The sequence below is a fragment of the Nocardia speluncae NBRC 108251 genome, from assembly GCF_001613245.1.
GTDB classification, from domain to species: domain Bacteria; phylum Actinomycetota; class Actinomycetes; order Mycobacteriales; family Mycobacteriaceae; genus Nocardia; species Nocardia speluncae.
Genome location: NZ_BDBZ01000021.1, coordinates 111,431 through 165,803 on the forward strand (window position 1 = coordinate 111,431; position 54,373 = coordinate 165,803).

Here is a 54,373-nt window from a genome sequence, read left to right on the forward strand (position 1 = left end):
GTTCGCGCACCGCCGGGTTCGGGTGTTCGCCGTGCTCGTGGTGCCGGTCCTGCTGGTGGCGTTGCAGGGGGTGGCGTTGTGGCGGGGGTACGAGGGGCCGCTGGAGAGTTTGTTCCGCGATTACGTCGGAACCCCCAAGTCGATGACCGTGCCCTGGGCGGGTCTGGTTCTTGCGCTGGTCGGGATCGGGAACAAGCACCGGGTGATCGCGCTTGCGGCGGCCGTGGGGATCGATCTTGTCTATGCGGGGGTGCGGTTGGCGCTGGGGGGCCCGTTCACCGTCGGTAACGGTCCCGTAGTGGTTCTCACCGGGCTGGCGGTAGTGGCCTGGTGGCGCTGGTCGGGTCGGCAGCGGCGGACCGCATTGCATGCGGCGGCGCTGGGCGCGCTGCTGATCCTGGCGACCAAGGTCGGCGATGTCTGGTTGCACATCACGGTGGATCTGCGGCCGCACGTGCTGGACCAGTATGTGATGCTCGCCGACCACGCCCTCGGCGATCCGGCCTGGGTGATGGGCCGGGTGCTGGAGGTAGCGGGCCCGATTCCCGAAGCCGTCCTGCACTGGGTGTACATCGAATTGCCCGCGGCGGCGATCCTGGTGGCGGTATGGCAGCTGCGCGCGGTAGCGGACGGTGGCCGGTGGCCGAACCACTATCTGGTGCGCACCTTCCTGGTGCTGGGGCTGGTGGGTCCCCTGGTGTACGTCCTGTTTCCGGTGGTCGGGCCGATGTTCGTCTACGGCGTGGACGGTAACGGTTTTCAGGTGGGCAACTTCTGGCCCGAGGTGGTGCCGCCGCTGGATCGGAGTCCGCAGGCCCTGCCCTTCTCCGATCTGGCCCCGCGCAACTGCATGCCTTCGATGCACACCGCGTGGGCGTTGGCACTGTTCCTGCACACGCGCCGGCGGGCCGACGGCACCCTGGCCCCCACCTGGTTGCGCTGGGGTGGCACGTTCTGGCTGCTGTGCACCCTGACCGCGACCCTGGGCTTCGGTTACCACTACGGCGTCGACCTGGTCGCCGGTGCGGTGCTCTGCCTGACGGTGGAGTCGGCGCTGCGCGAACCCGAACGCGGCTGGGGCTGGTTCCGGGTTCGCCTGGTAGGTGGCGGGGTGCTGGTTCTGCTGGCTCTGCTGCTCGGGTACCGATATCTCGCGGTGCACATGGCCGACCATCCGGTGGTGGCGGGATCGATCGTGCTGGCCCTGCTGGCAGCGGTGGCCGCTGGTTTCCACGTGACCTGGTTCGCCCGCCGCCGTACGGGTGTGCCCTTGGCCGCCGGCTCGGACGTGGCGGGTACGGATAAGTTCCTGACTGCTCCGGCCACCACCGAGATCTGCCGCCCGGCAGCGGTATCGCTGCGGAAGCAAGTCTCCACCGTTCGGGAGGGCACAGTCGACGTGCCGCCGGAGAGCGCCGCCGCGGGCCGGATGGCCGGGCTGCCGGGCGAACCCGTCGAATCACGCTGACCGGGTTCGGGTGCTTCGACGCGGCCGGGCAGGGGCTCTCACCTGTTACTCGTCCAGTTTGTCGCCGAGCTCGTCGACCACCAGCAGGTCGGCCCGGTACCGCCGTTCCCGGTAGGCGGTGCGGCCGATGAGGTGGGCTATCACCGGGGCGGTGAGCAGGGTGAACAGGCCCACGAGTACCAGCATCCAGACGTTCGGGTCGTCGTAGACCCGCAGACAGGTTCCCGCGAGTACCAGGTTGAGGCCGATCACCTGGGGTTTGGTGGCGGCGTGCATTCGCAGCAGGGTGTCGGGGAAGCGGACGATCCCGATCGCCGCCGTGAGTGCCAGCAGCGCACCGAGGATGATCAGCGTGCCCGACAGCCAGTTCAGTACCGTGCTCATCGGTCGTCCCGGACCCGGTAGCGGGTGACGGCCGCAGACCCCAGGAAACCGACCAGGGAAAGCGCGACGATGGCGGGCACCACGGAGGTGTCGCGACTGTAGGCGGCCCATACCGCCAGACCGCAGATCGCCATCGCGATGATCGAGTCGATGCCGACCACCCGGTCGAGTGTGCCGGGACCGGCGAGGATCCGGTATCCGGTGATCAATGCGGCCGCCGAGAGCAGGACGCCGGCCACTACGGCTACGACGATCACGGCTTCACCTCCTGAGTGGGCAGCGGGGTTGCGCGGTTCTCGAGGCCCGCGATCAGCAGTGCTTCGATCTGCCGGATGGTGCGGTAGAAGTCGGTTACGGCCTTATCGCTGCCGACGTCGATGACGTGGACGTAGGCCACGCAACGCTCCCGGTCGATCTCGAGCACCATGGTGCCGGGGATCAGGTTCAGTAGGTTGGCGCACAACACCATGACGAAATCCGAGCGGAACGCGAACGCCACCTCCAGCACGCCCGATACGGGCGCCGGTCCGGGCCGCAACGCGAACCAGGCGAGCTGGAGACTCGATTCGACCGCCGAATAGACACTCACCCCCAGCAGTTTCAGCAGCGGCCATATTCGTAGCCGCCCGCGCACCGGGATCCGGGGCAGCGGCAGCGCCACCATGATCACCGTGCCGACCGCCAGACCCGCCAGGACGTTGGCCGCGCTGATCTGGCCCCAGAGCGCCACCCACACCACCATCAGCCAGGCCAGCACGCCGAGGCGATGGATGTTGTCGCGGCTGAGCGCCAGCCGCAGCCGGGTCATTTCGTGCCCCCGCCGAGGACGGCGCCGATATAGATCCCGCGGTCCAATAGTTCGGTGGCGGAGCGGTCGGCGATACCCATTACCGGTCCGGCCCAGACCGTGAGCGCGACACCCACCGCGACCAGCGCGGCGGTCGGCAGCACCATCATGGCGGGCAGCCGGCCGGGGTCGGTGCGTTCGTCGTAGAGCATGTCGGTGTTGTCTTCGACCAGTGAGGGCAGTGTCGCGGATACCAGATGGCCGTCCGGTGCCTGTTCCCGTGGCCGCCAGAACGCCTTGCTCCACACCCGCGCCATCACGTACAGCGTGAGCAGGCTGGTCACCACCGAGCCGGCTACGAGAATCCAGGCCAGCACGCTGCCGTCCTGGGCGCCCGCCTGTAGCAGCGCGACCTTTCCGATGAATCCGGAGAACGGGGGTATGCCACCGAGGTTGAGTGCCGGTATCAGGAACAGCCCGGCCAGTATCGGGCTCGCCGCCGCCATTCCGCCGACCCGGCGCAGCGAGGTGGAACCGGCTTGGCGTTCGATCAGACCGGCCACCAGGAACAGCGCCGTCTGCACGAGAATATGGTGCGCGATGTAGTACACGGTGCCGGCCAAGCCGATCTTGCTCGCGATCCCTACACCGAACATCATGTAGCCGATATGGCTGATCAGCGTGAACGACAGCAGCCGGCGGATATCGTTCTGCGCGATGGCGCCGAATATGCCGATCAGCATTGTGAGCAGGCCGGTGATCAGCAGCAGGTTGTCGAAGCCGCCGTCGGGGAACAGCAGAGTCTGGGTGCGCACGATGGCATAGACACCCACCTTCGTGAGCAGGCCGGCGAAGACCGCGGTGACCGGTGCGGGCGCGGTGGGGTAGGAGTCGGGCAGCCAGTTGGACAGCGGGAACACCGCCGCCTTGATGCCGAACGCGACGAGCAGGACGGCGTAGACCGCCTGGCGGATACCGTCGGGAACGGTATCCATCCGCATGGCCAGTTGCGCGAGATTCAGCGTGCCGGTGGCTCCGTAGACGACGGCGATACCGATCAGGAAGATCAGTGACGACACCATCGACACCATCACATACGACACACCTGCCCGGATGCGTTCGGCGGTGGCGCCCAGGGTCAGCAAGACGAACGAGGCCACCAGCAGGATTTCGAAGCCGACGAACAGGTTGAACAGGTCGCCGGCCAGGAAGGCCATCGAGACACCGCCGTTGAGCACCAGATAGGTGGGCCAGAAGATCGACGTCGGCTGACGCACCGAGCTGTCACCGATATTCTGCCCGGCGCCGTAGGCGGCGACAGCGAGCAGCACGATCTGCGACACCAGCAGCATCGCGGCCGACAGCCGGTCCACCACGATGGTGATACCGATCGGCGTCTCCCAGCCGCCGACCTGGACCGCGACCGTACCGTCGCGGTCTGCCAGGAACAGCAGGAGGGCGCACACCACCACGGCGGCGGTGAGCGCGACCATGACCACGACCCGCTGGAAGCGGGGCCGGCGGCCGACGATCAGGGTTGCGGCGGCGGTGAGCAGCGGGATGAGCACCGGCAGCGGTGCCAGGACGGGAAGCAAGGTCTGCGGCAGGGTCATTCTTCGGGTTCCTCACGCTCGCGCTCCGCGATCCCGACATCCTCCGGGTCGTTCTCGACTTTTTCGCTGGTGGTCAGGATGTAGGAGCGGTACGCAAGGGCCAGGACGAACGCCGCGACACCCATCGTGATGACGATGGCGGTCAGGATCAGGGCCTGCGCGAGGGGGTCGGCCATGGTGTCGCGCACGGTATCGGTCGCGCCTTGGATCGGCGCCGCACCGTCCGGGCCGCCCATGGTGAGGATGAGCAGGTTTACGGCGTTGCCGACCAGGAGGATGCCGAGCAGCATCTTCGTGACCGTACGTTCGAGCAGCAGGTAGACGCCGCAGGCGACCAGGACTCCGACGACGGTCAGCAGGGTGAGGTTCGCGCTCATGCTTGCACCAGCTCGTCGTCCAGGCGCGCCCCGAGGCTGCGCAGTACGTCCAGGACCAGCCCGACCACGATCAGATAGACACCGAGGTCGAAGAACAGCGAGGTCACCAGCTTGACGTGGCCGAGTAGCGGAACCGTGGCCTCCAGGATTACCGAGTGCAACGGTGGCGCGCCGAACAGCAGCGGAACGGTGGCCGTTCCGGCGGCCAGGATCAGACCGGCGCCCAGCAGATGGCCGGCGTCGACGGGCAGCGCCTCACCGAGTTCGTACTGTCCGCCCGCCAGATAGCGCAGGACCAGCGCGAGGCCGGCGATGAGCCCGCCGGCGAAACCGCCACCGGGGGCGTTGTGACCGGAGAAGAAGAAGTAGACCGACAGCACCATCATCGTCGGGAACACCAGCCTGGTGGTGATCTGCAGGACCATCGACCGGTCCCGCCGGTCCACCAGTCGGCCGGCGGGCAGCCAGCCCACCTTCCCGGGGAGGTAGTTCGGTGCGTCGGCCGCCCGCGGCGGCAGGCCGAACCGGCGGCTGCGGAACACCAGCGATGCCACGCCGGTGGCGGCCACCAGCAGCACCGATATCTCGCCGAGGGTGTCCCAGGCGCGGATATCGACCAGCAGCACGTTGACGGCGTTTTTACCGCCGCCGAATTCGTAGGCGGCCGCGGGGATCCTTTCCCAGATCGGCTCGGTGCTGCGGGCGGCCGTGGCGAACGCCGCCAGCACCGGCACCGTGATACCGGCGGCGACGGCGATCGCGGCCCGGCCGACCTGGAAGCCGGTCTGCTGTTCCGGCCCGATCTCGGCCGGGAAGGCCCGCAGCACCAGAACGAAGGCCACCAGTGTCAGCGTTTCCACCAGGAACTGGGTCAGGGCGAGATCGGGTGCGCCGTGCAGGGCGAAGATCACGCCACAGCCGTAGCCGGTGAGCCCGACCACCAGCACACTGGCCAGGCGATTTCGCAGCACCGTGGCGCCCAGCGCCATGGCGATCATGATCGCGCCGATCACCAGTTGCAGTGGCCGGTCCCAAAGCCGCAGCTCGACCCCCGTACGGGTGCCGAGGGCCAGCACGGTCGCCGGGAGGATCACCAGGGTGCCCAGGATGATTGCCTGGTTCAGCGGCAGCGAACCGCGTTGCACTGAACCTGTCATCCGCAGTGAAACCCGGTCCATGGCGCGTAGCGCGGCGTCGTAACCGCGGTCGGCGTTCCCGAGCAGGGTCATCGTTTGACCGAACCAGTCCCGCCGGACGAAGAACAGCGCGCCCACGGCGATGATCACCACGGTGAGCAGCAGCGGCAAGGTCAGGCCGTGCCACAGTTGCAGATGTGCGGTCAGCGCGCCGGGCAGAGTTGCCGCGTACGGGGCGAGCAGGCCGTCCACCCAGGGCGCGGCGAGCCCGGCGCCGAGCGAGCCCAGCGCGAGCAGGGCCGGTACGGCGATCAGCGCGACCCCGGGCGCGTGCCAGTCCGGGACCCGGACGCCGCTCTTGTCGGCGAAAGCACCCCAGAGGAAGCGTGCACTGTAGGCGACGGTGAGCATCGAACCCAGCACCAGGCCCGCGCAGAGCAGGATCCGGCCGGTACTGCTCAGCGGCTCCGCGTCCAGGACAGCGCCGAGCGCGGATTCCTTCGCTACGAAGCCCCAGAGCGGCGGTATCCCCGCCATGCTCAGCGCGGCCAGGGTCGCGGTCGCGAACAGTATCGGCGCGCGGCGGCCGAGCCCGGACAGTTCGCCGATTTCCCGCGTGCCCGCACCGTGGTCGATGATGCCGACGACGAGGAACAAACAGGCCTTGAACAGGGCGTGCGCGACGATGAGTGCGATACCGGCGAGCGCGGCGTCGGGTGTGCCGAGGCCGACCATGATCACCAGGAAGCCCAGCTGGCTGACAGTGCCGAAGGCAAGGACCAGTTTCAGGTCGGTGACTTGCATGGCGCGCAGGCCCGCCAGCAACATCGAGGCAAGGCCGAGGGTGAGAATCAACGGCCGCCAGATCGGTTCGTCGGCGAATGCGGGCGCGAGCCGGGCGATCAGGTACACACCGGCCTTCACCATGGCCGCGGCGTGCAGGTAAGCACTGACCGGGGTCGGCGCGGCCATCGCGCCGGGCAGCCAGAAATGCAGCGGGACGATGGCCGATTTGCTGAGCGCGCCGATCAGTACCAGCACCAGCCCGACCTGCACAGCGATCCCGCCCGGCGATTCCCGTGCGAGCAGGTCGGAGAGCAGATAGCTGTCGTACGCCTCGCCGAGGACGACGATGCCGCCGAGCATGGCCAGCCCACCCGCGCCGGTGACCAGCAGCGCCTGGAGCGCGGCCCGGCGCCCGGCCGCACTGTCGGAGTTGTGCCCGACCAGCAGGAAGGAGAGCACCGTGGTGATCTCCCAGAAGACGAAGAGCAGCAGCATGTTATCGCTGGTGACCAGCCCGAACATGGCTCCGGCGAACGCGACCAGCCAGGCGGCGAAGGAACCAAGTTTCGGTTCGTCGTCGTCGAAGTATCGGGCGCAGTAGGCGAGTACGAGCGCGCCGATACCCAGGACCAGCGCGCTCATCACGGTGGCGAGGGAGTCGAACCGCAGCTGCAGCGAAAGGTTGATGGTGGGCGCCCAGGGGTAGTCCACCTGCTGGACGTCGTTCCATCCCGCGATCACCCACAGCAGGGATAACAGCGGCACCAGTGCGAGCGGATAGAACGCGTTACGCCCTACTGCTCGCACGGCTACGGGCGCGACAAGCGCGGCGAGGGCGTGCGCGAGCAGGATGGCGAGCAAGCGTTACCTCCGTCGGAATCAGGGGCGGCGGGGTATTGCGCGCTCATCATATGCGAGCACGAACTGGCACAAATCGTACAGGTATGCGGACCTCGGTCCGTATCCGGCTACCGTTCGGCAACGATTTGTGCAGGTCAGGCATAACGGAAGGGCTCCGCTGCGACCGGGGCCGCAGTGACGCCGGCCCCGGCTGTCACCGTCGTCCGGCGGCCTGCTCATCGGCTCGGGCGGCACCCGCCCACGCGCACCGCGCCGTCCGGCGTAACCATCGAGAATTCCTCGGCCCGGCTCGGCCCAGAGTGAGTCGGCTCGGGCCGAGCCGCGCATCGGTGCCGGTGGTGTTTCCGGTGCCGAGCCGAGGGCGTCGCGGGTTGGAACGGGGCACGTGTCCCTCGCACCCGTGCGAATCCATCGGGTCGGCTAGAGGTCGTGAACTCGGGGCAGCGAAACGTGCGGCGCCGAAGCAGTCGGGAACCGCAGGAAGTACTCACCCTTCGGAATAGCGGCGTAGCGCCTCGACCTGGTCCGGGTCGAGTGAAGGCCGGACGGCCCGGCGCGCGGCAGCGATATCGTCGGCGGTGACATCGGCGGCCAGGACGTCGCGGCGCATCGCGGCGAGCGCGGCTTCGCGCAGGAGCGCCGCGCAGTCGGCGGCGGAGAAACCGTCCAGGTCGGCGGCCAGCCGAGTCAGGTCCACCGAATCGGTGAGCGGAACCGAACGCCCCGCCGTTCGCAGAATCGCCTCCCGGGCCTGCGCGTCCGGCGGCGGAACGAAAACCAGCCGTTCGAGGCGACCAGGCCGCAAAAGTGCCGGGTCGATGAGTTCCGGGCGGTTCGTGGCGCCCAGCACTACCACGTCGCGGAGTGGTTCCACCCCGTCCAGTTCGGTCAGCAGGGCCGCGACCACCCGATCGCCTACTCCGGAATCGGAACTCTGCCCGCGCCGTGGCGCCAGCGCGTCCACTTCGTCCAGGAAGATCAGCGACGGCGCCGAATCGCGGGCGCGCTGGAACAGCTCCCGCACCGCCCGCTCCGACGAGCCGACCCATTTGTCCATCAACTCTGCACCCTTGACCGTGTGCACACTCAGCTGACCACTACCCGCCAGCGCGCGGACCAGGAAAGTTTTCCCACATCCCGGCGGGCCGTACAGCAGCACCCCGCGCGGCGGTTCGATCCCCAGCCGGGCGAACGAATCGGGGTGCCGCAGGGGCCACAACACCGCCTCGGTGAGCGCCTGTTTGGTCTCGGCCATATCGCCGACATCGTCGAGACCGAGACTGCCGATCGCCAGTTCTTCGGTTCCCGACCGGGACAGCGGCCGGATCACCTCCAGTGCGCCCAGCAGATCCTCGTGCTCCAGCCGGGGTTCGGGGCTGTCTTCCCGGCTGGCCCTCGCCGCCGCCCGCAACGCCGCCTCCCGGCACAGTGCCGCGAGATCGGCGACCACGAAACCGGGCGACCGCGCGGCGACCTCGTCCAGCCGGAGTTCGCCGGTGGGTACCTTCGCCAGCAACTGTTCGAGCAGGGCCTTACGAATGGCTGCCGTGGGCAGGGCCAACGCGAGTTCCCGATCGCACAGGTCCGGGGCGCGCAGCCGGGGATCGACCGCCGCGGGATGGGCAGTGGTTGCCAGCAACGCCACACACGGTTCGGCCACCGCCGCGCGCAACTGGTCCAGGATCAGGGTCGCCACCGGTTCGGCCGGTTCCGGTAGCAGGGCATCGATATCGGTGATGAGCAGTACTCCGCCTTTACCCGAGGTCGCGGCGACAGCCGCCGCCACCTCGCGTAACCGGGCCCCGCTCTCGGCGGCGCCCACCGAGGGCCCGTCCAACTCCACCACCCGGCGCGGTGCGGCCACCGCCCGCGCCAGCGTGGCCTTGCCCACCCCGGCCGGCCCGGTGATGAGGACGCCCAGGTGGGGTGCGGCGCCCAGGGCTTTCAGTAACTCGGGTTCGTCCAGCGCCAGACTCAGCCATTCCGCCAGTTTGGTGGCCTGCTGGCGAGCGCCGGCCAGTTCTTCTACCCGCACTCCGGTGGCCGGTGTGCTGGTGACGGGGACGGCTCCCGGCAGATCGGTCTCGCTGACGGTGTCGAGGTGGCTCGGCAACAGTGGTTGGTCCGGCCCGCCCTGCTCGTTGACCCGTACCGCCGCGGGCTGGTTCCCGGCGCCCGCGCCCGCGGTCCATTCGACCGCCGAATTCGGCTGCACACTCACCGGGCCGGGAGGATCGGTGGCGACCACCGTGAGCAGTTCGGAGGTCCAGGCGATGCCGAACGCCCGGGACAAGGCCTGGCTGGCCGCCGACGACGGAATATCCGGGCCGAGATCGCGGGGCAGTAGCGAGACCGTATCGCCGACGGTCACCACTTTGCCGAGAAGTGCCTGCCGCAGAGTGGCGGCCGGTATCGACTGTGTGGCCTGGCGGGACCCGCTCAGCGAAATATGCCGGGCGCCGAGTACCGCCGCGGGGGATACCACCACAGTGGCGTTCTCCCGCAACCCGGCGTTGGACAGGGTCACATCGTCGAGCAGGGCGGTGCCGGCCGGCGTATCGGCCGGGGCACGCCCGGCGACGGCGGCGGTCCGGCGCGCGCCGACCAGTGTGATCCCGTCCCATTCGCGTAGCCCCAGCGCGGTCAGCACTTCCGGGTGGAGGCGGATCACCCCCCGCCGGGCATCCGCGGCGGACGAATTCAATCGGACGGTCAAAGCCAGTTCAGCCACAGTGTCTATTCTGCGCGCGGCGACGAGCATCTCACTCGTCGACGACGATCCCGGAGACCACGGATACCTTCTGATCGGCGAGTTTGCTGGAGTTGCAGACCAGTTTCGCGGTACCGAGAGCGGCGTTGGGGTTACCGACGAAGGTGCTGCCGGGGTTCTCGGCGAGGATCGTCTGAACCAGTTGCTGCTGCTCCGGCTCGTCGAGCTGGGCGAACTGGGCGCAGGTGGTGTCGGAGGCGCGTCCGGAGGCAGGGGCCGGCTCCTCGGCGGTGGAGGTTTGCGCGGGAGCCTCGGGGGCTTCGGTGCTTTCGCTCGGTGCGGGGGTTTCGCTCGTGGTGCTGGTCTGCGGCGAGGTCTGCCCGGTGGTGGTGCTCTTCCGGAGGCCGGACGCTTCGGCGGGTTCTTCCGACGAACAACCCGTCAGCACCAGCGCCGTGCCGGCGGCCGCGGCCAGGACAACAGTTGAAATTCGCTTCATAACGCATTCCCCGAGATCAGCCACGCCGGAGCCTCCGGCGCGACCAGCAGCGTACTGTGCTTATTTGCGCCGCCTCCGGCGGCGCGGGGTTCGAGGCCCTATGGGTCTCGAACCATTCTGGTGAACCGTCGTGGAAGGTGATTCTGTGTTCACCGCGCTGCCTGCGGTGATGCGGGGGTTCGAGGCGTCGCTTGGTGCCGAACGATCGGAGTGGGCAGTAAGCGCAGGCGGGTTCGGCGGCTCGAGGTAGCGGGGAAATCAGACTCGGTGTCTGCGCACCATATCGAGTTCGGTGGGGGTGAGCAGACGTTCCAGCTGCTCGTCGACGCGGTCGTCGCCGAGGGCGTCATCCGGTTCGAGCGCGGGCAACTGCGGTAGCCCCTCGGAGTTCTGGCGGCGTAATAGCGAGCGAAGGTTCACGGCCCATCACCTTACCGTAGCTGGGTGTTTGCTGGCGTCGCGTCTTGCTTGCGGTGGCGTTAACGGAACCGGCGGGTCTTACACCTCGATTCTGCTTCCGCAACCACACTATCGATATGCCTGCCGGGAAAATGTGACCGAGACGAAGCCGATCGCTACCCTTTCTGATACTTGGAGTGTCAGCTACTTGGAGGCAATGGTGCCGAAGAATTTGGAAACCAGCATCGATATCGCCGCGGCGCCGGACCGGGTCTGGGCGGTACTCGCCGACCCGCGACGGATGCCGGAGTTCAGTCCGCAATGCGTGCGGATGATCCCGATCGGCAAGCCGAAGGCCGGCGTGATCACCGTCAACCTCAACCGCGACGGCTGGAAGTTCTGGCCGACCACCGCCCGCATCCTGCGCTACGAGAAGAACAGTGCACTGGCGTTCCGGGTCAGCCAGAACCGCACCGTGTGGACCTACACGCTGGAAGCGACCGAGGACGGAACCCGGCTCATCGAACGCCGTGACGTCCCCAACGGCACCACCTGGCTCTCGAGCACCCTGGTGAACGCGATGCTCGGCGGCGAGGAGGCCTTCGAGGAGAGCCTGGTCGGCGGGATGAACGAATCGCTGGCGAAGATCAAGAAAGCGGTTGAGGCGAGCTGAACTCCGGCAGCTTCACGACCTGCGCGGCGTAGGAGAGTCCGGCGCCGAAGGCGATCAGCAATGCGGTATCGCCCGGTTTCGACTCACCGGTTCGCAGCAGTGTCTCCATGGCCAGCGGAATCGAGGCTGCCGAAGTGTTGCCGGCCTCCTCGATATCATTGGCCAGCGCGCAGTTCTCCGGGAGTTTCAGAACCCGCGCCATGATCTCGATGATCCGGCCGTTGGCCTGATGCGGGATCATGGCGTTCAGGTCGTCCATGGCCAGACCGGCCCGGTCGACCGCGTCACGGCACACCTTCTCCAGTGAATGCGCCGCCCACCGGAACACTGCCGTGCCCTCCATTGCGAGGTACGGGCGCACCGCGTCGAGTCCCTTCTCCTCGATCTCGGTGAAGAACTCGATCCAGTTCTTGTCCTGCCGGATGGCCTGGTGCTGGGTGCCGTCGGACCCCCATACGGTCGGGCCGATACCCGGTTCGTCGGCCGGGCCGACCACCACCGCGCCCGCGCCGTCGGCGAACAGGAACGCGGTGCTGCGATCGGCCGGGTTGACCGTGTCGGTCAGTTTCTCGACGCCGATGACCAGCACCCGCGACGATGTACCGGCACGTACGAGGTCCGAGGCCATGGCCAGGCCGTGGCAGAAACCGGCGCATCCGGCGGAGATATCGAAGGCCGCGGCGCCGCCCGTCCCCAGCTCGGTGGCGATCCGGGGCGCGGCGGCGGGGGTGAGCAGCAGGTGGGTCGAGGTCGCGACGATCACGCAGTCGACCTGGTCGGCGGCGACCTTTGCGGATTCGAGGGCGCCGCGTGCGGCTGCGACGCTCATCGAGTGGATGGTTTCGGAGTCGTCGGCGAATCGGCGGGTGCGGATACCCGAGCGGGTGCGGATCCACTCATCGCTGGAATCGATCGGCCCTGCCACTTCGTCGTTGGTGACGACGCGCGCGGGGCGATAGACGCCCAGTCCCAGGATCGCGGTGAACTGCGCCCCGGTCGTCTGGGCGATCTGAGTAGCCATGGTGCTTCTCCTATGTACCTGCGGCGGCATCGCCGCGAGGGTGGATCCGATTCGATGTGGATTCTGCTCGGCCCGGCGTCGGCTGACGTCTGCCAGACAATCCGAAGACATGAGGCACCCTCATATTAGCTCGATGTTCGCGCGATGGCAGCTCATATCCGATTTTCTTCGAGGGGTTATCCGGACTGTGCCCGGGTATCGCCCGGACAGGCGTTCGCCACCGCGAGCGCGCAACCGGACAGATAGCGAGGAACACTCATGCTCGGTCTCGGCATCATCGGCTGGATCATCATCGGCGGTATCGCCGGCTGGATAGCCAGTAAGATCATGAAAACCGATGCACAACAGGGGATCCTTCTCAATATCGTGGTCGGTATCGTCGGTGGCCTGCTCGGCGGCTTCCTGCTGGCGGCCTTCGGGGTCGACGTCGCGGGAGGCGGCTGGTGGTTCAGCTTCTTCACCTGCCTGGCCGGCGCGGTCATTTTGCTGTTCCTGGTGAAGTTGGTGGTCAGGAGGTAAGCCTGCGGCGACACCCGGCACGAATGCACCTGCTCGGCGTAAGGTGTGAACGCTTGCGCCGACAGGTTCGGCCGGGATGCCACGGGTGTCCGACCGTACCGTCGGTCCGAGTGGATCGAATCGAGTATGAAAGAGGAATCTGTGGCACGCCGTCCCACTCCGCCCGGCACTCCGGAACGTACCGGGCCGGGCCATCTGGCCGATCTGGTGCGCAAAGCGGTCCCGCCGATGCATCCGGCCGGATTGCCTTTCGTGGCCGCGCCCCTGGCCGTGGCCCTGGTGGGGCGGCGTCGCCCCTGGTTACGGCGGGCCGGACTGGCTGCCGCCGCGGCGAGCGCCACATTCTTCCGGCACCCGCACCGGGTTCCGCCGAACCGGCCGGGTGTCGTGGTGGCGCCCGCCGACGGTGAGGTGGCGCTCGTCGATACCGCCGTTCCGCCCGCCGAACTCGGTCTCGGGGATCGGCCGCTGCCGCGGGTGAGTATCTTCCTGTCCGTCCTGGACGTGCATGTACAGCGCACGCCGGTCTCCGGTGTGGTCCGCGAGGTGCAGTACCAGCGCGGCAGCTTCAAATCCGCCGACCTCCCCGAAGCCAGCGCGGTCAACGAGCGCAACAGTATGGTGATCGACACCGAATCCGGGGAACAGGTAGTGGTTGTCCAGATCGCCGGGCTGCTGGCGCGGCGGATCGTCTGCGATGCGGCCCCCGGTGACCGGATCACCATCGGCGACACCTACGGCCTGATCCGGTTCGGCTCCCGGGTCGATACGTATTTCCCGGCCGGTACCGAACTGCTCGTGAACAGCGGGCAGCGGACGATCGGAGGGGAGACGGTGCTGGCGGTTCTGCCGTCGGCGGGGTCGTGATGGAGCAGGTCATCGAAGGCAGGCGGCGCCGGTCCATCAGGTTGCTGCCCAGTATCGTCACGATCCTGGCGCTGTGCTCGGGGCTTTCCGCGGTGAAATTCGGCCTCGCGGGCGAATTGAAGATCGCATTGGCCATGATCGGCGCCGCCGCGGTGCTCGACACCCTCGACGGCCGGCTGGCCCGGTTGCTATCGGCCACCACCAAGATCGGTGCGGAGCTGGATTCACTGTCCGACGCCATATCGTTCGGGGTGGCGCCGGCGCTGGTGATCTACGTCGTGCTGTTCGACGGTGAGAGCAGTAGCGCGGGCTGGATCATCGCCCTGCTGTACGCGGTGAGCATCGTGCTGCGGCTGGCGCGGTTCAATACGCTGATGGACGACGACACCCGGCCGGATTGGGCGCGGGAATATTTCGTCGGCGTGCCCGCGCCCGCGGGTGCGCTCATCGCGATGGCGCCGATCGCGTTGTTCGTCCAGTTCGGCGACGGCTGGTGGATCAGTTTCCCGATCGTGGCGGCCTGGACGGTGTTCACCGCGGCGTTGTGTGTGAGCACGATCCCGACGCTGGCCATGAAATCCGTCTCGGTGGCCCCGCAGGCGGCCGCGGGGTTGCTGGTGCTGGTTGCTCTGGCCGGTGCCGCGCTGATCACCTATCCGATCGTGCTGCTGCTGGTGCTGATCGTGCTGTATATCGGGCATATCCCGTTCGCCTGGTATTCGCAGCGGTGGGTGGCTGCCCGGCCCGAGACCTGGCAGTACAAACCGGCCGAACGGCGGGCTCAGCGCCGGGCCGACCGCCGGATGCCGGTGCTGCGCCGGCCGGAGATCCGGCGGCCGGTGCTGCGTGGGGATTCACGCCTGCGGTTGCGGCGACCGAGCGGCCGGAATTGAAATCGTCAACTTCTGGTTGACGACAGCGGTGCGTCAACCTATAGTTGACGCATGAATTCACCCGTGCGATTGGACGACCTCATCGAGGTCATCAAAAAGGCTCGTCCGGATAATGCCCTGGAACAGTTGTCCGACGCGGTGGTTGCCGCGGGCCACCTCGGCGATGTGGCCGACCATCTGATCGGCCATTTCGTCGACCAGGCCCGCCGCTCGGGCGCCTCCTGGACCGAAATCGGCGCGAATATGGGCGTCAGTAAACAGGCCGCGCAGAAACGTTTCGTCCCCAAGGCGCCGGGGGATCCCTCCGCCGAGATGGATCCCAACGCGGGCTTCGCCAAATTCACCGAACGAGCCCGAACCATGGTCGTCGCCGCGCAGGAAGCGGCCGGTGGTGCCGGTAGTGCCGAGATCCACCTCCCCCACCTCATTCTCGGCCTGCTCAGCGAGGCCGACAGTCTGGCGGTCCGGCTCATCGCCGACCAGAGTGTTTCACCGGACGATCTCGCGGCTGCCGCCATCGCGGCATCGGGTGCGGAACCGGGCGCGGCGATCTCGCCCGAAGAATTGAAGGCCGCCACCTCCAGCGGCAAGATGAGCGGGCTGGTGCCCTTCGACGCCGAAACCAAGAAGGCGCTGGAACTGACGTTCCGGGAAGCGCTGCGCCTCGGTCACAACTACATCGGCACCGAACACGTCCTGCTGGCGATCCTCGAACAGGAAAACGGGACGGGCATTCTGTCCGATGCGGGCCTGCGCAAGGATGCGCTCGAAGCGCGGCTGGTCGAACTTCTCCAGCAGATCGTCGCTGGTAAGCCGTAGTCCGGAGCCTCAGTGCGGGAGCTCCTGATGCGCCCGCCGAGTGCCGTGCAGCCGGGCGAAAGTGTGGGCTGTCGTGAAGGGCGGCCGCGGCGGGGCGCGTCGTCCACGCGCGCGTCGGCGCTCCCGGCGCGCGCGGTAGTCCCGGTAACCTATAGCAATGGCGGATGAAACGGACCCCGATCTGGTCGCCGGGGAACACCGGGACGATCTGCTGCGCGCGCTCACCTATGTATCCACCGAATCCCTGTCCGACGGCAGCTACGTGGTCAACGGTGATCTACCGCCCGAAGTCGCGCCGCCGTTCATTCGGGCGATTATGCGGGTCGAGGCCGAACTCCTGCTGCACGATGCCGAATTCGTCACCATCGACGAGGGGGAGCCCCGGACTCCGGACGAGCGTCGCGCGGACGCCTTCCTGGCGCTGGCTCTCCGTGTGACCGACAGTCTCTGAGGTATCTCCGGCAGGCGCGGCGGTGGCATTCTCGTGGCCTTCGCGCACATCTACCTTGCACTCGCCATCGACGAGTGCTAAAAATGGCTTTGGCACTCTTGAACGGAGAGTGCTAGGTCGGGACGGTGAGATCGGGTACACGACACCCCTGGTCGTCCGTCGCGGGCACCGAGCCTGGCCGCAGCGTAGCTAAGGGTGACCCGACAAGGCGGTCACTCTGTGTGTCAGCCTCATCATTTGGAGGATCTCACCGCAATGGCCAAGACAATTGCGTACGACGAAGAGGCCCGTCGCGGCCTCGAGCGGGGCCTGAACAGCCTCGCCGACGCGGTCAAGGTGACGCTGGGGCCGAAGGGCCGCAACGTCGTGCTCGAGAAGAAGTGGGGTGCCCCCACGATCACCAACGATGGTGTGTCCATCGCCAAGGAGATCGAGCTCGAGGACCCGTACGAGAAGATCGGCGCCGAGCTGGTCAAGGAAGTCGCCAAGAAGACGGACGACGTCGCGGGCGACGGCACCACCACCGCCACCGTGCTCGCCCAGGCGCTGGTGCGCGAAGGTCTGCGTAACGTCGCGGCCGGCGCGAACCCGCTGGGCCTGAAGCGCGGTATCGAGAAGGCCGTCGAGGCCGTCACCGCCAAGCTGCTCGACTCCGCCAAGGAGGTCGAGACCAAGGAGCAGATCGCCGCCACCGCCGGTATCTCCGCGGGCGACCCGTCCATCGGTGAGCTGATCGCCGAGGCCATGGACAAGGTCGGCAAAGAAGGCGTCATCACCGTCGAAGAGGCGCAGACCTTCGGTCTGTCGCTGGAGCTCACCGAGGGTATGCGCTTCGACAAGGGCTACATCTCGGGCTACTTCGTCACCGATCCCGAGCGTCAGGAAGCGGTCCTCGAGGATCCGTACATCCTGCTGGTCGGCTCGAAGGTCTCCACCGTGAAGGACCTGCTGCCGCTGCTGGAGAAGGTTATCCAGGCCGGTAAGCCGCTGCTGATCATCGCCGAGGACGTCGAGGGCGAAGCCCTGTCGACCCTGGTCGTGAACAAGATCCGCGGCACCTTCAAGTCCGTCGCCGTCAAGGCCCCGGGCTTCGGTGACCGCCGCAAGGCCCAGCTCGCCGATATCGCCATCCTCACCGGTGGCGAGGTCATCAGCGAAGAGGTCGGCCTCAACCTGGAGACCGCCGGCATCGAGCTGCTCGGCCAGGCCCGCAAGGTCGTCGTCACCAAGGACGAGACCACCATCGTGGAGGGCTCCGGCGATGCCGATGCCATCCAGGGCCGGGTCGCGCAGATCCGCACCGAGATCGAGAACTCGGATTCGGATTACGACCGCGAGAAGCTGCAGGAGCGCCTGGCCAAGCTGGCCGGCGGTGTTGCGGTCATCAAGGCCGGTGCCGCGACCGAGGTCGAGCTCAAAGAGCGCAAGCACCGCATCGAAGATGCCGTGCGCAACGCCAAGGCTGCCGTCGAAGAGGGCATCGTCGCCGGTGGTGGCGTGGCTCTGCTGCAGTCGGCCCCCGCTCTGGACGACCTGAAGCTCGAGGGTGACGAGGCGACCGGCGCGAACATCGTGAAGGTGGCGCTGTCGGCTCCGCTGAAGCAGATCGCGTTCAACGCCGGCCTCGAGCCCGGTGTGGTGGCGGAGAAGGTTTCCAACCTGCCCGCCGGTCAGGGCCTCAACGCCGCGACCAACGAGTACGAGGACCTGCTCGTGGCCGGTGTCGCCGACCCGGTCAAGGTCACCCGTTCGGCCCTGCAGAACGCGGCCTCCATCGCGGCCCTGTTCCTGACCACCGAGGCCGTTGTCGCCGATAAGCCGGAGAAGGCGGCCGCTGCGCCGGTCGATCCGACCGGCGGCATGGGTGGCATGGACTTCTGAGTCCAGCCTCCTGGCAAGTCTTTTCGAACCGAGGGCCGGTCCACCGTCAGGTGGGCCGGCCCTCGGCCTCTGTGGGCTCTGCCGAGGCTGCCCCTCGGGTATCCTGGACGTCTAGTTCTGGTGTAACGGATATCCTGAGGAGGTAGGCGATAATGGGATCTTCCAAGACGCCGATCGAGATCGACGACGAAGCGCTGGCGATCGCTGCGGAAGTGCTCGGCACCAAGACCAAAAAGGACACCGTCAACGCTGCGCTCCGTGAGGTCGGCCAACGACTGGTCCGTATGCGCGCTCTCGCCCGTCTCGGCGAGATGGCCGACCAGGGCGACTTCGACGAGTTCCTCGACAACAAGGCGGCCTACCGCCGGTGACCCCTGCCATCTACCTCATCGATACCTCCGGACTGTTCCGGATTCTCCAGGAGCCCTACCGGAAGGCGTGGGCCGATCAGCTGGCCGCCGGAGTTATCGCCACCTGTCCGATAGTGGAACTCGAATTCCTGTACTCGGCCCGAACACTGGCCGACCGGCTCGAGAAGCGGCGACTACTCCACGACTTGTTCGGCTGGACCCCGATGCCGGACCGGGCCTACGAACGTGCCGAGGTGGTCCAGCAGTTGATGACAGAGCAGGGAACACACCGTTCGGCCGGCCCGGTGGACCTACTCATCGCGGCGACCGCCGAACACCGCCGTCTCACCATCCTGTGCGATGACAACGATTTCGCGACTGTTGCCCGGATAACCGGCCAGCAGGTGGCGTTCGTGTCCGGTACTTCCGGCTGACCATCGAGGCTGTTGGCGCCGATTCGTGACTATCCGGCGGGGAGGCCGGTCGGTACGAGTCGTGGAAAGCCGGACACGGCCGCAACTGGTGCGGTCGCGTGTACCTCTGAGATCTGCGCCCGATCCCCAGGTTCCCAAGGTGGGCGGCGGGCTAGGATCGGTGGCTCACTGACTTTCGTTAGGAGATCCTCCCAGGTGTTTTTCCGAAGCGCTCGTACGAAAAGAACCAAAGTCGGCAGGACTGCCGTGATAGGCGCCGCTCTGGCCGCCTTGGCGTTGCCGATGACCGGTACCGCCTCGGCTGCCGACAGCTGGATGGTGACTACCTGCCGCGGCGCCAGCCCCTTCCTTCTGGACTTCCCGTACTCGGGTCAGGTCACCGGCGGGCAGTACAACTCGCCGGGCAAAGCGACTTACACGATCGACGCCGGCGGCAGCCTGTGGGGTGGCTACGACACCCAGGTCACCCTGAATTGGACCAACCTCAGCACCGGCGCATCCGGTTCGGAAACCCAGCGCGGTTCGGTCGGTTTCGTGATCGGCAACGGCAGCACAATGTATTTCAGCCCCCATACCGGCCCGGGGACGGTGCGCACCGATTTCACGGTGGTCAACTCGGGGCTGGTGCCCCAAACGGTCGACTGCTCGGGGACCTCCGAAGTCAGGTAGTTCCACGAGTCGGGTGTCGGGTGGAGCCCGGTATCTCCTGGCTCCACCCGCAGCGCTCGCCCCTACTTGCTGCGGGGTTGGTTCATTCGGCCTGGTTGCGAAGTCGGTGTTGCTCATCGATCCACCATTGCGTGAGTCGTGCAATTACGGGTTCGTCGAGTAGGTTTGCAAACGGTGACCACCGCGCATGGGTCCGCCCATCCCGCTCTATCACGTCGGCCTGTGCGACGATCCGGGCCAACTGTCCATCCAGGTGGTCGGCGGCGGGCACGAATACCGCTTCGGCTCGATGAATTCGGATGCGGTCCTCGAGTAGCATCAATCGGTCAGGCACCGTCGTGTCGGTCCGGATTGTTTCCTGTAGCGCATATCCCAGCCGTAGGGATAGCCGGTGCAAGCGTTGCCCGTTCAGCCGCCGAGATGCTCCACATAAATCTGTGCGGATATACGCGATCGCCGGTACCCGTTCCGAAGGCGCGGTCACCGAATATCCCTCTGATGTGTGGCTTTCCAGCGTGCGATGACACCATCGATCTCATGTTGGGTACGTGGTTCGGACCCTCCGAAAGGTATGTCGAGCCTTCGCAGGCCTACCGCGATTAGTTCCAGTGTGGCGAAGTCGTAGCACTCACCCTCGCGCCACAGATTCAACGCGGCACCTATCGACCTTTGCGACAGTGGGGATCTCGGGGGGATGTGCGGACGCGGGGCGTGTTCATTGTAGTCGTGGCGAGATGCCATGTCTGACGATCATCCGGCTGGCGTCGGCGCCATCCTGGCGGTCCCTTGATCGAGGACTCCACATGGGACCGGGAGTTAGCGGCTCAGAAGACGGTTGGGATGATCCCCGCGAAATCCCGCCCGGCGAATTGCCTGATGATTTCACACCGCCGACGAGGGGCGCGGCGTGAGCGGCCGGCGCGGCCGCGGGAGCACTCGGGCTGAGCGGCCACTGTCCTGAGGCAGCCGGATGCGGAAATTTGCGCGAGCTGGCACCAATCGGAGTTTGACGGCTCCGCCCACACGGCGGTGACCTTTGCTGTCCGCCGGAGCCCATACGATGACCAGGAAATTGACCCGGGCTCGTGTGAGAGCCGAAACATGGTGTGCCTGGGCATGACAAACGAGTGGGCCTCGGACGGAGAATGCGCTGTTGTGCCTTCGTAGATGTCCTTCACAGAGGATGGACTGCCTCGGCCGTCGCCGTTGTTTCAGCTGTCAAACCCCCGGAAATGCGTGCTCCCGTTCATGGGCAAAGCTCGGGTCGTAGATCTGTGGGGATGTCTGGCGGCCATGGCACGGATTCGAGGCGCTGTCCGCCCCAGCGGCACAGAGAATCGACGACGTCATCCGTGGAGCCGATATCCCACAGTCGCACGGCGCTGTCGAAACCGCCGGTGGCCAGCGTGTGACCGTCCGGACTGAACGCTACCGACTTGACGTTGTCGGTGTGGCCAGTGAGGGGTTCGCCGATCTGCTTACCGGTGACCGGATCCCACAGTCGCACGGTGCCATTGCCGCTGCCGACGGCCAGAACGCGACCGTCGGGGCTGAACGCCACCGAGCCGACGCCGCCGGTGTGGCCGGTGAGGGGTTCGCCGATCTGCTTACCGGTGTCCGGATCCCACAGTCGCACGGTGCCGTCGTCGCTGCCGGTGGCCAGGATGTGACTGTCAGGGCTGAACGCCACCGCGTAGATGATGCCGGTGTGGCCGGTGAGAGGTTCACCGGTCTGCTGCCGAGTATCCGGATCCCACAGTAGAACGGTGCCGTCGCTGGTGCCGGCCGCAATGATGCGACCGTCGGGACTGAACGCTGCCTCGTGGATGGCGCGGGTGTGTTCGGGGGGGAGGTGCTGGCTGGCGACTGGATCCCACAAAATGACACCCGTGGTGTCGCTGGTGACCAACGTACGATTGTCAGGACCGAACGCCACCGACGTGAGACTGCTGCTGTGGCCAGGAAGTGGGGGGCCGAGCGCCTGCTGCGCGACCGGATCCCACCACTGCACGCCCAACCCGCTGGCGGTGACCAGCGCGCGGCCGTCGGGACTGAACGCCACCGGGCCGACGTCCCCGTGGATGCGGTCAAGGAGCTCGCCTGTCTGCTGTCCGGTGACCGGATCCCATAGCCGTACAGTGTCGCCGCGACTGACAGCCAGCGTGTGATCGTCGGGACTGAACGCTACCCGGGCGACACCGCCGGGCTGGTCGCGGGGTTCGTAGATCTGTTTCCCGGTGACCGGATCCCACAGTCGCACGGTGCCGTCGCCGCTGCCGGTGGCCAGGGTGCGACCGTCTGGGCTGAACGCCACCGCGTCGACGACGCCGGTATGGCCGATGAGGGGTTCAGCGACCTGCTTACCGGTGACCGGATCCCATAGCCTCACGGTGCCGTCGCCGCCGCCGGTGGTCAGGATGCGATTGTCGGGACCGAACGCCACCGAGGCGATACCGCCAGGCTGTTGGAGGGGTTCGCCGATCTGTTTCCCGGTGACCGGGTCCCACAGAATAACGGTGCCGTCGTTGGTCCCGTCGCCGGAGCTGGTGGCTAGAAAGCGACCGTCGGGACTGAACGCTACCGAGTTGAAGCCGGAGGTGTAGTCGGTGTGGGTGTCGACGATCTGTCTCCTGGTGACCGGATCCCACAAAACAACGTCGCCGCTGACAGAGGCCAGCGTGCGACTATCGGGACTGAACGCCACCGAGAAGACGACGTTATTGTGGTCGCCGAACGGTTCGCCGATCTGCTTCCCGGTGACCGGATCCCACAATGACACAGTGCCGTAGCCATTGCCGGTGGCCAGGAAGCGACCGTCGGGACTGAACGCTACCGAGGCGATACCGCCAGGCTGTTGGAGGGGTTCGCCGATCTGCTTCCTGGTAACCGGGTCCCACAGTTTCAGGGGACCGTCGCTGCTGCCGGTGGCCAGAACACGACCGTCGGGACTGAACGCCACCGCGTAGACGGGGTCGGTGTGGCTGTTGATGGGCTCGCCGATCTGCTTCCCGGTGGCCGGATCCCACAGCCTCACGGTGCCGTCGCTGCTGCCTACGGCCAGATCACGACCGTCAGGACTGAACGCTACCGAGAAGACGCTGCCGGAGTAGCCGGTGAGTTTCGCAGTGCGCGGGTTGCTGGCGGCGTTGAGCATCGCGTGAAAGGCTTCGTCGCTTTCGTGGATGCGCCACGCGGCCAAGGCGGCGCCCCGGGAGCCGTCGGGGTCGGTGGTGTACAGGAGTTGGCTCCTGCTGATCAGGTTTTGGGCGACGGCGATCCTGCGTTGCTCATTCGATTCCCGGGTCTGCTGTATCGCAACACCTGCCACGACGGTCAGGGCGACGACGAGCAGCACAAGCGTCGCGGTGAAGGCCCGTCGTTGCCTGGCGCGGCGGCGGGCAGCGCGGGTGGAGGCGGTGAGGAATCGGTCTTCGAGATCGGTCAGTGGGGTATGGCGGTCCGGGTCGGTAATGATCCGGGCCACGGTGGCAGTTGCTGTGTCGAGGACGTTTCCGGTGAACAGGTAGGAGTTGTCGTGTCCGTGTTCATCCCAGACGTCGGCCGCGGTGCGCAGGCGGGTGCGTATGGCCCGGTAGGCACGGGTGTCGGCCAGCCACTCATCGCGTAGCAGCGGCCACGTACCCAACAGCACTTCGTGACTGATCTCGACGCTGTCGTCGCCCAGAGTCAGCAGCCGCTCGGCGGCGAACGCTTCCAGCACCGTCTCCACGCCCACGGCCTCACCCTCGATCGCGGTGAGATCACTGCGGCGGGCGCGGTCGGCAGTGTCGGTGCCGTCCGGGCCGACGACCGCGAGCCGGGTGAACACCTTGCGCGCCACCACCTGCTGCTCGGGAGTGAGGTCGTCGTAGGTACGCTGGGCACTGCGGGCGACCGCGCGATCTATCCCGCCGACCCGGTCATAGTCGGCAGCAGTGAGGCTATCTCCGGCCCGTTGACGCCAGGCCCGGTCCAAGGCGTCGGAGACGAGTGGCAACACCCCTGCCCCCGATACTGCGGTGGGCGTGTTCGAGGAGATGCGGGTAGCGGCTCGAACCTCGCGCAGTAATTGTTCGGTGAGCTCATCCTCGACCTGGGCCCCGGCTGTTTTGGCGGGTTCGGTGATCGCGAGTCGCAGTTGGCGTTCGGTCATCGAGGTGAGCATGCACCGATGCCGAATCGCCTCGGCCAGCCCCTCGAGTTCGGCGCAGTGACCCTCGAAATCGGAACGCACCACCAACACCACCAGCGCCGGCGGTGTACCGGTCCCGGTCTGCGGTGTGGTCGCTGCCGCATGTAGGGCAGCGACGAACCCTTCGCGCAGGCTCGGGTCGGTGCACTGGGTGAAGATCCGTTCGAACTGGTCGACCACCACCAGCAACCGGCGCCCACCATCGGGTGGCGCCCCGGGTGACACGGTGGTGGATTGGGCCGCAGTGGCCGCGAATCCGGTGGGGTCGTGGCGCAACTCCCGCCGCAGGGTCGCCGCGTCCATACCGGTCGCGCTGGCCGTCGCGCCCGCCAGGTCGTCGAGAGGCGAGCTACCCGGGCTGAATACCACGAATGGTGGCCACCGATCCGCTCCCGAGAGCCCGTCCACGGCGCCGCTGCGGATCCGGGGTAGCACGCCGGCCCGCATCAGCGAGGACTTCCCGGAACCGGATACCCCGCCCACCGCCACAATCCGTGGCTCGGTGAACACCTCGGAGAGCTGGTGCAGCACATCGTCGATCGCGGAATCACGACCGAAGAACAACGGCGCGTCGTGCTCCCCGAACCAGCCCAGACCCCGATACGGGAACTCGACCCTGCCACCGACACCGATCAACGGCGCGGGTGCAGGCCGATCCGGAGACATTCCCCGGTAGTTGTAGATGGTGACGTTCTGGGTGTTGCCGTCACCCGCGATCACGCCCTGGCTGTATCGAGCATCGATGAACCCGGCGCCGCCGCCGCCGGTCGGATGCTCCGCGCCCTCCGCACTGGCGCGGTCTAGATCCACCACGACACCGCGCTCATCCACATGTAGATCGGGCCACCGGCCCGCACACCGAACGCCGCCGGGCGAGGTAACACTGGACCGGTGCGGACCCTGCGCCGCTGAGCTGGCGCATTATCACTGGGAGTTGTTGTTGTGGAAGGTGACATTGACGGTGCCTCCGTCGCCGGCATGCACACCTTGAGCATGCCGCAGGTCGTTGAACACCTGTTTCGACGGCACCGCATCGAGCACACGCTGCGCAAGCACCTGCCCCTCGACGTCGTCATCGGCTCGGGCACGCCGCACCGCTGCCTCCACCACAGCGCGATCACTACCGGCGCAGGACTCGTTCGCTTCGAGCGCTGCGGTAACCTCCACGTCCGCACCGTCACCGCTGATACGGCGACGCAGCGCCCCGTACGCATCACGCACCGCAGCCGACGCCGCCTCCTGCCCACCGGCCGCAGCACCAGTAAGCAACGCAGTCACAATCAACGTGAACGGATCCATACCGATTCCCCTTCAGACCTGTTGCACGGCAAGGCTACACACCTCGACCGTACGGAGGGCGCAGTTGCCGGAGATCGTCGGTGACAGGCACAGGGAGCAGGATGCCCAGGTATGCGGACTCGCAGCAGTGGCAGCTGGGGGCGCCGCAAAGCCCATTGGGGCATGTGATCAAACCGGCACACAGGTGACCGCCTGAAGAGTTCGCTGTCAATCCCGCTGGCCCGTTGAAGAGCAAGCCGATTCGGTTAAACGGTCAGCCCTGAACACCCGCCACAACCTGGCGTACCTAGGTAGATTGGCTACTGTGGTCGAATGGACAGGATCGACCCGGATGACCCGCGCCCGCCCTCGCAGCAGATCGCGAATGCGCTGCGGGCTGCGATTCTGACCCGGAAGCTTTCCCCAGGCGAGCGATTGCCGTCAGGCCCGCAGCTCAGGGAACGGTTCGGCGTCGCCAAGGCCACTGCGGAGCAGGCCGTTCGGATCTTGCGGGACGAGGGCTTGGTGGTGTCCCGGAAGGGGAGTGGTGTCTATGTTCGGGAGCGCACGGAGCGGCCGGTCGGATTGCGTCCGCATATCGAACAGTCCTTCGGATCTTCCACGGTGACGATCGACTTCGCCGGGTTCTCCGGGGAGACACTGCACGGTGCGATTGCCGAGCCGATCGATCGAATCAGGGAGGGCCGTCTTCGACCGGACTCGCTCACGGTGCGAATGCTCGTTCCGGATACATCATCGCCGTGGACGCTCCCGGCGCGGGTGGACGACTTGACCGACAGCCCCGCATTTCGCCGCCGTGCCACCCGCATCATGGAGCGGCACGCGCTGGCTGTCGTCGATGCGGTTGATGAGCTCGGCCGGTTGGGGCTCGTTGCCTCCGCGGCAGCGCGGGTCCGTTCATATCCCGCGACTCCACTCTTCAAGCTCTACGTACTGAACCGAGAGCGCGTATTCTTCGGCTACTACCCCGTGCGGGAAAGCAAGCTCGAGCTCGATGGTGAGTCGACGGCGATCTGGGACCTGATGGGCAAAGACGCCATGCTCTTCCAGTACTCGCGCGACACCGACCCCGATTCCAGCAGCAGTCGGTTCGTCGACCAGTCGCAGGTTTGGTTCGACAGCATCTGGAACTCGGTTGCCCGGGACTACCGGCCGTGACGGAGCTGGGGACGCTGCTGGGTGGCCGGTGGCTGATTCTTCTAGATTTCGATGGGCCGATATGCGGCGTATTCAGCGGGATACCCAGCGATGTTGTGGCACAAGAACTGTTGGGCATGATCAGTGATCCGCCGCTTGCGCTCACTGGAACGCAGGATCCTTTCCGGGTGCTCGAATACGCCGCCGAGTCCCGACCCGAGCTGGCCGCGGATATCGAGCGCCGGTTCACGGATCTCGAGACTCAGGCCGTGATGTGCGCCGGCTCGAAACCGCATGCACTGGAGTTCATCCGCGAAGCGACTGAACTTCCAGGGACGGCGGTAGCTATTGTCAGCAACAACTCGGAAGCCGCCATTCGGACTTTTTTGGCGGCCAACGATTTCGCGGCGTATATCGCGGGTGTCTATGCACGCACCTCCGCTGATATCTCGCTACTGAAACCGGCACCGCACCTGCTCACCGCAGCTCTTCTCGACCAGCGGTGCGACGATGCGCACGCCGTGTTCGTCGGCGATTCCATCACCGATATCGAAGCGGGGCAGGCCGCCGGGATTCCGACGATCGCATACGCCGACAAACCCGGTAAGCTCGCGCGGCTGACAGCACGGCGTCCCGCGGCGGTTGTCACCGATATGTCCCAGCTGCGGCAGGCACTCCACCAGCCGGTTGTCCGGCGTGCAGGTAAGGAGTAGTTGATGGCCAAACAGCCATACATCGCTATCACACTGTTCGAATTCACTTCCGATGCCGCCGATTATGTACCCCTGTACAGGGAAGACACGACCCTCATCTACGCGGAATCCGAAGAGGAAGCGCGGGAACTCGCGGAGAAGAACTTCCGAAGCGACGAGGGGGCCTATAAGAACGAAGCAGGCAACACCATCACCGTCACCCCCACCGCGATCATCGACGTCACAGCCTCGCTGACCGATGACCTCTCCGAGGGCGGTGACCTGTATTCACGCCACTTTCGTGACTTCGAAGCCTATTCGCGATGGGAGACACTGCTCGACGACTGAGTCGCGATGCACTGCTCAGCGGGCGTGTACACGTGGCTGGTCGGCCACTCAATACAAGGATGGGAGGACTGTGGACAGAATTCCGAAGTGGGAGCAGCTGCATTTCCGGGCCACGGGCGAAGAGGCAGGGCGGCTCTCCGACCTTCTTCGGGAGACGGCGAACGCCATGGACGAGCTGGGCGAAATTACGGTCTCGGACATGACCTTTCACACGGTGCTCACCGATATCGGCGAGTTCACGCCGATAGTCGATGTATACTACACCCTCTACAACGACGTGGATGTCGTCGGTCCGATTCCGGCGGGTTCGAATGTCGTCTACCACGCTTCGCAGGCTCAGCCCGCAGGAGCCGACAGCGCCGGAACAGTTGGTCTTCTGAAGAAGTTCGCCGATGAGACTGTCGGCTGCCTCGGTGCTGTGTCGATCGAGAACGTGGTCTTCAAGCCGACGGTTGATGATATCGACGTGGGTCGCTCGGTGACGGTTTACTACACCACCACCGAGTAGCGCATACTTCCGCAGTTCTATCCGAGTCTTTTGGTCTCGGCTACCCCGCCGGTCGGTCTGGTGGATGCAGGCTTTCGAACATCCGCTCGGAGCTTTCGGCGCCGTATCCGGCGGCGACCTGCCGGTCGACGAGGTTCTTCACCGGGCCGACGATGTCCAGATCCACTCCGGCGTCGCGACTGGCGGAAACGATGGCGTCGACGGCGGCTTTGGTGAAGTTCAAGGTCTGGAACGGTACGGAGTAGTCACCGCTGTCTATCTGTTCTCCTGCGGCAGGCAGAGTCGAGAGGACGGCACCCAGCCACGCTTCGGCGCGTCGGCCGAATTCGGCTGCGGAAATGCCGGCGGAGCGCACCATCGCGGCGCCGTGGTAATAGCCGGAGAACATTACGTACATCCCGGACAGCAATGCGAAATCGACGAGCGAAGCCCTGCCCGGTTCGGCACCGAAATACTCTGCGGAGCCCAGTAGTTCGAGGACCTGTCGGCGCCGGTCGAATACCTCGGTCGAACCGCTGTACAGCAATGCGGATCCGGGTTGTCCGATCATGGGCGGGGTCGCCATGATGCCACCGTCGAGAAATGAAATATCGTGCCGGGCAGCCCAATCGGCGAGTTCGCGGGCGTCGGCGGGCTCGGTGCTGGTGAGGTTCACCAGGTCGCGGCCCGCCAGTATTGCGGTCACCGGGTCCAGGGTTTCATGGACCGATGCGTGGTCGAACAGGCAGGCGATGACCAGGTCTCCGGCGGCCACGGCTGTTTCGACCGACTCGGCGCCGAGCGCGCCCGCCGCTATCAGCTCGGCGTCCTTACCGGGGGTCCGGTTCCAGACGGTTGTAGGGTGCCCGGCCTTCACGAAAGCGGCGGCGAGGGCGCTGCCCATCACGCCGAGTCCGAGCACGGTGACCGGGGTCGGTTCTGCTTGTCCCATGGGGGTGTGACTCCTTCTAGAGCACTGGCGTGGCACATCGTCTGTGCGTGAACCGAGCGTCCCCCGGGTACTGTTGTCCCTGCAAGTACCTACTTTTTTGTCTGGTACCCACCAAATGGTATGTGTGCAGGTAGTGAGGACAGATGGTGGACGATAAGCGATGCGGTCCGTACTTCTGCGGTATCGATGCCGCGATGGACGTTGTCGGTGGCAAATGGAAATCGCTGATTCTGTGGGAGCTGCACGAGAAAGGCGTCCGGCGGTTCGGTGAACTCAAACGCGGGCTGCCCGGGATCTCCGAGAAAATGCTCATCCAGCAGCTGCGTGAGCTGGCCGAGGACGACATTGTGCACCGCGAGGTGTACCGGGAGGTGCCGCCGCGGGTCGAGTACTCGTTGACCACCGAAGGGGAGGCGCTCAACGCGGCGCTCGAACCCCTGGGTCGATGGGGTGTCGACCGTATCGTCCGGATCGACGCCGAGCGGGTGCACCTCCCTACGTGACCGGTTCGGCAGGCTGCCGTAGCCGTAGCCGCCCTGTGCGCCGTGGCCGCCGATGCCGGTCTCGCAGGCCGGGGCGTCAGTGGTGAACCCGGTGGACGGCGGCGCGTCAGCTGCCGGAAGGGCAGGCCGCACCGCATACTGCCCCTCGGGATCGAGCATGCGGCCGCCTACTGGTCCTCCGGCGCCGGGGTGGGCGGCTCACAGCCCTGGGCCTCTCGGGTGAACCCCCTCGAATGGTGAGGCCGCAGATGATTCCGTAGTGTTCATCGGTCACGTTGTGCCGGACGTGGCATCCGCGAACGGAGGTCCGGCAACGTGTCGATGGTGAAGAGGGCATTGGTCGCGGCTGCCGTGGGGGTGATCGGCCTGGTGCCGGGTGCGCTGCCCGCCCTGGCTCAGCAAATGCCGGAACCGAGCGGAACCGAATACGCGCCGACGATGCTGGTGCTGGACGCGTCGGGGTCGATGCTGGCCGCCGATCCCAGCGGTGGCACCAAAATGGACGCGGCCAGGAACGCCGTCCGCAATTTCGTCACCGCGGCACCTGATGCCGCGAAGGTCGGGCTCACCGCATACGGCACCGGTACCGGCAACTCCGACGCGGAGAAGACCGCAGGTTGCCAGGATGTCAAAGTTTTGCACCCCGCCGACATCATCGACAAACCTGCGCTGACCGCGGCGACCGATCGGCTCGTGCCCCGCGGATACACGCCGATCGGCCCCTCGCTGCGGGCCGCCGCTGCCGCGCTGCCGCAGGAAGGCCCGCGCTCGATCGTGCTGGTCTCCGACGGACTCGACACCTGTGCCCCGCCGGATCCGTGCGATATCGCCCGGGAACTCAGCGCCCAGGGCAACGAGATCGTGATGCACGCGATCGGCTTCGGGGTCGACGATGCCTCCCGAGCGCAGCTGACCTGCATCGCCCAGGCCACCGGTGGCACCTACACCGACGCTGCCGACGGCAAAATCCTCGAACAAGTGCTGCCGCGCGTCAGCGCCGCCGCACTGCGAACCTACGCCGTGACCGGCACCCCGATCACGGGCTCGCCGCAATACCGGGATGCTCCGGTGGCGACACCGGGGCAGTATGTGGACGTTCTGGGCCCCGAGCAGCCGCGGTATTACGCGGTGGACGTGCCCGCGGGCGCGACCGCGTATTTCACCGGCACAGTGTCGTTTCCGCGGGTGTACGGGACCGAGCATTCGAACAACTCACTCCAGATGGAGGTGTACGGCGCCGACGGCCAGGACTGCCATGTCTTCGAGAGCGATGCGTCCACCGGCTCCTCCGATGGTGTGAGCCTGACCGTCGGCAGTGTCTGGGCGGGAGCCGCCGAACCCGAAACGGGGAGCTACAGCACCGATAAGTGCAAGGGCGGGGGACGTTACTACTTCACGCTGGAATGGGCCGGTGTTGCGGATGACGCCCCGGCGGAGTTGCCGCTGGAGGTATCCATCGGCCTGGAGCCCGGTGTCGCCGACCCCGGCGCGGCGGCCGAGCCGACTCCGGTGACGTACAGTGCGCCGCAGGGGGCGCCCGCGCCGGTAGTAGGTGGCGGATCGTTCAATATCGCGGCCGATCTGCCCGGCTCGGGCCGATACTCGGATACGTTGCAACGTGGCGAGTACGTCTTCTATCGGGTGCAGCTGGACTGGGGTCAGGGGTTGGCCTACCGGGTGCGGTTCGGCGAGAGCCCGTTGCGCGGTGTCGAGAACCTCTCGAATATCAGGACGACCCTGTACACGCCTTACCGGGTGGAACTCGACTCCGATTTCTCCTCCTACAACGGCACCGAGAACATCCTGCCGGGCAACAAACCCGCGCTCGCGACCGTTCCGGTCCGTTATGCGAATCGGGAAGCTTCCGATGCCGTTATCGCGAACCAGGCATTGGCCGGCTGGTACTACATCGCGGTCAAATTGAGTCCGACACTCGACGGTGAACGCACGGCTGGGCCGGTTCCGATCGAGCTGGAAATCGACGTCACCGGTGACCCGGAGCCAGGTCCGAGCTACCGGGACGGCGCCGCAGACGATCCGGTATTCGGCGAGAACGTGAAACCACGCAGCGTGGAGGCCGGAGAAGCGCAGCCCGCCGGCGTGGATGCGGACGCGGGGATATCCCCGCTGGTCTGGGTGGCTGTCGTCGTCGGGGTCATCGTCCTGGCCGGTGTGGTTGTGCTGGTGGTTCTGGTTGTTCGCCGGACCGGGAGCTGACCGGACTTCCCGGTTTCTTCCGGCCGGGTGAGAATGGGTGGATGAGCGACGCACCGGACAGCGGAACCGATCCCTATCTCTGGCTCGAAGAGGTCGGCGGGGAGCGCCCGCTGGCCTTTGCTCGCGCGCGCAACGAGACGGTTGTCGAGCGGTTCGCCGCCGCTGACCGGTTCGATATGTTGCAGCGGCGGATCCTGGACATGCTCGATACAGATGCCAAGATCGCGTTTCCGGGCCGCCGCGGCGAATGGTTGTACAACTTCTGGCGTGATGCGCAGCATCCGCGGGGGCTGTGGCGGCGTACCACGTTCGCCGAGTACCGCAAACCGGAACCGGACTGGGATGTGCTCATCGATCTCGACGCGGTCGCCGCGGCCGAGGACGAGAACTGGGTGTGGGGCGGGGCCGGGGTGTTGCGGCCGGCGCAGGCCCGTGCCCTGATCAGCCTTTCCCGCGGCGGCGCCGATGCCAAGGTGGTGCGCGAATTCGATCTCGAGACCAGGGAATTCATCGCGCCCGAAGACGGGGGTTTCTATCTGCCGGAGGAAAAATCCCAGCTGAGCTGGATCGATATCGACACCGTGTATGTGGGAACGGATTTCGGTCCGGGCTCGCTCACCGATTCCGGTTATCCGCGGATAGCGAAACGCTGGCGTCGTGGCACCGCTCTCGAAACCGCCGAGACGGTGTTCGAAGGCGCGGTAACGGATGTCGCGATCAGCGCGGGTTACGATCGGACACCCGGTTACGAGCGCCACTATGTCGGGCAGGCGACCGATTTCTACAACGAGGACGTGTACCTGCTACAGGACGACGGTTCCCGGGTCCGGCTCGAAACCCCGTCCGACGCCGACGAATCCTGGTACAAGGATTGGCTGCTGGTGCGGTTGAAATCGCCGTGGGAAACCGGCGGGTGCACGTATGCCGCCGGATCACTGATCGTGACGAATTTCGACCGTTTCCTGTCCGGTGAACGCGATTTCGAGGTGCTGTTCGAGCCCGATGCGCATACCGCGCTGCACGGTTACGGCTGGAGCGAGAACCATGTGCTGCTGGTGACCCTGGAAGATGTGCAGACCAAACTGTATGTCCTCACCCCGGGCGCCGACGGCTGGCGCACTGCGCCTCTCGCCGATACCCCGGCCATGGCCACCACGAGCGTCATGAATCTGGACCCGCTCGAGGGCGGCGACGATTTCATGCTGATGACGAGCGGTTTCACCACGCCGACAACGTTGCTGTCGGGTGTTGTCGGCGCGCCGGCGACCGAGTTGAAACAGGCGCCCGCTTTCTTCGATGCGACGGGGATCGAAACCGAACAGTTCTTCGCCCGTTCCGACGACGGCACCATGATCCCGTACTTCGTCATCCGGCATCGCGATAATCGCGGCGGGCCGGCGCCGACGGTGATGTCCGGTTACGGCGGATTCGAGGTTTCCCGCACTCCCGGATACAGCGGGGCATCCGGTATGGGCTGGCTGGAACAGGGCGGCACGTGGGTGATGACCAATATTCGCGGTGGCGGGGAATACGGGCCCGAATGGCATACCTCGGTGCAGAAGGCGAACCGGTACAAGGTCTACGAGGATTTCTCGTCGATCGCGCGGGATCTGGTGGAGCGGGGGATCACCACAGCACCGCAATTGGGTGCGGTGGGCGGCAGCAACGGCGGTTTGCTGATGGGTGTGATGCTCACCCGGTATCCGGAATTGTTCGGCGCGATCGTCTGCCAGGTTCCGCTACTCGATATGCGCCGGTATCACCTGCTGCTGGCCGGGGCGTCGTGGGTCGCGGAATACGGCGACCCCGATATACCGGAGGAATGGGAGTACATCGGCCGCTATTCGCCTTATCAGCAGGCACTGGAAAACGGTGCGGGTGCTACGTATCCGCCGATTCTGCTCACCACCTCCACCCGCGACGACCGGGTGCATCCGGGGCATGCGCGGAAAATGGCGGCATTGCTCGAGGACCAGGGGCACCGGGTCTGGTACCACGAGAACATCGAGGGCGGGCACGGCGGTGCGGCGGACAACAAACAGTCGGCGTTCCAGGCGGCGCTGATCTACGAATTCTTCACCCAGATGCTGATCGAGGGCCGTACCTCGAAGTAGCCGGTCAGCGGTCGTGCAGCCATTTTTCGATTCGGTCCACCACCGGGCCCGGATCGGAGATCCAGCCGTTGTGGCCCAGCGGCAGCGGTTCGTGCCGGCTGGTTTTCTCCGCGGCGGGAAGCTTTTCCAGCAGGTGGCGGGCCGAGGCCGGTGGGGTCAGTTCGTCGCCGGCCAGGGTGATCGACAGTACCGGTAGTTTCAGCCGGGAGATCCGTTCCTCGTAGTCGATATCGGCACCGGCCGGGGTGAATCGGCCGGTGCGGGCCAATCGCGCCCAATCCGAGATCAGCACCTTGGATTGGCGGCCGAACCCGTTCGGGCCGAGTTTGTCGCCCGGCCAGACACCGGCGAGGTTCGCGGTGAGTGAGACGGCGGCGGTGCCGAGCAGCAACCCCGGGCCCAGGATGCCACGGAATCCGCGGTAGTACGGGGTGCCGGAGGCGACGAGGATCAGCCCGCCGAGCCGTCCCCGGACACGTGCCGCGTAGAGCACCGAGAGATGCCCGCCCATACTGTGGCCGAGCAGGTACGGGGTGCTGTCCGGGAACCGGGTGCGGACCGCTTCGAAGATCGCCGGGAAATCGACCGCGGCCAGTTCGTGGTAGCCGTAGGAACTGGCCGCGCTCGGTTTCGGGGTGCTGTCACCGTTGCCGCGGAGTTCGCCGACCGCCACATCCACTCCGCGGCGGGCGAGTTCCCGGGCGAAGTAGAGGTAATACTCCGCGGGTACGCCGAGTCCGGGAATCAGTACGAGCACCGGGCGTGGCCGGTCGAGGGTGATCCGATGCCGGTGCGGTCCGGTGGCGGGGATAAGCCGCACCGGGACGGTGCTACCGTCCGGCATCTGGATGGCAACGGTTTCCACGGTGTCGACGCTAATCGACGCGCCTGGCCGAGCGCGGCACGTCAAGCCCGGATGGCGCCGATGATGATGCGGCTCAGCACCCGGATGACCTCGTCGAGTGGTCGCTGAGGTTCGGTTCCGCTCCACTCCTCGACCACGTAGTTCACGGCGCCGATGATGGCCAGCATGCGTAGGTCGTAGTCGCCGGTCGGGATCTCGCCGTGCATGGCCGCGTCCTCGGCGGCGCGTGCGAGGACGGCACTCCAGGCGCGGCGCGATTCCGTGCGCAACTTCTCCAGCTTGGTGCCGGCGCCGACGACCTCGACCAGGACGACTCTGGCCCGCCGCATATCGGACCCGATGGAATGCACGTACGCGCGGACAGCCGCGTCGATCCGCTGGATCGCGCTCTGCTCGGCGCTGTGGTCCAGCGAGGCCAGCACCGCCGCCCGGGATTCGCGGTCGATGAGGTCGAAGAGTTCGAGAAGTAAGGATTCGCGCCCGGTGAACTCCTCGTAGAACTGACGCGAGGACAACCCCGCGTCTTTGCAAATCGCACCGACCGAGCTATTGGCGTACCCGTCGCGGGCAAAAACCGTCAGGCCGGATTCGAGAAAACGTGCGCGTCGCTCGCGTTGCCGATCTTCTACGGGCTGGCCGGCATACCTTCGTCCCGAATTCGCTTCCTGTGACATCGCGCAGAACAATACCGAAAAGCCCGATCCTCTCGTCATCGATCGGGTCTTTCGTAGCGCACCCGCCGGTTCCCGCAGGTTTGCCGAAAGTTGGCTGCTAGCAGGCATGGTGGCAGGTGGAACCGCCGAATCGGACATTGCTGGGCCGAGGTTTCGATGCCAGAATTTAGAGGGAAATAATAGAATAATTATCGGTGGCTGCGTGTATTCGAGGTAATTACCGGGAAACACATAGTGTCACCCCTATGGGAACCGCACTCCTGTACGGCCTCGGTACGGCAATTCCATTGGTGATCGGTGCGGCGATCGGGCTGCGCACCACATTGCCTAAACCATTGCTCGCCTCGTTGATGGCCTTCGGTGCGGGAACCATGATCGCCGCGGTCTCCAACGAGTTGTTCGAACCTGCGTTCCTCCAGGCCGGCGCTTTCACCGCCGGCACCGCGCTGTTCCTGGGCGCCGCGATCTACGTGGTGGCCAACCGATTCCTCGAACGGCAGAGCGGCGGTGCGGCCGTCGGCTGGGCCCTCATGCTCGGCACCGTCCTGGACGGCGTTCCGGAGAATACGGCGCTGGGGGTCACGCTCGGATCGGGCGGGGGATTGGCGCTGCTGGTGGCTATCGCGGTGGGCAACGTGCCGGAGGCGATCGGCGGATCCGCGCTGTTGCGCCGGCAACGCGATGTTTCCACCGGTAAAGCGTTCGGTCTCTGGGTATTGACGGGAGTGGTGCTGGTCGTGGTCACGGTGGCCGGGCACCTGCTGTCCGAGCATCTCGGCGCGACGCCCATCAGCACCGTCCAGGCCTTCGCCGGGGGCGCCACCATCGCCGTGCTCGCCGACTCTTTGATGCCCGAGGCATACCGCGAGGGCGGCTGGTGGGTGGGATTGGCGACCGCGGCGGGGTTCCTGGTTGCGTTCCTGCTGCGCTGATCGCGGATACCGGCGTAACCCGCCCGCGGCCCGGTGGCGTATCGGTGCCGGTGATCCGGTTCACCGGCAAGCGGGTGGGGTGGGCCCGGCCACGAGTAGAGAGTTAGGCTCGACACCGTGACTTCCCACTACGATGTCGTCGTTCTCGGTGCTGGTCCCGGCGGTTACGTCGCCGCGATCCGCGCCGCTCAACTCGGCCTGCGAACAGCGATCGTCGAGCAGAAATACTGGGGTGGCGTATGCCTGAACGTGGGCTGCATCCCGTCCAAGGCGCTGCTGCGCAATGCGGAGCTGGCCCATATCTTCACCAAAGAAGCGAAAACCTTCGGTATCAGCGGGGAGGCGTCGTTCGATTTCGGGGCGGCGTTCGACCGGAGCCGTAAGGTCGCGGACGGCCGGGTCAAGGGCGTCCACTTCCTGATGAAGAAGAACAAGATCACCGAATACGACGGCAAGGGTTCGTTCACCGATCCCGGCACCATCGCGGTGGAGCTCAGCAAAGGCGGCACGGAGTCGATCACCTTCGACAACGTCATCATCGCCACCGGCACCGAGACGAAACTGCTGCCGGGTACTTCGCTGAGCAAGAATGTGGTCACCTATGAGGAGCAGATCCTCACCCGTGACCTGCCCGGTTCGATCCTGATCGTCGGCGCCGGCGCCATCGGGATGGAGTTCGGCTACGTGCTGCGCAACTACGGCGTGGATGTGCGGATCGTGGAGTTCCTGGACCGCGCGCTGCCCAACGAGGACGCCGATGTGTCCAAGGAGATCACCAAGGCGTACAAGAAGCTGGGGATCACCATCAGCACCGGCGCGGCCGTGCAGTCGATCGACGACGACGGTGCGAAGGTCACCGTGGCGATCAAGGACAACAAGTCCGGTACGGTGGAGACGGTCACGGTCGACAAGGTGCTGCAGGCCGTCGGCTTCGCGCCCCGTGTCGAGGGGTATGGGCTGGAGAACACCGGGGTCGCGCTGACCGAGCGTGGCGCGATCGCCATCGACGACAATATGCGCACCAATGTGGGGCATATCTACGCCATCGGCGATGTCACCGCGAAGCTTCAGCTCGCGCATGTCGCGGAAGCACAGGGTGTGGTTGCGGCCGAGACCATCGGCGGCGCGGAAACCCTCACCCTGGGCGATTACCGGATGATGCCGCGCGCCACATTCTGCCAGCCGCAGGTCGCCAGCTTCGGGCTCACCGAACAGCAGGCGCGGGACGAGGGCTACGACGTGAAGGTCGCGACGTTCCCCTTCACCGCCAACGGCAAAGCGCACGGCCTGGGCGATGCCACCGGTTTCGTCAAGCTGATCTCGGACAACAAATACGGTGAACTGATCGGTGGCCATCTGATCGGCCCGGACGTCTCCGAACTGCTGCCGGAACTCACCCTGGCGCAGAAGTGGGACCTGACGGTGAACGAACTGGCCCGCAATGTGCACACACATCCGACGCTGAGCGAGGCGTTGCAGGAAGCCATCCACGGCTTGGCAGGTCACATGATCAACTTCTGAGGTTCGGAGTGTCGATGCCCCGGTGACCGGTCGAGGTTTCCGGGGTTTTCCCGTACCCTGGGCCGAAATCCGCGATACGGCGGCACCGGATTCGGGCACCCGGATTTTTGTTCGGCAGGTCGTTCTCGCCGGATGCGTAGTTTTCGCACGGGTGGATCGAGGGGTAGTCATGTACAGCCGTCTCGCCACTGCGATGCGTGCGCTGGCCGATAAGCTGGACGACAATGTCGCGGCATTGGGTACTGCCCGTAGCGATTGCTACCGAAATATCACCAGCGTGCCGATCGGCCACCTACTACGGACCGCCCCGGGGGCCGACGGGGCAGGGGCCGCCTCGGTCGCTGACGAAATCCGCGCCGCAGCGGCGCAATCGCGTGCTGCCGCCATCTCGACGCCCCGCCCGCCGCTATCCTTCCCGACTCAGAAACTGGCCGATGACTACGGCAATTCCGTGTGGGGTCCGTTCTACGATCGACTCGATCACGCGCAGCGAGAATCGTTGCGAGATTATTGGCTGGGTTCGGAGGGAATCAACGCTCCGTTACGCGGCGACGCGACATACCCTCCGAACTGGGAACGCGTGGGACGCCTGGATCGGATTCTGAACTTGCAACCGGTTCCGGCCCGGCTCGAAGCCTGGAAAACCATACGGTTCGACAGATTGTTTCCTGAATGTCTACCCAGCGATGTCCAGCCCGGTCGGCGGGGTCATTTCGCTGACTTCGTCAGTACTTCCTTGACGCGTGGCGGTATCGAGACCCTCGGGCGTACGCGTGGCCGCGACACCGATCTGCGTATCGAGGTTCCGCCCGGCACCCCGGGGTTCTTCATCGGTGAAAAATCGGCGTGGTCCTGGGAGTCGGAGCTGCTCCTGGGGCGCGACCTCGGATTCGAACTGCTCGAATGGGACAGTTCGGCTGGACGTTGGGCGGGGGCGATTCGCATCCTTGCCCCGGACGTCGCTGCGCCCGGGTCGGTCAAATGACGACACTGATGCTGGGGTTCCGGAACTTCGACCGAGCGCAGATGCTCTCGGTGGTCCGTGCGCTGTCCAGGAAGACCGCCGGTACGAGGTGTTCAGCGCTTCGGGACCGGTTTCCCGGGCGGTCTGCGCACTCAGAAATCGTCGCGGCGGATGCGCAGGGTGTGGATGGTGGCGGCGAGGCCCTCGTACTGGTTGACCAACAGGACGATTTCGATCAAGCGTTTGTCGTCGTAGTAGGTGGACAGGTGGTTCCAGGTGGAGTCGTCGATATCGCGGATCTGCACCAGTTGGTCTACGGCGGTCAGGAGGGCACGGTGTTTATCGGTCCAGCCGTCGGCGCCCGAGCCCTGGCGGATCCGGTCCAGGATTTCCGGGGTGACTCCGGCGCGGCGACCCAGGCGGATGTGATGGTCGGTTTCGTAGGCGCAGTCGCGCAGATGGGCGACGCGCAGGATCACCAGTTCGCTGTCGTGGCGGCGCAAACGGCCCGCCGGCATCAGCATTCCGGAGAAATGCAGCCAGCCGCGGAACAGGCGGCCGGTGCGGCCGAGGGTACTGAACAGTTGTGCATCCGAGGTGCCCGAGGCGCGGGACAGTATCTGCCAGGCGGCCCAGTTGATCGGTCCCAGCTCGCGCAGGCGGCCGGGGGCGATCCGGGGTTGCGACGCCGAAACCATCAATCTGCCCCTCTCGGTGGAAGTCGTTCTTCTGCCGCTACCGGATTCCCGACGGCATGCGATTGCTGCGAACCTACCTGTCCCGGAAGGTTACGGCTTGCCGGAACCGGCGCCGTCGATCAGCTCCGAGACAGTGACGAACCGGTAGCCGCCGGCCCGTAGCTTGTCGACGATCGGGCCGATAGCCGCCCTGGACGGCGAACCGCTGCCGAACATGGTGTGCAGCAGGATTATCGATCCGGGCCGAACGCGGTCGACAGTCGCGGCCACGATCGCGTCGGCCGAGCTGTTCCCGGCTTCCGGTTCCACATCCCAGGTGACCGTGGTGCGATTGTGGTCGGACAGGTATTTCGGCAGCGTCCACAGTTTCTTGCCGTACGGCGGACGGAACGTGATGTCGCCCTGATAGCCCGTTCTGCGGATCTCGGTATCCGTGCGTTCCACCTCGTCGGCGACCGTTGCGGAAGAGACCAGCACCATGCGGCGGTGGTTGTAGGTGTGGTTGCCGATCTCGTGGCCGGCTCGGGCGATAGCCCGGCCCAGTTCGGGGCGGGCGGCCAGATCGCGGCCGTTGAGGTAGAAGGTCGCGGGTATATCGGCGGCGGTGAGCAGGTCGAGTACTTCACCGGCGTGCTCGCCGGGGCCGTCGTCCAGGGTCAGCGCGACCATTTTCTCGTTCGTTTCCACCCGGTCCACCACCTGTCCGGCCAGCTGGTAGGTGCGGGAATTCATCAGGAAGTACCCGCCTGCGAGCACCACCAGTATCGTCACCAGAGCGAGCGCTGCCCAGATCGTCCACCGTCGCATCAAAGCTGTATACCAGGAGCATTGCGGGCGAATCACTCGGGAAGCCGGGGCATTTCCGGGCGGCTCGCGGAACCTTTGCGACTTATCCGGCAACTCACGGTGGTCGGCAGTGCGGTCACTGTGTTCGCGCCCTGCGCCGGTGCGGCTCCTGTGTCCCGGAAGAACCAGGGGGGCCGGGCCGGCTCGCGAGCTCAGGCGCCCGGCCAGAATTCCCGGAGGTCCGCGGCGGCCGCGGCGGCCTGGCGCAGCCCGGATTCATAAGAGGGGACCAGTGCGGCCTCACCGAACAGGTCGGGTCCGAAGGCGGCCACCGCGATCTCGTCCGGCGCGATCGTGACCTCGCGGACAGTGACCGGACTCCGATCGGCGCGGCTTCTGGGGTACAGGTGCGCGAGCGGTTCGAGGATCACCACTGCGTCGTAACCAGCGGCGAGGTCGGCGTTGATGGTGGAGCGCACCCCGCCATCGATGTAGTGGCGCCCGGCGATTTCGATGGGCGGAAAGATCCCCGGCACAGCGGTGCTGGCCGCCAGCGCCTGGACGAGGGTGGCGGCATCGTTGCGGGTCCAGGCGGTGAGCGCGCCGGAGCCGATATCGATGGAGGTGACCAGCAGATCGTGGTCGGGCCACTCGGCGAAATCCACCAGTGCCCCGATTCGCTTCAGGTGTTCGGCGGGTTCGCCGGTATTCGCGCCCAGCGCCAGTTCGCCTACGCGCCGCAGGGCGAGATCGCGGTCCTGGTCGCCGGTACGCAACAGGGTGGTGATTTCGAGTAGTACGCCGTAGTCGTGCGCGGGTGCCGCGGCAGGCGGTTCGGCCGAGCCGGGGCGTGGGGTGAGCAGGGTGGAGAGGTCTGTGCCGGCGGCGATGGCGGAGCCCACCACCGCACCGGCCGAGGTGCCGATGATGCGATCGGCACGCGCCAAATCGATTCCGGCCGAACGTAATCCGTGGGTCAGGCCGGCCAGCCAGGTTATTCCGACGGGGCCACCGCCGCCCAGTACCAGGGCGACGGTGGTTTCTCGGTGCGGTACGGCGTCGGGCATGGCAGCAGGTTAGCCAAGACTCGAACCGCACGCTCGATGCGGCGGCTCGCGGAAACGCGGCGCGCCCGGCCGCCGGGGTGTGAAGCGGATCACTGTGTAACGCGGTGAGTGGCGAGGTGGAAATAACTACGTACGATGTACGTAGTTAAACCCGACCCGCTAGTGGAGGACCTGTGCGCACAACCGGAACCGCCATTTCACTCAACGTCGCCGACCCGGCCGCTTCGGCGGGTTTCGTCTCGGCGCATTTCGGATTCACCGAGCAGATGTCGGCCGACGGATTCGTCTCGCTGACCCATCCCGATGCCGGCCTGAACCTGATCTACCTGCGCACCGGGCTGTCCACGTTCAAACCCGCGCGTATCGCCGGGGCGGCGGGCGACGGTCTGCTCGTGGTGTTCGTGGTGGCCGATATCGACACCGAATACGCGCGCCTGCAAGCCGCGGGCGCACCGATCGTCACGACCATCGAGACCGAGGAATGGGGTGAACGCTATTTCCAGACAACAGATCCGAACGGAATCGTCTACCAGCTGGTGCAGTGGGTCGACTGATCGCCGACCGGCCGGATATCCCGCAAAATCGGTCGGTGATTGCTGATTCACCCGAGCCGCAGCCCATCTGAATGGTACGAAAGGAGCAGGCGGGTGAATATCGACAGCGGGGGTCAGTGGTGGCACCGGGAGCAACGGCACGCAGCAGAGGTGGAACACGATGCTGGTGAAGGTCGACGATCGGGCGGAGCTATCCGCCGCCGAACGGGAATTCGTGGAATGCCTGCGGCAACTGCCGTCGACCGGGCTGGCGATCGTCGACCTGAGAGTCGGGACCCAGCGCGGCACCCGGCAGGTCGGTGCGGTGGTCTGGACTCCGCAGGGAATCCTCGTGGTGGAGGTGATCGGCTTCCGCAGCAAGCAGAGCGGAATGCTGACCGTATCCACCGAACGTCCCTGGCGGGTGGGTGATACTGCCGCGGACCTGGACCTGGAACTGGGAGCCGATCCGGTACGCCGCGTGGAGAGTGCGCTGCGCGAGGTGCAGCTCACGTTCGAACGTGCCTCCTACGACCCCGGCCACCTGTGTGGTGCCGTGGCGCTGATCCCGCAGCGCGGCGCGGTATTGCGCCCGGCGCGCGAGACGCTGCGGCCGGGTCTCGACGTGGTGGTGGGCAATACCGGAGAGCCCACTGAGCTGCGGATCTTCCTGGAGAACTTCGCTCCCGGCCCGCCGCGCTGGACGCTGGGCCGGGTGTGCGCGGCCACGCGGGCGCTCACGGGCTGGGCGCCGGACCGCGACGAATTGATCGCGGCGGGGTTCGAGGACAAATTGCCGGAGCCGCCGAAGAAGCCGCGCACGTGGCCGCTGCGGCGCCCGGACTCGCGGCGGGCCCACGATCTGATCGGCTGGGTGGTCCTGGGGGTGGCGGTACTCGGCATGCTCACCGTGCTGGCCGCCATCGCCGGGTCACTGATCACCGACGGTCCTGCCGCCGAACCCGCGGCGCCCAGTAGTAGTGCCGACCCGACCGTGCCGCCGCCGACCGGTTCAGCGGAGTGCTGGCCGTTGCAAACGGATTGCTGAGCAGGTGGGAGTGCTCGGTCCGGGGTAGCCGCCGCATGGCGCGGCTACGGTTGCGTAGCGTCGTGCGGTCCGGCAGGCTGCGGTTTGTACGATGTCCAAACGCCTGTAACCGAGCGGTCCGCCCGGCCGCCAGGGAATCGACCAGGAGGACGACCGGTGGGCCACTACCAGGCAAATCTGCGCGATATCGAATTCAACCTGTTCGAAGTATTCGAACTCGGAAAAATTCTCGATGCCGGCGCGTACGGCGATCTCGATTCCGAAACCGCCCGCGAGATACTGGCCGAGGTGAAACGGCTGGCCGAGGGGCCGGTCGCGGAATCGTTTGCCGCCGCAGATCGGGAGCCGGTGGAATTCCGGCCGGAAACCCATTCGATCGACGTCGGTGAACCGCTGACCAAGACGATCATGGCGATCCGGGAGGCCGGCTGGAACCGGCTGGGTAAACCCGAGGAAATGGGCGGGATGCCCGCGCCCGCCGCATTGAACTGGGCGGTCAGTGAGATGATCACCTGCGCAAATCCCGCCGCGATCTTCTTCGATATGGGTGCCGTCATGGCCCAGGTGCTGTACGGGATCGGAAACGATCAGCAGAAGCATTGGGCAGCAGCCGGTTTCGAGCGGCATTGGCAGGGCACGATGGTGCTCACCGAGCCCGACGCGGGCTCCGATGTCGGTGCGGGCCGGGCCAAGGCTGTCGAACAGGCCGACGGCACCTGGCATATCGATGGCGTGAAACGGTTCATCTCCGGCGCCGATGTGGGTGAGACCGCGGAGAACGTCTTCCATCTCGTGCTGGCCCGGCCTGTCGGTGCAGGCCCCGGCACCAAGGGCCTGTCGCTGTTCTATGTGCCGAAGTACCTGTTCGATCCGCAGACTCTGGAGCTGGGCGAGCGCAACGGTGTCTACGTCACCAACGTGGAACACAAGATGGGGCTCAAATCCTCGCCGACCTGTGAACTCACCTTCGGTGGTGAAAGGCCGGCCGTCGGCTGGCTGGTCGGCGACACCCACAACGGGATCGCTCAGATGTTCAAGGTGATCGAGAACGCGCGCATGATGGTGGGTGTCAAGTCGAGCGGTACCCTCTCGACCGGGTATCTGAACGCGCTGGAGTATGCCAAACAGCGTGTCCAGGGTGCGGATCTGACCCAGATGTCGGATAAGGCGGCGCCGCGGGTCGCCATCACCCATCACCCGGATGTGCGGCGTAGCCTGGCCACCCAGAAGGCGTACGCGGAAGGTCTGCGTGCGGTGTATCTCTACACTGCTGTCCACCAGGACGCTGATGTCGCGGAACTGGTTTCGGGTGTCGACGCCGATACCGCGCACCGGGTGGACGATTTCCTGCTGCCGATTGTGAAGGGCGTGGGTTCCGAGCGGGCCTACCAATACCTCACCGAATCGCTGCAGACCCTGGGCGGATCCGGGTATCTGCAGGACTATCCGATCGAGCAGTACATCCGCGACGCCAAGATCGATTCCCTGTACGAGGGCACTACCGCCATCCAGGCGCAGGATTTCTTCTTCCGCAAGATGATCCGGGACAAGGGGGTCGCGGCGGGGCATATCTTCACCAAGATCAACGAATTCCTGGACGCGCCCGGTGAGCGGCTCACCGCCGAGCGTGAACTCTTGCGCACCGCGCTGGGCGATGTGCAGGGGATGGCCGCGGCGCTGAGCGGGTACGCGATGGCGGCCCGGACCGACCCTGCGGAGCTGTACAAGGTAGGTCTGGGCTCGGTGCGCTTCCTGCTGGCGGTGGGCGATCTGCTGATCGGCTGGCTGCTGCTGTGGCAGGCAGAGGTGGCCGTGGGGGCGCTGGCCGGCGCTGCGGAGGAGCGCGATCGGCCGTTCTATACGGGCAAGGTGGGGGTGGCGAGCTTCTTCGCGAAGAATGTGCTGCCCACGCTGACCTCGACCAGGACAGTTGTCGAGAACCTCGATACCGACATCATGGCCCTCCCTGAGGATGCTTTCTGACCTGCGGAGAAGGCCTCGGCCGGCGCATCGCCCGGACAGGTAACTTATGTTTGCATAAGTAAGTATCTGGAGGAGGTGCGCCGATATGCCGATCACCGCTCGCCCCGGAGTGTCCGGTCTACTGCTGGTGGTGCTGGCGTTGTTGTCGGCCGCGGCGCCGTTCGCCGTCGATATGTACCTGCCGGCCTTCACCGACCTGGCCGACGATTTGGATACCAGCGCCGCCAGTGTGCAACTGACGTTGACCACGTTCCTGATCGGGCTCGCCGTCGGACAGCTGTTCATCGGGCCGCTGTCGGATCGGTACGGCAGGCGCAAGCCGCTGATCCTGGCGACAGCGATCACCGTCGTCGTGACAGTGGTCTGCGCGCTGGCGCCGACCATCTGGCTGCTGATCGCAATGCGGTTCGTCCAGGGCCTGTCGGCCTCCGCAGGCCTGGTGATCGGCCGCGCAGTGGGTGCCGACCGGACCGAGGGCGCAGCCACCGCCAAATTGTTCACTCTTTTCTCGGCGATCGGGGGTATTGCGCCCGTGCTGGCACCACTGCTCGGCGGGGCGCTGGTGTCCTTCGGCTGGCAGGCCGAGTTCTGGGCCCTGAGCGTGATCTTCGCGTTGATGTTCCTGGGCGCCCTGCTGGTGGTCCCGGAATCGCTGCGACCGGAGAACCGGCAGACCGCCGGATTCACCGGGACGCTGCGGACGCTCGGCCGCCTGACGGCCGACCGCGGCTACCTCGGCTATATCTTCGCGTTCGGGTTCGGGTTCGCCGCGCTGATGTCCTATATTTCGGCTTCACCGTTCGTGGTCGAGAACGTACTCGGTATGTCGAACCGGGCGTACACGCTCATCTTCGCGATCAACGCGGCCGGTATGGTCATCGTCGGTACGGTGAGCTCCCGGTTGCTCGGGAAATTCGGTCCGGAGCCGATCCTGCGAACCGGTCAGGCGGTGACCCTGGCCGGCGGGCTGGCGTTGCTGCCGTTACTGGCCGCCGGCGCGCCCGCCATAGCGGTCTTGCCGGTGCTGTTCCTGACGGTGATCTCGGCCCCGATGGTCATGGGCACTGCCAGCGCGCTGGCGATCGGCCGCGCCCGGTATGCCGTCGGCAGTGCCTCTGCCCTGATGGGCGCGCTGCAGTTCGGTCTCGGCGCGCTGGTCTCGCCCCTCGTCGGACTCGGTGGGCCGGGCACCGGAATCCCGATGGCAGTGTCGATCGTGGTCGCCGTCGTACTGGGTGTGCTCGCCCGGCTGGTGGCGCGTACCGCCCAACCGGTTCCCGAGCCCGGACGGCAGCTCGCCGATGCCTGACCGCACGTGTACGTTCCCCGCCGGTGGGATGCCGTTACGACTGCCGCTGCGAACGCTGTACCAGCCGATATCCGGGCACTTCGGCAGCGGCGCCGTACCGGTTTCCGGTGCACCGCCATCCGGCGTGCACAATGCCTGATGTGACAGTTGAGCTGCTGATCCTGCTTGTCGTCATTGTCACCGCGCTGGCTTTCGACTTCACCAATGGATTCCACGACACCGCCAATGCGATGGCGACATCCATTGCCACCGGGGCACTGCGCCCCAAGATCGCCGTGGCCCTGTCCGCGGTTCTCAACCTGGTGGGTGCGTTCCTGTCGGTGGCTGTGGCGGCGACGGTGGCCGAGGGGATCGTCCGGCTCGACGCGGTCTCCGGGCACGAGCTGCTCATCATCGTGTATGCCGGTTTGGTGGGCGGAATCCTGTGGAACCTGCTCACCTGGCTGTTCGGCCTGCCCTCCAGTTCGTCGCACGCGTTGTTCGGCGGTTTGATCGGGGCCACCCTGGCGTCGCTGGGCTGGAGCGGGGTGGTCTGGAACGGCGCGGGCGGCGGCGTGCTCTACAAGATCATCCTGCCCGCCCTGCTCTCGCCGGTCATCGCGGGAATGGTGTCGGCCCTCGGGACCTGGTCGGTGTACCGGATCACCCGCGGCGCCGACCCCGGCAAGGTGACCACCGGTTTCCGCTGGGGACAGATCGGCTCGGCGTCACTGGTCTCGCTGGCACACGGCACCAACGACGCGCAGAAAACCATGGGCGTGATCTTCCTGGCGTTGGTCGCGCACGGTACGGTCACCGCCGATACGCAAATCCCGATCTGGGTGATAGCCGCCTGCGCGTTCGCCATCGCCGCCGGCACCTACCTCGGCGGCTGGCGGATCATCCGCACCCTGGGCAAAGGCCTGGTGGAGATCGAATCACCGCAGGGATTCTCGGCCGAATCGGCATCGGCGGCGATCATCCTGACTTCCGCGAATTTCGGGCTGCCGCTGTCGACCACCCAGACCACCACCGGCGCGATCCTGGGCACCGGGCTGGGCCGCGGCGCCGAGGTGCGCTGGGCAGTGATGGGCCGGATGGCGGTGGCCTGGCTGCTCACCCTGCCGGCCGCCGGGATCGTGGGCGCGGTGTGCTGGTCGCTGGCGCATTACATCGGCGGGCTCGCCGGGGTCCTGGTCGTATTCGCGCTGCTGGCGGGGCTGGCCGGCCTGATGTATCGGCGTTCGCTGCGCGACCAGGTCTCCAGCCACAACGTCAACGATCCCGCGCCGCCCTCGCCCGGTGCGACACCCGCGCCGTCCGAACCGCGAGCCGCGTACCGGACTCCTGCCGGAGAGGAGGCATGAGATGTCCACTCTGCTGACCCACCTGCGGGCACTGCTGGACGTTACGCTGGCAGCGCTCGCCCTGGGTGCCGCCGTACCCATGTTGTTCGCGCTGGGGGTGCGCTGGTGGTCGGGCGCCGAGGTGACCGATCCCGACGGTACTGTCCGGCGTAACCCGGTCGCGGTGGCCGCGGCGTGTTTCTGCCTGCTGATCGTGGTGACCGTGGTCGTCGCCGGGGTGCTGTTCGTCGCGAAGGGTTTCCTCTCCGACCGGCTCGGTATCCACCTGTTCGGGGAGTCCTGATGGCCACGGACGAGGTGCAGCCGCCGCGGCAGGGCCTGCTGTCGCGGATCGTGGGATGGTTGCGGGCAGGATACCCGCAGGGTGTGCCGCAGAACGACTATGTCGCGCTGTTCGCGGTACTGCATCGAGACCTCACCGAATACGAGGTCCTTCTGGTGGCCGAGGAGGTTCTGCGTGACAGGGTGGAACGGCAGGAGATCACCCACGCCGATATCGAGGCGGCCGTGAAACTGGTGGCCAAGGAACAGGCCGGTCACGAGGATATCGCGCGGGTGGCCTCGCATCTGGCCGCCGGCGGGTGGCCGCTTGCCGCACCGGTACCGGGGGATCGGCAGCCATGATGCCCCGGATGCTGCACGCTGTGATCGATTGGTTGCGGCGCGGGTATCCCGACGGGGTGCCGGAGGCGGACTACATTCCGCTGGTCGCGCTGCTGCGGCGGCGGCTCACCGGCGAGGAGGTCGAGCAGATCGCGGCCGAGGTATTGAATTCCCCCGCCCATCGGCTGGACCGTACCGATATCCGCGTGATGATCACCAAGGTCACCGACGAGATGCCGTCCGATACCGATGTGCAGCGCGTCCTGTCCCGCCTGGATCCGCCCGGCTGGCCGGAATGAAACCCGGCGCCGGCGACCCCGCCGAGTTGCTAACCCTGCTATCGCAGCTTGCGAACATCTCCTAAGCTGGACATATGGCCAAGACTTACGTCGGCGCCCGGCTCCGGCAATTGCGCACCGAACGCGGGCTCAGTCAGGTGGCGCTGGCCCAGCAACTGGAGATATCGGCGAGCTATCTGAACCAGATCGAGCACGATGTCCGTCCGCTCACCGTGCCGGTACTGCTGCGCATCAGCGAGGTATTCGGCGTCGAGGCGACCTTCTTCTCCCCACAGGACGACACCCGGCTCATCGCCGAACTGCAGGAAGTCGTGATGGACCAGGAACTCGGTATCGAAGCCGGCGCCCGGGAAATCGCGGAAATGGTCTCCGCCCATCCGAGCATGGCCCGCGCCCTGGTCAATATGCACAACCGCTACCGCAACACCAGTGCCCAACTCGCCGCGGCCACCGAGGACCGGTTCGCCGACGGCTCGGGCAGCGCCACGATCAGCAAACCACACGAGGAAGTACGCGACTACTTCTACCAGCGGCAGAACTATATTCATCAGCTCGATACCGCCGCCGAGGAACTGGCCAACCGGATCCGCTTCCACGGCGGGGATGCCCACAGCGAAATCCCCAAGGTGCTGCGCAGTCACGGCGTGCGGATCATGGAACGGATCGACCTCGGCGAAGGTGTGCTACACCGATACAACACGGAAAACCAGGTCCTCGAAATCGCCCCGCACCTCTCGGGCGGGCAGCGCCTGTTCAAACTCGCCGCGGAGCTGTCCTATTTCGAATGCGGCTCGCTACTGGAAAAACTCGTGGACGAAGGGAACTTCTCGGGTCCCGACGCCCGCCGACTGGCACTGCTGGGTCTGGCGAGCTACTTCGCGGCCGCGACGGTACTGCCCTACACCTACTTCCACGAGGTCGCCGAGGACTTCCGCTACGACATCGAACGGCTCTCGGCGTTCTTCGCCCAGAGCTACGAAACGATCTGCCACCGGCTGTCCACCCTGCAGCGACCGGAACTACGCGGTGTGCCGTTCTCGTTCGTCCGTGTGGACCGCGCCGGCAACATGTCGAAACGGCAGTCCGCCACCGGATTCCACTTCTCCTCCAGCGGCGGCACCTGCCCCCTGTGGAACGTGTACGAGGCCTTCACCTACCCCGGCAAGATCATGACCCAGATCGCCCAGATGCCCGACGGCCGCAAATACCTGTGGGTGGCCCGCACCGTCGAACGCCGCGCCACTCGCTACGGACAACCGAGCAAAACCTTTGCCATCGGCCTGGGCTGCGAAATCCGCCACGCCGCGCGGGTCGTGTACGCGGACGGAATCGACACGCGCGAGGTCAACGCCACCCCGATCGGCGCGGGCTGCCGGGTATGCGACCGCACCAACTGCCCACAACGCGCCTTCCCGCCGCTGGGCAAAACCCTCGATATCAGCGAACACCGCAGCTCGGTATCGCCTTATGTCCTGAAATAGCTGTGTTTATTTGCGCCGCCCTTCGGCGGCGCGGGGTTCGGCGCTGCTGGTTGTGACGGGTTTGGGGCCGGAACCGTGGGGGCGCTGAATTCGGCGAACTCCAGACGCGTTTGTTCCCTTGTGGTCCGCGTTCGGTGGAGTGCCGAGCGGTGGGCCGGTGGACGTTCAGATCCGGGTGGGGCCGGCACTCGGTATGTCCAATTCCGACACCACGACGGTGGGGGTGAGGTGCCCGCGTAGGCGGCGGTCGATCTCGCCGGCCACCGGAATGACCACGGAGGCCGCGGAGGTGGCCACTGCGTCCACCAGGGTCGCGGGCCAATCGGGCGGATTCGCATTCGCCAGGGCGGCGATTACGGCCGCCGCTACGGTATCGCCTGCGCCCGTGGGGTTTCCGGTGAGCGGTTCGGGCAGGTGGGCATCCCAGGCGCCGCCGGCGGTCACCGCCACCATGCCCAGCGGACCACGCGTGATGATCACCGCCCCGGCTCCGCGACCCACCAGCGGCCGGGCCGCGGCGACCAGCGCGGCCGGTGTCTCGGCACCGGATTTCGTCAGCTCCTCGAACTCCGCGAGCCCCGGCAGCAACACCACCCCGGGGACCCGCGACGCCATCCGCAACGCGGGTCCGTCCAGATCGCATACTGTGGGCACCTGGGCCTCCAGCGCCCCCTGGGCGATTCGCGCGGGTAGGCCCGGATCGATACCTTCGGGTAGTGATCCGGCGATCACCAACCCCGAGATATGCGGCAGCATGCCCGAAACCCGCACCTCGAGCTGTTCGGAAGCGTGCGGGTTGGCTACTCGCGCACCCGGTTCACGCAGCGCGGTGGCGGTGCCGGTATCGGATTCGCTGATTACGACGGTGCGCCGCACCCACGGCAGCGCGTGCACGAAATCCACCGGCATCTCGGCTTCGGCCGCGGCGGCAAACGCATGATCCGCGAAACCGGTGGCCCGGGCGTAGCGACCCAGCTGATTCAGCACCCGGGTCACGTTGATGCCCTTACCGCCGAGACGCTGCTCCACCGACCGGACCCGGTGCGTCCGGCCGCATGTGAAATTCTCGACCCGGTAGGTCACATCGTATGCGGGATTCATTGTCACGGTGAGGATCACGAGAACCACTGTCCACGAGAGTCGGCGCGCCGCAAGTCCGGGTGGTCGGCGGGCCCGGATGAGGTCGGTTGCCGGGCACCCGGCCCGGACGCGAAAGGTACGGAATCAGATCGCCGCCTCCGCGGGGAACGCGACGGTGATGCGGCCCAGCCGGCCGTTACGGGCCGCCACCATTTCCGCCGCCACCGCGAGTGCGGTTTCGGTGGCGGTCGCGGCGCCGATATCCATACCGGCCGGTGCGTGCAACCGCGCCAGCATCGTCTCGTCGAACCCGCTGGCACGTAGCTCGTCGAGGCGGCGGGTGCAGGTGTGCGCCGACCCTGTCACCCCGATATAGCCGATCTCCGGTAGGCGCAACGCCACCGTGAGTAGCGGAATCTCGAACTGTGGATCGTGGGTGGCCAGCACTATCCCGGTGGAAGCGTCGACTTCCCCCTCGGCGACCAGCACGTTCAGATACCGGTGCGGCCAATCGCAGACCACCTCCGCACCCGGGAAAGACTCCGGTACGGCGAATGCGGGCCGGGGATCGCAGATGGCCACCCGATAGCCGAGTAGCTGGGCCTGCGAGGCGAGCGCGGCGGTGGTCGTATTGGCGCCGAAGATCACCAGCAGCGGCGGCGGGGCGAACGACGCGACGAAGATATCGGACTGCGGTAGTGATACCAGCTCGGTTGCATGCCGTTTATCGGTGATCAGATGCTGCCCGATCATCCCGGGTTCCGGATTCCAGACCACGGTGAAAACCGTTATCCGCCGATGTTCGGCTATTTCGGCGGCCACGGCCGGGAATTCCGGGAAATAGCCGCGCGAGAACGGTTCGGTGAACACATCGATGATCCCGCCGTCGCCCGCCGATTCGGCTCCGGGCACCGTGAGCCGGTGTAAAGCGCGCTGACCGGTTCGGGCCGATTGCACAGTGGCCTCGTACACAATGTCCTCGATACCGGTGGACGCCATGGATCCGTAGATCATTCCGTCCGGGTCCACCAGCATCGCCGTTCCCACCGGAATATCCACGTACCCGCCCGTGCGCACGATGGTGGCCAGTCCGCCGGTCCGGCCCGAACTCCACACCTGCAGCAGGTCGTCGACGATGTCGCGCATCAACAGCTCCGATCCCACCGTGCGACGGAGGGCAGGCGCTCACCATCGGCACCCGTCACCGATGACCGCGCACGTGACGGACACCCTAGCGTTGTTCTCTGGGAATTTGGCACGCCTGCGAAAATCTCATCGGGCGAGAATATGAACGGTTGGCCACGTGCTGTGTGCCGCCGCGGTCCCTTTCTGGGCATGCTGTGAAATCTTGCTGGTTCACCAGCGGGTGATCTCCCCGGCAGCGGGAAGCGGCACCATCTGATGAGCCGCGATTTCGACCTTGCCGATCTGCAACCGGATGGGAACAGATGGCAAGCGGCAGTGACAATAATTCTGCCGCCGTAGCCGACCTGCCATCGATAACGGTCGAGACCGGCCGCGTGGGCCATCGCGGTCCCTGGCGATCGAGGGCTTCTGGCTGCCGGGTGCATCCGTTGTTTTCCGGGCCTCGTTCGAGCGCCTGTCACATCTGAAGTTGGGTGACTTCAGTTATGAACGTCCTCACAGTGGTAGCCGGGGCGGGTGGGTGCGTGCCGGATCGACGCTTGTTTTAACAGTACGAGCGTTACGGTAAAGTCCCATGTCAGCGCTACTCGTCAGTAGGATTAGTGGGGGCAATGTGCTGGCTACTTTCGCAGACTTAACAATCTTGTGACCTATCCTAGCTCGGATTCACAGAAGCAACAGGTAGACGACGTTTTAATCGTGTGCCATGGTGTGCAAGTACCCCCGCTGGGCATTGCAACCCTGCAAATCGTCGATCCAGCAGTGCGGCGCGGAAACGCACCGTCGACGCGGCCCGACGGACCGACCGACCAAGGAAGTGGAGTCGAAGATGTCGACCACCGGCACCCCGAAGACCCCCGAGGAAATCCAGAAGGATTGGGACACCAACCCGCGCTGGAAGGGCGTCACCCGCAACTACACCGCCGAGCAGGTGTCGAAGCTGCAGGGCACCGTCGTCGAAGAGCACACCCTCGCGCGGCGTGGCTCGGAGATCCTCTGGGACCTGGTGAACAACGAGGACTACATCAACTCGCTGGGCGCCCTCACCGGTAACCAGGCGGTGCAGCAGGTCCGCGCCGGTCTCAAGGCCATTTACCTGTCGGGCTGGCAGGTCGCCGGTGATGCGAACCTCTCCGGCCACACCTACCCGGATCAGAGCCTCTACCCGGCCAACTCCGTGCCCAACGTGGTCCGCCGCATCAACAACGCGCTGCTGCGCGCCGACGAGATCGCCGCGGTCGAGGGCGACACCTCGGTCGAGAACTGGCTGGCCCCGATCGTCGCCGACGCCGAAGCGGGCTTCGGTGGCGCGCTCAACGCCTACGAACTGCAGAAGGCCATGATCGCCGCCGGCGCCGCCGGTGTGCACTGGGAAGATCAGCTGGCCTCGGAGAAGAAGTGCGGCCACCTCGGTGGCAAGGTGCTGATCCCCACTCAGCAGCACATCCGCACCCTGACCTCCGCCCGGCTGGCCGCCGATGTCGCCCAGGTTCCCTCGGTGATCATCGCCCGCACCGATGCCGAGGCCGCCACCCTCATCACCTCCGACGTCGACGAGCGCGACCGCGAATTCCTCGACGGCACCCGCACTGCCGAGGGCTTCTTCGGCGTGAAGAACGGCATCGAGCCCTGCATCGCGCGAGCCAAGGCCTACGCCCCCTACGCCGATCTCATCTGGATGGAAACCGGCGTGCCGGACCTCGAGGTCGCCCGTAAGTTCGCCGAATCCGTCCGCAGCGAGTTCCCGGACCAGCTGCTGGCCTACAACTGCTCGCCGTCCTTCAACTGGAAGGCGCACCTGGACGATTCCACCATCGCGAAGTTCCAGCGTGAGCTGGGCGCCATGGGCTTCAAGTTCCAGTTCATCACCCTGGCGGGCTTCCACTCGCTGAACTACGGCATGTTCGACCTGGCCTACGGCTACGCCCGCGAGGGTATGACTGCCTTCGTCGACTTGCAGGAACGCGAGTTCGCCGCGGCCGCCGAGCGTGGCTTCACCGCCATCAAGCACCAGCGTGAGGTCGGTGCCGGCTACTTCGACACCATCGCCACCACCGTCGATCCCAACACCTCCACCGCGGCGCTGAAGGGTTCGACCGAAGAAGGACAGTTCCACTAGGCCGCACTGACGCGCGGCGGGTTCGGCCCACCTCGATCTCTGCTGTCAGCACTCGACACTCGCGGCTGCGCCGCATCGCATCGAGCACCGACAGCAGGGACGGGCCGAAGCCTCCCCGGGCCGCGCTGAACTCGGCTCCACCGCTGGTTACAGCGGGCCCGGCCCGGGTCCGGGTTCATCGGAGCCGGACATGGTATCCGTGTTGGATACCGGCAACCACTACCTCGGTAGGGGTGTACCCGCCGCCCCCTCGCAACAGCCCGGCGAGGGGGCTTCGGTGCCTCTACTGTGAACTGCACAAGCACAACCTCACCCAGTACAGCGGCACGCCCTCCTCACCGCACGGCCTGGAGTTCTACTCGTACTCTCATCTTCAAGGTT

At 66.1% G+C, this 54,373-nt stretch carries 52 protein-coding genes (1 of these 52 only partly in view); 32 read left to right on the forward strand and 20 right to left on the reverse strand.

Annotated elements, in window-relative coordinates:
- Nucleotides 1–1,468: the 3' portion of a phosphatase PAP2 family protein gene (locus NS6_RS20615; RefSeq protein ID WP_084471256.1), read on the forward strand. The gene continues 53 nt to the left of window position 1, outside the view; 1,468 of the gene's 1,521 nt are visible here — the last part of the coding sequence; its start codon lies beyond the left edge, outside the window; its stop codon occupies nucleotides 1,466–1,468.
- A gap of 45 nt (nucleotides 1,469–1,513) precedes the next feature.
- Here NS6_RS20615 and mnhG read toward each other — a convergent pair whose 3' ends face one another.
- From mnhG to NS6_RS34875, 9 genes are all read right to left on the reverse strand, one after another.
- On the reverse strand, nucleotides 1,514–1,852 hold the full coding sequence (mnhG, locus tag NS6_RS20620; protein WP_068044186.1) for a monovalent cation/H(+) antiporter subunit G: 339 nt from the start codon (nucleotides 1,850–1,852) through the stop codon (nucleotides 1,514–1,516).
- Nucleotides 1,849–2,109: a monovalent cation/H+ antiporter complex subunit F gene (locus NS6_RS20625; RefSeq protein ID WP_068044188.1), complete on the reverse strand. Its 261-nt coding sequence runs from the start codon at nucleotides 2,107–2,109 to the stop codon at nucleotides 1,849–1,851. Before NS6_RS20625 ends, mnhG begins: the two co-directional genes overlap by 4 nt.
- On the reverse strand, nucleotides 2,106–2,660 hold the full coding sequence (locus tag NS6_RS20630; RefSeq protein ID WP_068044189.1) for a Na+/H+ antiporter subunit E: 555 nt from the start codon (nucleotides 2,658–2,660) through the stop codon (nucleotides 2,106–2,108). The genes NS6_RS20625 and NS6_RS20630 overlap by 4 nt, the downstream gene beginning before the upstream one ends.
- On the reverse strand, nucleotides 2,657–4,252 hold the full coding sequence (locus NS6_RS20635; RefSeq protein ID WP_068044191.1) for a Na+/H+ antiporter subunit D: 1,596 nt from the start codon (nucleotides 4,250–4,252) through the stop codon (nucleotides 2,657–2,659). Before NS6_RS20635 ends, NS6_RS20630 begins: the two co-directional genes overlap by 4 nt.
- On the reverse strand, nucleotides 4,249–4,629 hold the full coding sequence (locus NS6_RS20640; RefSeq protein ID WP_068044193.1) for a Na(+)/H(+) antiporter subunit C: 381 nt from the start codon (nucleotides 4,627–4,629) through the stop codon (nucleotides 4,249–4,251). Before NS6_RS20640 ends, NS6_RS20635 begins: the two co-directional genes overlap by 4 nt.
- A complete protein-coding gene (locus NS6_RS20645; RefSeq protein WP_068044195.1) occupies nucleotides 4,626–7,412 on the reverse strand; it encodes a Na+/H+ antiporter subunit A in 2,787 nt (928 codons plus the stop codon). Before NS6_RS20645 ends, NS6_RS20640 begins: the two co-directional genes overlap by 4 nt.
- A gap of 487 nt (nucleotides 7,413–7,899) precedes the next feature.
- A complete protein-coding gene (locus NS6_RS20650; protein WP_068044197.1) occupies nucleotides 7,900–10,173 on the reverse strand; it encodes an AAA family ATPase in 2,274 nt (757 codons plus the stop codon).
- Nucleotide 10,174: 1 nt separating this feature from the next.
- Nucleotides 10,175–10,621, reverse strand: coding sequence for a hypothetical protein (locus tag NS6_RS20655; protein WP_068044199.1), 447 nt, complete (start codon nucleotides 10,619–10,621; stop codon nucleotides 10,175–10,177).
- A gap of 258 nt (nucleotides 10,622–10,879) precedes the next feature.
- Complete coding sequence (locus NS6_RS34875; RefSeq protein WP_157112856.1) at nucleotides 10,880–11,041, reverse strand: hypothetical protein; 162 nt, start codon at nucleotides 11,039–11,041, stop codon at nucleotides 10,880–10,882.
- 133 nt (nucleotides 11,042–11,174) lie between these two features.
- Between NS6_RS34875 and NS6_RS20660 the strand changes: the two genes are divergently transcribed.
- Entirely contained in the window at nucleotides 11,175–11,693 is a 519-nt protein-coding gene (locus tag NS6_RS20660) for an SRPBCC family protein (RefSeq protein WP_307648073.1), read from the forward strand.
- Here NS6_RS20660 and NS6_RS20665 read toward each other — a convergent pair.
- Nucleotides 11,668–12,714: a beta-ketoacyl-ACP synthase III gene (locus NS6_RS20665; RefSeq protein ID WP_068044201.1), complete on the reverse strand. Its 1,047-nt coding sequence runs from the start codon at nucleotides 12,712–12,714 to the stop codon at nucleotides 11,668–11,670. The two genes, NS6_RS20660 and NS6_RS20665, sit on opposite strands and share 26 nt — an antisense overlap.
- Nucleotides 12,715–12,972: 258 nt before the next feature.
- On the opposite strand from NS6_RS20665, the gene NS6_RS20670 reads away from it, so the two are divergent.
- The 10 genes from NS6_RS20670 (at nucleotide 12,973) to NS6_RS36260 (ending at nucleotide 19,913) form a co-directional block, all read left to right on the forward strand.
- Complete coding sequence (locus tag NS6_RS20670; RefSeq protein ID WP_068044203.1) at nucleotides 12,973–13,233, forward strand: GlsB/YeaQ/YmgE family stress response membrane protein; 261 nt, start codon at nucleotides 12,973–12,975, stop codon at nucleotides 13,231–13,233.
- A gap of 141 nt (nucleotides 13,234–13,374) precedes the next feature.
- The gene (locus NS6_RS20675) at nucleotides 13,375–14,100 is read left to right on the forward strand and encodes a phosphatidylserine decarboxylase (RefSeq protein ID WP_068044313.1); all 726 of its coding nucleotides are present in this window, start codon (nucleotides 13,375–13,377) and stop codon (nucleotides 14,098–14,100) included.
- Entirely contained in the window at nucleotides 14,100–14,993 is an 894-nt protein-coding gene (locus NS6_RS20680) for a CDP-alcohol phosphatidyltransferase family protein (RefSeq protein ID WP_068044204.1), read from the forward strand. Before NS6_RS20675 ends, NS6_RS20680 begins: the two co-directional genes overlap by 1 nt.
- Nucleotides 14,994–15,044: 51 nt before the next feature.
- Complete coding sequence (locus NS6_RS20685) at nucleotides 15,045–15,812, forward strand: Clp protease N-terminal domain-containing protein (RefSeq protein WP_068044207.1); 768 nt, start codon at nucleotides 15,045–15,047, stop codon at nucleotides 15,810–15,812.
- A 157-nt stretch (nucleotides 15,813–15,969) separates the two neighbouring features.
- Nucleotides 15,970–16,263: a DUF222 domain-containing protein gene (locus NS6_RS20690; RefSeq protein ID WP_068044209.1), complete on the forward strand. Its 294-nt coding sequence runs from the start codon at nucleotides 15,970–15,972 to the stop codon at nucleotides 16,261–16,263.
- A 255-nt stretch (nucleotides 16,264–16,518) separates the two neighbouring features.
- Complete coding sequence (gene groL / locus NS6_RS20695) at nucleotides 16,519–18,144, forward strand: chaperonin GroEL (protein WP_068044315.1); 1,626 nt, start codon at nucleotides 16,519–16,521, stop codon at nucleotides 18,142–18,144.
- Nucleotides 18,145–18,296: 152 nt separating this feature from the next.
- Complete coding sequence (locus NS6_RS20700; protein ID WP_068044211.1) at nucleotides 18,297–18,515, forward strand: type II toxin-antitoxin system VapB family antitoxin; 219 nt, start codon at nucleotides 18,297–18,299, stop codon at nucleotides 18,513–18,515.
- Nucleotides 18,512–18,928 (forward strand): PIN domain nuclease, encoded by a 417-nt coding sequence (locus NS6_RS20705; RefSeq protein WP_068044213.1) that lies wholly within the window; start codon nucleotides 18,512–18,514, stop codon nucleotides 18,926–18,928. The genes NS6_RS20700 and NS6_RS20705 overlap by 4 nt, the downstream gene beginning before the upstream one ends.
- 246 nt (nucleotides 18,929–19,174) lie before the next feature.
- Nucleotides 19,175–19,597, forward strand: coding sequence for a hypothetical protein (locus NS6_RS20710; protein WP_068044215.1), 423 nt, complete (start codon nucleotides 19,175–19,177; stop codon nucleotides 19,595–19,597).
- A gap of 187 nt (nucleotides 19,598–19,784) precedes the next feature.
- Nucleotides 19,785–19,913, forward strand: a complete 129-nt coding sequence (locus NS6_RS36260) for a hypothetical protein (protein WP_281211427.1) — start codon at nucleotides 19,785–19,787, stop codon at nucleotides 19,911–19,913.
- 930 nt (nucleotides 19,914–20,843) lie between these two features.
- On the opposite strand, the gene NS6_RS20715 is transcribed toward NS6_RS36260, so the two are convergent.
- Together NS6_RS20715 and NS6_RS20720 are read right to left on the reverse strand one after the other, a co-directional pair.
- Nucleotides 20,844–24,602, reverse strand: coding sequence for a WD40 repeat domain-containing protein (locus NS6_RS20715; protein WP_157112857.1), 3,759 nt, complete (start codon nucleotides 24,600–24,602; stop codon nucleotides 20,844–20,846).
- 111 nt (nucleotides 24,603–24,713) lie between these two features.
- On the reverse strand, nucleotides 24,714–25,088 hold the full coding sequence (locus tag NS6_RS20720; protein WP_068044219.1) for a Het-E N-terminal domain-containing protein: 375 nt from the start codon (nucleotides 25,086–25,088) through the stop codon (nucleotides 24,714–24,716).
- Nucleotides 25,089–25,400: 312 nt separating this feature from the next.
- Here NS6_RS20720 and NS6_RS20725 point away from each other — a divergent pair, with 312 nt between their 5' ends.
- The 4 genes from NS6_RS20725 to NS6_RS20740 all read left to right on the forward strand — a co-directional run bounded on the left by NS6_RS20725 (nucleotide 25,401) and on the right by NS6_RS20740 (nucleotide 27,773).
- Entirely contained in the window at nucleotides 25,401–26,246 is an 846-nt protein-coding gene (locus NS6_RS20725) for a GntR family transcriptional regulator (protein WP_068044220.1), read from the forward strand.
- A 95-nt stretch (nucleotides 26,247–26,341) separates the two neighbouring features.
- Nucleotides 26,342–26,938, forward strand: a complete 597-nt coding sequence (locus tag NS6_RS20730) for an HAD family hydrolase (RefSeq protein WP_157112858.1) — start codon at nucleotides 26,342–26,344, stop codon at nucleotides 26,936–26,938.
- A 3-nt stretch (nucleotides 26,939–26,941) separates the two neighbouring features.
- Nucleotides 26,942–27,265 carry a DUF4288 domain-containing protein gene (locus tag NS6_RS20735; RefSeq protein WP_068044223.1) on the forward strand — a complete coding sequence of 108 codons (324 nt, stop codon included), beginning with the start codon at nucleotides 26,942–26,944 and terminating at the stop codon, nucleotides 27,263–27,265.
- A 70-nt stretch (nucleotides 27,266–27,335) separates the two neighbouring features.
- Nucleotides 27,336–27,773, forward strand: a complete 438-nt coding sequence (locus NS6_RS20740; RefSeq protein ID WP_157112859.1) for a hypothetical protein — start codon at nucleotides 27,336–27,338, stop codon at nucleotides 27,771–27,773.
- 40 nt (nucleotides 27,774–27,813) lie between these two features.
- Here NS6_RS20740 and NS6_RS20745 read toward each other — a convergent pair whose 3' ends face one another.
- Nucleotides 27,814–28,704 carry an NAD(P)-dependent oxidoreductase gene (locus tag NS6_RS20745; protein ID WP_068044226.1) on the reverse strand — a complete coding sequence of 297 codons (891 nt, stop codon included), beginning with the start codon at nucleotides 28,702–28,704 and terminating at the stop codon, nucleotides 27,814–27,816.
- Between the two features lie 143 nt (nucleotides 28,705–28,847).
- Here NS6_RS20745 and NS6_RS20750 point away from each other — a divergent pair, with 143 nt between their 5' ends.
- The 3 genes from NS6_RS20750 (at nucleotide 28,848) to NS6_RS20760 (ending at nucleotide 33,538) form a co-directional block, all read left to right on the forward strand.
- Entirely contained in the window at nucleotides 28,848–29,207 is a 360-nt protein-coding gene (locus NS6_RS20750) for a winged helix-turn-helix transcriptional regulator (protein ID WP_068044228.1), read from the forward strand.
- Between the two features lie 321 nt (nucleotides 29,208–29,528).
- On the forward strand, nucleotides 29,529–31,424 hold the full coding sequence (locus tag NS6_RS20755) for a vWA domain-containing protein (RefSeq protein WP_068044230.1): 1,896 nt from the start codon (nucleotides 29,529–29,531) through the stop codon (nucleotides 31,422–31,424).
- A 41-nt stretch (nucleotides 31,425–31,465) separates the two neighbouring features.
- Nucleotides 31,466–33,538: a prolyl oligopeptidase family serine peptidase gene (locus tag NS6_RS20760; protein WP_068044233.1), complete on the forward strand. Its 2,073-nt coding sequence runs from the start codon at nucleotides 31,466–31,468 to the stop codon at nucleotides 33,536–33,538.
- A 4-nt stretch (nucleotides 33,539–33,542) separates the two neighbouring features.
- Here the strand turns inward: NS6_RS20760 and NS6_RS20765 are convergent, their stop codons facing one another.
- A complete protein-coding gene (locus NS6_RS20765) occupies nucleotides 33,543–34,403 on the reverse strand; it encodes an alpha/beta hydrolase family protein (RefSeq protein WP_068044235.1) in 861 nt (286 codons plus the stop codon).
- 41 nt (nucleotides 34,404–34,444) lie between these two features.
- The gene (locus tag NS6_RS20770; RefSeq protein WP_307648076.1) at nucleotides 34,445–35,215 is read right to left on the reverse strand and encodes a TetR/AcrR family transcriptional regulator; all 771 of its coding nucleotides are present in this window, start codon (nucleotides 35,213–35,215) and stop codon (nucleotides 34,445–34,447) included.
- A 107-nt stretch (nucleotides 35,216–35,322) separates the two neighbouring features.
- Here NS6_RS20770 and NS6_RS20775 point away from each other — a divergent pair, with 107 nt between their 5' ends.
- The 3 genes from NS6_RS20775 (at nucleotide 35,323) to NS6_RS20785 (ending at nucleotide 38,515) form a co-directional block, all read left to right on the forward strand.
- Nucleotides 35,323–36,009: a ZIP family metal transporter gene (locus tag NS6_RS20775; RefSeq protein WP_068044239.1), complete on the forward strand. Its 687-nt coding sequence runs from the start codon at nucleotides 35,323–35,325 to the stop codon at nucleotides 36,007–36,009.
- A 117-nt stretch (nucleotides 36,010–36,126) separates the two neighbouring features.
- Nucleotides 36,127–37,530: a dihydrolipoyl dehydrogenase gene (gene lpdA, locus NS6_RS20780; protein ID WP_068044241.1), complete on the forward strand. Its 1,404-nt coding sequence runs from the start codon at nucleotides 36,127–36,129 to the stop codon at nucleotides 37,528–37,530.
- Between the two features lie 169 nt (nucleotides 37,531–37,699).
- On the forward strand, nucleotides 37,700–38,515 hold the full coding sequence (locus NS6_RS20785; protein WP_157112860.1) for an ADP-ribosyltransferase: 816 nt from the start codon (nucleotides 37,700–37,702) through the stop codon (nucleotides 38,513–38,515).
- Nucleotides 38,516–38,646: 131 nt separating this feature from the next.
- On the opposite strand, the gene NS6_RS20790 is transcribed toward NS6_RS20785, so the two are convergent.
- The 3 genes from NS6_RS20790 to NS6_RS20800 form a co-directional block, all read right to left on the reverse strand.
- Nucleotides 38,647–39,192, reverse strand: coding sequence for a carboxymuconolactone decarboxylase family protein (locus NS6_RS20790; RefSeq protein WP_068044245.1), 546 nt, complete (start codon nucleotides 39,190–39,192; stop codon nucleotides 38,647–38,649).
- A 90-nt stretch (nucleotides 39,193–39,282) separates the two neighbouring features.
- Entirely contained in the window at nucleotides 39,283–39,999 is a 717-nt protein-coding gene (locus NS6_RS20795; protein WP_068044247.1) for a polysaccharide deacetylase family protein, read from the reverse strand.
- A gap of 191 nt (nucleotides 40,000–40,190) precedes the next feature.
- The gene (locus tag NS6_RS20800; protein ID WP_068044249.1) at nucleotides 40,191–41,045 is read right to left on the reverse strand and encodes a patatin-like phospholipase family protein; all 855 of its coding nucleotides are present in this window, start codon (nucleotides 41,043–41,045) and stop codon (nucleotides 40,191–40,193) included.
- Nucleotides 41,046–41,218: 173 nt separating this feature from the next.
- On the opposite strand from NS6_RS20800, the gene NS6_RS20805 reads away from it, so the two are divergent.
- From NS6_RS20805 to ramB, 9 genes are all read left to right on the forward strand, one after another.
- Nucleotides 41,219–41,599, forward strand: a complete 381-nt coding sequence (locus NS6_RS20805) for a VOC family protein (RefSeq protein ID WP_068044251.1) — start codon at nucleotides 41,219–41,221, stop codon at nucleotides 41,597–41,599.
- A gap of 160 nt (nucleotides 41,600–41,759) precedes the next feature.
- Nucleotides 41,760–42,626, forward strand: coding sequence for a nuclease-related domain-containing protein (locus NS6_RS20810; RefSeq protein ID WP_068044254.1), 867 nt, complete (start codon nucleotides 41,760–41,762; stop codon nucleotides 42,624–42,626).
- Nucleotides 42,627–42,782: 156 nt separating this feature from the next.
- Complete coding sequence (locus NS6_RS20815; protein ID WP_068044256.1) at nucleotides 42,783–44,609, forward strand: acyl-CoA dehydrogenase; 1,827 nt, start codon at nucleotides 42,783–42,785, stop codon at nucleotides 44,607–44,609.
- Nucleotides 44,610–44,694: 85 nt separating this feature from the next.
- Complete coding sequence (locus NS6_RS20820; protein ID WP_245669436.1) at nucleotides 44,695–45,918, forward strand: multidrug effflux MFS transporter; 1,224 nt, start codon at nucleotides 44,695–44,697, stop codon at nucleotides 45,916–45,918.
- 140 nt (nucleotides 45,919–46,058) lie between these two features.
- A complete protein-coding gene (locus tag NS6_RS20825; RefSeq protein ID WP_068044258.1) occupies nucleotides 46,059–47,264 on the forward strand; it encodes an inorganic phosphate transporter in 1,206 nt (401 codons plus the stop codon).
- A 1-nt stretch (nucleotide 47,265) separates the two neighbouring features.
- Nucleotides 47,266–47,547 (forward strand): hypothetical protein, encoded by a 282-nt coding sequence (locus tag NS6_RS20830; RefSeq protein ID WP_068044260.1) that lies wholly within the window; start codon nucleotides 47,266–47,268, stop codon nucleotides 47,545–47,547.
- Nucleotides 47,547–47,888 carry a DUF3349 domain-containing protein gene (locus NS6_RS20835; RefSeq protein WP_068044264.1) on the forward strand — a complete coding sequence of 114 codons (342 nt, stop codon included), beginning with the start codon at nucleotides 47,547–47,549 and terminating at the stop codon, nucleotides 47,886–47,888. Before NS6_RS20830 ends, NS6_RS20835 begins: the two co-directional genes overlap by 1 nt.
- The gene (locus tag NS6_RS20840) at nucleotides 47,888–48,166 is read left to right on the forward strand and encodes a DUF3349 domain-containing protein (protein WP_068044266.1); all 279 of its coding nucleotides are present in this window, start codon (nucleotides 47,888–47,890) and stop codon (nucleotides 48,164–48,166) included. The genes NS6_RS20835 and NS6_RS20840 overlap by 1 nt, the downstream gene beginning before the upstream one ends.
- A gap of 74 nt (nucleotides 48,167–48,240) precedes the next feature.
- Nucleotides 48,241–49,647, forward strand: coding sequence for an acetate metabolism transcriptional regulator RamB (gene ramB / locus NS6_RS20845; RefSeq protein ID WP_068044268.1), 1,407 nt, complete (start codon nucleotides 48,241–48,243; stop codon nucleotides 49,645–49,647).
- A gap of 165 nt (nucleotides 49,648–49,812) precedes the next feature.
- Here the strand turns inward: ramB and NS6_RS20850 are convergent, their stop codons facing one another.
- Nucleotides 49,813–50,775 carry a hexose kinase gene (locus tag NS6_RS20850; RefSeq protein ID WP_245669437.1) on the reverse strand — a complete coding sequence of 321 codons (963 nt, stop codon included), beginning with the start codon at nucleotides 50,773–50,775 and terminating at the stop codon, nucleotides 49,813–49,815.
- Nucleotides 50,776–50,871: 96 nt separating this feature from the next.
- Entirely contained in the window at nucleotides 50,872–51,873 is a 1,002-nt protein-coding gene (locus NS6_RS20855; RefSeq protein ID WP_068044324.1) for an XdhC family protein, read from the reverse strand.
- An 829-nt stretch (nucleotides 51,874–52,702) separates the two neighbouring features.
- On the opposite strand from NS6_RS20855, the gene aceA reads away from it, so the two are divergent.
- Entirely contained in the window at nucleotides 52,703–53,992 is a 1,290-nt protein-coding gene (gene aceA, locus NS6_RS20860; protein WP_068044325.1) for an isocitrate lyase, read from the forward strand.
- Nucleotides 53,993–54,373 lie beyond the last annotated feature (381 nt).

What these genes read in the sequence shown, in the direction of transcription:
- NS6_RS20745 (WP_068044226.1), bottom strand. Translation starts at nt 28,704, where the DNA reads ATGGGACAAGCAGAACCGACCCCGGTCACCGTGCTCGGACTCGGCGTG.
- NS6_RS20725 (WP_068044220.1), top strand. Translation starts at nt 25,401, where the DNA reads ATGGACAGGATCGACCCGGATGACCCGCGCCCGCCCTCGCAGCAGATC.
- aceA (WP_068044325.1), top strand. Translation starts at nt 52,703, where the DNA reads ATGTCGACCACCGGCACCCCGAAGACCCCCGAGGAAATCCAGAAGGAT.
- NS6_RS20655 (WP_068044199.1), bottom strand. Translation starts at nt 10,621, where the DNA reads ATGAAGCGAATTTCAACTGTTGTCCTGGCCGCGGCCGCCGGCACGGCG.
- NS6_RS20830 (WP_068044260.1), top strand. Translation starts at nt 47,266, where the DNA reads ATGTCCACTCTGCTGACCCACCTGCGGGCACTGCTGGACGTTACGCTG.
- NS6_RS20750 (WP_068044228.1), top strand. Translation starts at nt 28,848, where the DNA reads ATGGTGGACGATAAGCGATGCGGTCCGTACTTCTGCGGTATCGATGCC.
- NS6_RS20700 (WP_068044211.1), top strand. Translation starts at nt 18,297, where the DNA reads ATGGGATCTTCCAAGACGCCGATCGAGATCGACGACGAAGCGCTGGCG.
- NS6_RS20840 (WP_068044266.1), top strand. Translation starts at nt 47,888, where the DNA reads ATGCCCCGGATGCTGCACGCTGTGATCGATTGGTTGCGGCGCGGGTAT.
- NS6_RS20690 (WP_068044209.1), top strand. Translation starts at nt 15,970, where the DNA reads ATGGCGGATGAAACGGACCCCGATCTGGTCGCCGGGGAACACCGGGAC.
- NS6_RS20770 (WP_307648076.1), bottom strand. Translation starts at nt 35,215, where the DNA reads ATGTCCGATTCGGCGGTTCCACCTGCCACCATGCCTGCTAGCAGCCAA.
- NS6_RS20800 (WP_068044249.1), bottom strand. Translation starts at nt 41,045, where the DNA reads ATGCCCGACGCCGTACCGCACCGAGAAACCACCGTCGCCCTGGTACTG.
- NS6_RS20795 (WP_068044247.1), bottom strand. Translation starts at nt 39,999, where the DNA reads ATGCGACGGTGGACGATCTGGGCAGCGCTCGCTCTGGTGACGATACTG.
- NS6_RS20670 (WP_068044203.1), top strand. Translation starts at nt 12,973, where the DNA reads ATGCTCGGTCTCGGCATCATCGGCTGGATCATCATCGGCGGTATCGCC.
- NS6_RS20810 (WP_068044254.1), top strand. Translation starts at nt 41,760, where the DNA reads ATGCTGGTGAAGGTCGACGATCGGGCGGAGCTATCCGCCGCCGAACGG.
- NS6_RS20720 (WP_068044219.1), bottom strand. Translation starts at nt 25,088, where the DNA reads ATGGATCCGTTCACGTTGATTGTGACTGCGTTGCTTACTGGTGCTGCG.
- NS6_RS20755 (WP_068044230.1), top strand. Translation starts at nt 29,529, where the DNA reads ATGGTGAAGAGGGCATTGGTCGCGGCTGCCGTGGGGGTGATCGGCCTG.
- NS6_RS20665 (WP_068044201.1), bottom strand. Translation starts at nt 12,714, where the DNA reads ATGGCTACTCAGATCGCCCAGACGACCGGGGCGCAGTTCACCGCGATC.
- NS6_RS20855 (WP_068044324.1), bottom strand. Translation starts at nt 51,873, where the DNA reads ATGCGCGACATCGTCGACGACCTGCTGCAGGTGTGGAGTTCGGGCCGG.
- NS6_RS20775 (WP_068044239.1), top strand. Translation starts at nt 35,323, where the DNA reads ATGGGAACCGCACTCCTGTACGGCCTCGGTACGGCAATTCCATTGGTG.
- NS6_RS20650 (WP_068044197.1), bottom strand. Translation starts at nt 10,173, where the DNA reads ATGCTCGTCGCCGCGCGCAGAATAGACACTGTGGCTGAACTGGCTTTG.
- NS6_RS20640 (WP_068044193.1), bottom strand. Translation starts at nt 4,629, where the DNA reads ATGAGCGCGAACCTCACCCTGCTGACCGTCGTCGGAGTCCTGGTCGCC.
- ramB (WP_068044268.1), top strand. Translation starts at nt 48,241, where the DNA reads ATGGCCAAGACTTACGTCGGCGCCCGGCTCCGGCAATTGCGCACCGAA.
- NS6_RS20835 (WP_068044264.1), top strand. Translation starts at nt 47,547, where the DNA reads ATGGCCACGGACGAGGTGCAGCCGCCGCGGCAGGGCCTGCTGTCGCGG.
- groL (WP_068044315.1), top strand. Translation starts at nt 16,519, where the DNA reads ATGGCCAAGACAATTGCGTACGACGAAGAGGCCCGTCGCGGCCTCGAG.
- NS6_RS20735 (WP_068044223.1), top strand. Translation starts at nt 26,942, where the DNA reads ATGGCCAAACAGCCATACATCGCTATCACACTGTTCGAATTCACTTCC.
- NS6_RS20635 (WP_068044191.1), bottom strand. Translation starts at nt 4,252, where the DNA reads ATGACCCTGCCGCAGACCTTGCTTCCCGTCCTGGCACCGCTGCCGGTG.
- NS6_RS36260 (WP_281211427.1), top strand. Translation starts at nt 19,785, where the DNA reads ATGGGTCCGCCCATCCCGCTCTATCACGTCGGCCTGTGCGACGATCCG.
- NS6_RS20820 (WP_245669436.1), top strand. Translation starts at nt 44,695, where the DNA reads ATGCCGATCACCGCTCGCCCCGGAGTGTCCGGTCTACTGCTGGTGGTG.
- mnhG (WP_068044186.1), bottom strand. Translation starts at nt 1,852, where the DNA reads ATGAGCACGGTACTGAACTGGCTGTCGGGCACGCTGATCATCCTCGGT.
- NS6_RS20685 (WP_068044207.1), top strand. Translation starts at nt 15,045, where the DNA reads ATGAATTCACCCGTGCGATTGGACGACCTCATCGAGGTCATCAAAAAG.
- NS6_RS20785 (WP_157112860.1), top strand. Translation starts at nt 37,700, where the DNA reads ATGTACAGCCGTCTCGCCACTGCGATGCGTGCGCTGGCCGATAAGCTG.
- NS6_RS20680 (WP_068044204.1), top strand. Translation starts at nt 14,100, where the DNA reads ATGGAGCAGGTCATCGAAGGCAGGCGGCGCCGGTCCATCAGGTTGCTG.
- NS6_RS20790 (WP_068044245.1), bottom strand. Translation starts at nt 39,192, where the DNA reads ATGGTTTCGGCGTCGCAACCCCGGATCGCCCCCGGCCGCCTGCGCGAG.
- NS6_RS20760 (WP_068044233.1), top strand. Translation starts at nt 31,466, where the DNA reads ATGAGCGACGCACCGGACAGCGGAACCGATCCCTATCTCTGGCTCGAA.
- NS6_RS20630 (WP_068044189.1), bottom strand. Translation starts at nt 2,660, where the DNA reads ATGACCCGGCTGCGGCTGGCGCTCAGCCGCGACAACATCCATCGCCTC.